Annotated in this window: 50 protein-coding genes (2 of these 50 running past the window's edge); 26 read left to right on the forward strand and 24 right to left on the reverse strand. The window is 63.7% G+C overall.

What is annotated here, in order from left to right; genetic code table 11:
* The 5 genes from ACP146_RS03075 to ACP146_RS03095 form a co-directional block, all read right to left on the reverse strand.
* Window positions 1–522: the 5' portion of an Ldh family oxidoreductase gene (locus tag ACP146_RS03075; protein ID WP_422365299.1), read on the reverse strand. The gene continues 552 nt to the left of window position 1, outside the view; 522 of the gene's 1074 nt are visible here — the first part of the coding sequence; it begins with the start codon at window positions 520–522; its stop codon lies off the left edge, out of view.
* Window positions 515–1378 (reverse strand): ABC transporter permease, encoded by an 864-nt coding sequence (locus ACP146_RS03080; protein WP_422365300.1) that lies wholly within the window; start codon window positions 1376–1378, stop codon window positions 515–517. Before ACP146_RS03080 ends, ACP146_RS03075 begins: the two co-directional genes overlap by 8 nt.
* On the reverse strand, window positions 1375–2184 hold the full coding sequence (locus tag ACP146_RS03085) for an ABC transporter ATP-binding protein (protein WP_422365301.1): 810 nt from the start codon (window positions 2182–2184) through the stop codon (window positions 1375–1377). The genes ACP146_RS03080 and ACP146_RS03085 overlap by 4 nt, the downstream gene beginning before the upstream one ends.
* The gene (locus ACP146_RS03090) at window positions 2181–3209 is read right to left on the reverse strand and encodes an ABC transporter substrate-binding protein (protein WP_425032163.1); all 1029 of its coding nucleotides are present in this window, start codon (window positions 3207–3209) and stop codon (window positions 2181–2183) included. Before ACP146_RS03090 ends, ACP146_RS03085 begins: the two co-directional genes overlap by 4 nt.
* Before the next feature lie 62 nt (window positions 3210–3271).
* Window positions 3272–4198, reverse strand: coding sequence for a fumarylacetoacetate hydrolase family protein (locus ACP146_RS03095; protein WP_422365303.1), 927 nt, complete (start codon window positions 4196–4198; stop codon window positions 3272–3274).
* On the opposite strand from ACP146_RS03095, the gene ACP146_RS03100 reads away from it, so the two are divergent.
* Together ACP146_RS03100 and ACP146_RS03105 are read left to right on the forward strand one after the other, a co-directional pair.
* The gene (locus tag ACP146_RS03100) at window positions 4176–5015 is read left to right on the forward strand and encodes a FadR/GntR family transcriptional regulator (RefSeq protein WP_422365304.1); all 840 of its coding nucleotides are present in this window, start codon (window positions 4176–4178) and stop codon (window positions 5013–5015) included. The genes ACP146_RS03095 and ACP146_RS03100 overlap by 23 nt on opposite strands.
* A gap of 194 nt (window positions 5016–5209) precedes the next feature.
* On the forward strand, window positions 5210–5953 hold the full coding sequence (locus ACP146_RS03105) for a fumarylacetoacetate hydrolase family protein (protein ID WP_422365305.1): 744 nt from the start codon (window positions 5210–5212) through the stop codon (window positions 5951–5953).
* Between the two features lie 52 nt (window positions 5954–6005).
* Here the strand turns inward: ACP146_RS03105 and ACP146_RS03110 are convergent, their stop codons facing one another.
* The 8 genes from ACP146_RS03110 to ACP146_RS03145 all read right to left on the reverse strand — a co-directional run bounded on the left by ACP146_RS03110 (window position 6006) and on the right by ACP146_RS03145 (window position 16213).
* Window positions 6006–7640 (reverse strand): ABC transporter ATP-binding protein, encoded by a 1635-nt coding sequence (locus ACP146_RS03110; RefSeq protein ID WP_422365306.1) that lies wholly within the window; start codon window positions 7638–7640, stop codon window positions 6006–6008.
* Window positions 7637–8470 carry an ABC transporter permease gene (locus ACP146_RS03115; protein ID WP_422365307.1) on the reverse strand — a complete coding sequence of 278 codons (834 nt, stop codon included), beginning with the start codon at window positions 8468–8470 and terminating at the stop codon, window positions 7637–7639. The genes ACP146_RS03110 and ACP146_RS03115 overlap by 4 nt, the downstream gene beginning before the upstream one ends.
* Window position 8471: 1 nt before the next feature.
* Window positions 8472–9458, reverse strand: coding sequence for an ABC transporter permease (locus tag ACP146_RS03120; RefSeq protein WP_422365308.1), 987 nt, complete (start codon window positions 9456–9458; stop codon window positions 8472–8474).
* Between the two features lie 144 nt (window positions 9459–9602).
* Window positions 9603–11198 carry an ABC transporter substrate-binding protein gene (locus ACP146_RS03125; RefSeq protein ID WP_422365309.1) on the reverse strand — a complete coding sequence of 532 codons (1596 nt, stop codon included), beginning with the start codon at window positions 11196–11198 and terminating at the stop codon, window positions 9603–9605.
* A 259-nt stretch (window positions 11199–11457) separates the two neighbouring features.
* Entirely contained in the window at window positions 11458–12549 is a 1092-nt protein-coding gene (locus tag ACP146_RS03130) for an ABC transporter ATP-binding protein (RefSeq protein ID WP_422365310.1), read from the reverse strand.
* A 57-nt stretch (window positions 12550–12606) separates the two neighbouring features.
* Window positions 12607–13758: a carbohydrate ABC transporter permease gene (locus ACP146_RS03135; protein WP_422365311.1), complete on the reverse strand. Its 1152-nt coding sequence runs from the start codon at window positions 13756–13758 to the stop codon at window positions 12607–12609.
* Window position 13759: 1 nt separating this feature from the next.
* The gene (locus tag ACP146_RS03140; protein ID WP_422365312.1) at window positions 13760–14770 is read right to left on the reverse strand and encodes a carbohydrate ABC transporter permease; all 1011 of its coding nucleotides are present in this window, start codon (window positions 14768–14770) and stop codon (window positions 13760–13762) included.
* Between the two features lie 84 nt (window positions 14771–14854).
* On the reverse strand, window positions 14855–16213 hold the full coding sequence (locus ACP146_RS03145; protein ID WP_422365313.1) for an ABC transporter substrate-binding protein: 1359 nt from the start codon (window positions 16211–16213) through the stop codon (window positions 14855–14857).
* A 345-nt stretch (window positions 16214–16558) separates the two neighbouring features.
* Here ACP146_RS03145 and ACP146_RS03150 point away from each other — a divergent pair, with 345 nt between their 5' ends.
* The 6 genes from ACP146_RS03150 to ACP146_RS03175 all read left to right on the forward strand — a co-directional run bounded on the left by ACP146_RS03150 (window position 16559) and on the right by ACP146_RS03175 (window position 21895).
* Window positions 16559–17641: a substrate-binding domain-containing protein gene (locus tag ACP146_RS03150; RefSeq protein WP_422365314.1), complete on the forward strand. Its 1083-nt coding sequence runs from the start codon at window positions 16559–16561 to the stop codon at window positions 17639–17641.
* Window positions 17638–18993: a GH1 family beta-glucosidase gene (locus ACP146_RS03155; RefSeq protein ID WP_422365315.1), complete on the forward strand. Its 1356-nt coding sequence runs from the start codon at window positions 17638–17640 to the stop codon at window positions 18991–18993. Before ACP146_RS03150 ends, ACP146_RS03155 begins: the two co-directional genes overlap by 4 nt.
* A 97-nt stretch (window positions 18994–19090) precedes the next feature.
* Complete coding sequence (locus ACP146_RS03160; protein WP_422365316.1) at window positions 19091–20104, forward strand: arginase family protein; 1014 nt, start codon at window positions 19091–19093, stop codon at window positions 20102–20104.
* Between the two features lie 5 nt (window positions 20105–20109).
* A complete protein-coding gene (locus ACP146_RS03165) occupies window positions 20110–20883 on the forward strand; it encodes a hypothetical protein (protein WP_422365317.1) in 774 nt (257 codons plus the stop codon).
* A 204-nt stretch (window positions 20884–21087) separates the two neighbouring features.
* Window positions 21088–21375 carry a YjhX family toxin gene (locus ACP146_RS03170; RefSeq protein ID WP_422365318.1) on the forward strand — a complete coding sequence of 96 codons (288 nt, stop codon included), beginning with the start codon at window positions 21088–21090 and terminating at the stop codon, window positions 21373–21375.
* 19 nt (window positions 21376–21394) lie between these two features.
* Window positions 21395–21895: a GNAT family N-acetyltransferase gene (locus ACP146_RS03175; RefSeq protein WP_422365319.1), complete on the forward strand. Its 501-nt coding sequence runs from the start codon at window positions 21395–21397 to the stop codon at window positions 21893–21895.
* Window positions 21896–21900: 5 nt separating this feature from the next.
* Here ACP146_RS03175 and ACP146_RS03180 read toward each other — a convergent pair whose 3' ends face one another.
* The 4 genes from ACP146_RS03180 to puuE are packed head-to-tail and all read right to left on the reverse strand — an operon-like array spanning window position 21901 to window position 25843.
* Complete coding sequence (locus tag ACP146_RS03180) at window positions 21901–23142, reverse strand: M20/M25/M40 family metallo-hydrolase (protein ID WP_422365320.1); 1242 nt, start codon at window positions 23140–23142, stop codon at window positions 21901–21903.
* Window positions 23143–23175: 33 nt separating this feature from the next.
* Window positions 23176–24435 carry an allantoate amidohydrolase gene (locus ACP146_RS03185; protein WP_422365321.1) on the reverse strand — a complete coding sequence of 420 codons (1260 nt, stop codon included), beginning with the start codon at window positions 24433–24435 and terminating at the stop codon, window positions 23176–23178.
* Entirely contained in the window at window positions 24432–24938 is a 507-nt protein-coding gene (uraD, locus tag ACP146_RS03190) for a 2-oxo-4-hydroxy-4-carboxy-5-ureidoimidazoline decarboxylase (RefSeq protein WP_422365322.1), read from the reverse strand. The genes ACP146_RS03185 and uraD overlap by 4 nt, the downstream gene beginning before the upstream one ends.
* Window positions 24935–25843, reverse strand: a complete 909-nt coding sequence (puuE, locus tag ACP146_RS03195) for an allantoinase PuuE (RefSeq protein ID WP_422365323.1) — start codon at window positions 25841–25843, stop codon at window positions 24935–24937. The genes uraD and puuE overlap by 4 nt, the downstream gene beginning before the upstream one ends.
* Before the next feature lie 438 nt (window positions 25844–26281).
* Here puuE and uraH point away from each other — a divergent pair, with 438 nt between their 5' ends.
* From uraH to ACP146_RS03230, 7 genes are read left to right on the forward strand one after another with little or no spacing between them, the layout of a single operon-like run.
* Window positions 26282–26683, forward strand: a complete 402-nt coding sequence (gene uraH, locus ACP146_RS03200) for a hydroxyisourate hydrolase (protein ID WP_422365324.1) — start codon at window positions 26282–26284, stop codon at window positions 26681–26683.
* A 4-nt stretch (window positions 26684–26687) separates the two neighbouring features.
* Entirely contained in the window at window positions 26688–28163 is a 1476-nt protein-coding gene (gene xdhA / locus ACP146_RS03205; protein ID WP_422365325.1) for a xanthine dehydrogenase small subunit, read from the forward strand.
* Window positions 28156–30525: a xanthine dehydrogenase molybdopterin binding subunit gene (gene xdhB, locus ACP146_RS03210; RefSeq protein WP_422365326.1), complete on the forward strand. Its 2370-nt coding sequence runs from the start codon at window positions 28156–28158 to the stop codon at window positions 30523–30525. The genes xdhA and xdhB overlap by 8 nt, the downstream gene beginning before the upstream one ends.
* Window positions 30522–32075: an ABC transporter ATP-binding protein gene (locus ACP146_RS03215; protein WP_422365327.1), complete on the forward strand. Its 1554-nt coding sequence runs from the start codon at window positions 30522–30524 to the stop codon at window positions 32073–32075. Before xdhB ends, ACP146_RS03215 begins: the two co-directional genes overlap by 4 nt.
* A complete protein-coding gene (locus tag ACP146_RS03220; protein WP_422365328.1) occupies window positions 32065–33186 on the forward strand; it encodes an ABC transporter permease in 1122 nt (373 codons plus the stop codon). Before ACP146_RS03215 ends, ACP146_RS03220 begins: the two co-directional genes overlap by 11 nt.
* Complete coding sequence (locus ACP146_RS03225) at window positions 33183–34109, forward strand: ABC transporter permease (RefSeq protein ID WP_422365329.1); 927 nt, start codon at window positions 33183–33185, stop codon at window positions 34107–34109. The genes ACP146_RS03220 and ACP146_RS03225 overlap by 4 nt, the downstream gene beginning before the upstream one ends.
* A 46-nt stretch (window positions 34110–34155) precedes the next feature.
* The gene (locus ACP146_RS03230) at window positions 34156–35235 is read left to right on the forward strand and encodes a BMP family ABC transporter substrate-binding protein (RefSeq protein ID WP_422365330.1); all 1080 of its coding nucleotides are present in this window, start codon (window positions 34156–34158) and stop codon (window positions 35233–35235) included.
* Between the two features lie 298 nt (window positions 35236–35533).
* On the opposite strand, the gene ACP146_RS03235 is transcribed toward ACP146_RS03230, so the two are convergent.
* The 3 genes from ACP146_RS03235 to ACP146_RS03245 form a co-directional block, all read right to left on the reverse strand.
* Window positions 35534–37975, reverse strand: coding sequence for a S8 family serine peptidase (locus ACP146_RS03235; RefSeq protein ID WP_422365331.1), 2442 nt, complete (start codon window positions 37973–37975; stop codon window positions 35534–35536).
* A 139-nt stretch (window positions 37976–38114) separates the two neighbouring features.
* Window positions 38115–39128, reverse strand: a complete 1014-nt coding sequence (locus tag ACP146_RS03240; protein ID WP_422365332.1) for an AAA family ATPase — start codon at window positions 39126–39128, stop codon at window positions 38115–38117.
* 160 nt (window positions 39129–39288) lie between these two features.
* Complete coding sequence (locus ACP146_RS03245; protein ID WP_422365333.1) at window positions 39289–40695, reverse strand: helix-turn-helix domain-containing protein; 1407 nt, start codon at window positions 40693–40695, stop codon at window positions 39289–39291.
* A gap of 208 nt (window positions 40696–40903) precedes the next feature.
* Here ACP146_RS03245 and ACP146_RS03250 point away from each other — a divergent pair, with 208 nt between their 5' ends.
* Together ACP146_RS03250 and ACP146_RS03255 are read left to right on the forward strand one after the other, a co-directional pair.
* Window positions 40904–41983, forward strand: a complete 1080-nt coding sequence (locus ACP146_RS03250; RefSeq protein WP_422365334.1) for a ketopantoate reductase family protein — start codon at window positions 40904–40906, stop codon at window positions 41981–41983.
* A gap of 150 nt (window positions 41984–42133) precedes the next feature.
* Window positions 42134–43129, forward strand: coding sequence for an EamA family transporter (locus ACP146_RS03255; RefSeq protein ID WP_422365335.1), 996 nt, complete (start codon window positions 42134–42136; stop codon window positions 43127–43129).
* A gap of 71 nt (window positions 43130–43200) precedes the next feature.
* On the opposite strand, the gene ACP146_RS03260 is transcribed toward ACP146_RS03255, so the two are convergent.
* Window positions 43201–44172: a LysR family transcriptional regulator gene (locus ACP146_RS03260; protein ID WP_422365336.1), complete on the reverse strand. Its 972-nt coding sequence runs from the start codon at window positions 44170–44172 to the stop codon at window positions 43201–43203.
* Window positions 44173–44449: 277 nt separating this feature from the next.
* Between ACP146_RS03260 and ACP146_RS03265 the strand changes: the two genes are divergently transcribed.
* From ACP146_RS03265 to ACP146_RS03275, 3 genes are all read left to right on the forward strand, one after another.
* Window positions 44450–45661: a urate hydroxylase PuuD gene (locus ACP146_RS03265; RefSeq protein ID WP_422365337.1), complete on the forward strand. Its 1212-nt coding sequence runs from the start codon at window positions 44450–44452 to the stop codon at window positions 45659–45661.
* Window positions 45662–45868: 207 nt separating this feature from the next.
* The gene (guaD, locus tag ACP146_RS03270; RefSeq protein ID WP_422365338.1) at window positions 45869–47188 is read left to right on the forward strand and encodes a guanine deaminase; all 1320 of its coding nucleotides are present in this window, start codon (window positions 45869–45871) and stop codon (window positions 47186–47188) included.
* A gap of 144 nt (window positions 47189–47332) precedes the next feature.
* The gene (locus tag ACP146_RS03275; RefSeq protein ID WP_422365339.1) at window positions 47333–47518 is read left to right on the forward strand and encodes a hypothetical protein; all 186 of its coding nucleotides are present in this window, start codon (window positions 47333–47335) and stop codon (window positions 47516–47518) included.
* Between the two features lie 23 nt (window positions 47519–47541).
* Here the strand turns inward: ACP146_RS03275 and ACP146_RS03280 are convergent, their stop codons facing one another.
* Window positions 47542–47961 carry a GFA family protein gene (locus ACP146_RS03280; RefSeq protein ID WP_422365340.1) on the reverse strand — a complete coding sequence of 140 codons (420 nt, stop codon included), beginning with the start codon at window positions 47959–47961 and terminating at the stop codon, window positions 47542–47544.
* A 96-nt stretch (window positions 47962–48057) separates the two neighbouring features.
* On the opposite strand from ACP146_RS03280, the gene ACP146_RS03285 reads away from it, so the two are divergent.
* From ACP146_RS03285 to ettA, 6 genes are all read left to right on the forward strand, one after another.
* Window positions 48058–48417: a winged helix-turn-helix transcriptional regulator gene (locus ACP146_RS03285; protein WP_422365341.1), complete on the forward strand. Its 360-nt coding sequence runs from the start codon at window positions 48058–48060 to the stop codon at window positions 48415–48417.
* Between the two features lie 140 nt (window positions 48418–48557).
* Window positions 48558–49541, forward strand: coding sequence for a TRAP transporter substrate-binding protein DctP (gene dctP / locus ACP146_RS03290; protein ID WP_422365342.1), 984 nt, complete (start codon window positions 48558–48560; stop codon window positions 49539–49541).
* A gap of 37 nt (window positions 49542–49578) precedes the next feature.
* Window positions 49579–50094: a TRAP transporter small permease gene (locus ACP146_RS03295; protein WP_422365343.1), complete on the forward strand. Its 516-nt coding sequence runs from the start codon at window positions 49579–49581 to the stop codon at window positions 50092–50094.
* 17 nt (window positions 50095–50111) lie between these two features.
* On the forward strand, window positions 50112–51383 hold the full coding sequence (locus ACP146_RS03300) for a TRAP transporter large permease (RefSeq protein ID WP_422365344.1): 1272 nt from the start codon (window positions 50112–50114) through the stop codon (window positions 51381–51383).
* 231 nt (window positions 51384–51614) lie between these two features.
* Window positions 51615–54473, forward strand: coding sequence for a DUF2339 domain-containing protein (locus ACP146_RS03305; protein ID WP_422365345.1), 2859 nt, complete (start codon window positions 51615–51617; stop codon window positions 54471–54473).
* A gap of 116 nt (window positions 54474–54589) precedes the next feature.
* On the forward strand, window positions 54590–56266 hold the full coding sequence (gene ettA / locus ACP146_RS03310) for an energy-dependent translational throttle protein EttA (RefSeq protein WP_422365346.1): 1677 nt from the start codon (window positions 54590–54592) through the stop codon (window positions 56264–56266).
* Window positions 56267–56347: 81 nt separating this feature from the next.
* Here the strand turns inward: ettA and ACP146_RS03315 are convergent, their stop codons facing one another.
* Together ACP146_RS03315 and ACP146_RS03320 are read right to left on the reverse strand one after the other, a co-directional pair.
* A complete protein-coding gene (locus ACP146_RS03315) occupies window positions 56348–57001 on the reverse strand; it encodes an MlaC/ttg2D family ABC transporter substrate-binding protein (protein WP_422365347.1) in 654 nt (217 codons plus the stop codon).
* 5 nt (window positions 57002–57006) lie between these two features.
* Window positions 57007–57671: the 3' portion of an MlaA family lipoprotein gene (locus ACP146_RS03320; protein WP_422365348.1), read on the reverse strand. 289 nt of this gene lie beyond the right edge of the window; the window shows 665 of its 954 coding nt (coding positions 290–954); its start codon lies beyond the right edge, outside the window — the gene reads right to left on this strand; the stop codon is at window positions 57007–57009.

A 57671-nucleotide genomic window follows, 5' to 3' on the forward strand; every position in this document is an offset into this window, starting at 1 on the left:
GTCGGGTCCGGCGGCAGGGGCCGAGAAGGCAATCGGATTGGTGCCGAGCAGCAGGTCCGTGCCGCCATACGGCGGCACATGGTTGGCGCTGCCCACGGCGGCGGCCATGCCGAGCATCCCGGCCTCAGCCTGCGGCCGGACATAGAGCGCGAGCGGCCCCGCATGGTTGCCCCGCCGCACGCCGACCCACCCGATCCCGGCCGCGCGCGCCTTCTCGATGGCCAGATCGCGGGCGGCGGCCATGGCGAGGTGGCCGAGGCCGTTGTCGCCGTCGATCAACGCGGTGGCGACGGTCTCCTGTGCCACCGTGATAGCCGGTCTGGGGTTGCACCCGCCCCCCGCAAGACGCGCCAGGTATTGCCGCAAGCGAAAGACGCCATGCGTGCCGTAACCATAGATGTCGGCCTCGACCATAAGGGATGCGACCTTGGACGCGTCCCCTTCCGGCACCCCGCGCGATTGCAGCGCATGCGCCACGAAATCGCGCAGAGTATCGGCGGCAATGGCGGCCCCGTCAGCCATCGTAGGCGCCCACGCGTTCCTTGTGCCAGAACACGACCCTACGCTGCGTCCACGTCACCATCATGTAGAGCGCCAGCCCTACCAGGCTGAGGTAAAGGATCAACGAAAAGACGCGCGGGGTGTTGAGCTGCGAGGCGGCGACCCGGATCAACTCGCCAAAGCCCTTGCCACCGCCAAGGAACTCGCCCGTGATCGCACCCGCCATGACGCCGACAGCGCCGATCTTGAGTCCGGTGAAGATCTGCGGCAGGCCGGAGGGCAGTTTCATCTTGATCAGCGTCTGTATCCGGCTTGCCCCCATGGTCTTGAACAGCATCCGGGCGTTTTCATCGGCTGAATGGAGCCCGGCAGCCGTGCCCACCACGATCGGAAAGGTCGCGATAAAGGCGGCGAGCGCCACCTTGGATTCGATCCCGAAGCCCAGCCACGCCACGAACAGCGGGGCAAAGGCCACCTTGGGCATGGTGTCGATGGCAACGAGGTAGGGCATCACGGCCTTTTCGCCAAAGGCCGTCTCGCCAACGAGCACGCCCAACGAGAAGCCGATCGCAATGGCCAGCGCGAAGCCGTAGATCACTTCCTTAATGGTGATCCAGAGCGCCCCGAGCATGTAGCCGGCGGTCACAAGGTTCTGCCCGACGAAGATCATGTCCTTCAGCGTTTCCAGCGGGGTCGGCAGAATGATCGGCGAGACAAGACCCAGGCTCGTCACCAATTGCCAAGACCCGATGAAAACCAGGAACACGAAGCTCATGGCCAGCCACCGCGGAACGGAGTCGATGAAGGCGACTTCCTGTACCCAGACGGTGTCTTGCGTATCTTCGGCTGAAGAGGGATGTACCTGAGCGTCGCTCACATGTCTTCTCCCTTGTCCAGAAGGCCGCGGATATGGTCGACAATCGCGCCGAATTTCGGTGTGGTCATCATGTCGAGCGTGCGCGGCCGCGGCAGGTCGACCTCAATGATCTCGGCCAACCGGCCGGGGCGTGGCTTCATCACGACGATCTCGTCGGACAGGATCACGGCTTCCTGAATCGAGTGCGTGACGAGGAAGGCGGTCGCGTGCTGTTCACGGCAGATCCGCTGTAATTCCATATTCATCATGTCACGCGAAAGTTCGTCGAGCGCGCTGAAGGGTTCGTCCAACAGCAACACGGCCGGTTCCGTGATCAGCATCCGGCAGATCGAGGCACGCTGCGCCATGCCGCCTGAAAGCTCGTTCGGATAGACGTTTTCGAAGCCCTTCAGGCCCACGATCTCCAGAAGCTCCTGCGCCTTGCCCATGGCTTTCTTGGCCGCCGCCTTTCCGTCTCGGATTTCGATCGGCAAAACGATGTTTTCCACTGCCGTCTTCCACGGAAACAGCGTCGCCTGCTGGAACATCATGCCGATGTCGCGGCGAGGACCAGTGACAGGGTTACCTTGCAGCACCACCCGCCCTTTGCTGGGCGGGATCAGGCCCGCCATGATCTTGAGCAGTGTCGATTTCCCGCATCCGCTCGATCCGATGACAGAGGTGAAGCTGCCCTTTCGCAGGGTTAGACTGACATCTTCCAGGGCGATCACTTGGTTGCGGGCGTAGGTCTTGCTGACATGGGTCAGCTCGTAGACCGGCGCGCCCAGGGGCGCGCCGGAATAGTCCTGCGCCACGGCTGCGTTCATCCGCCGACGGCCTCGTTCCCGATGGCAGCGAACTCGTTGGTCCAGGCCGCGCCCAGATCGTCGAGCGGTCCGGAGATCTCGCCCCCGGCGACAAGAGCGTCCTGCCATTCCTGCCAAACCGCTGCCGGATACCAGCCCAGGCCATTGCTCATGTCGGTCGGAATGGTCTTGGAGCGCACCGCATCGAACAGCGCGGACTGGAAAGCCTTGTCTTCGCCTTCCTGCGGGTTGCCAGCGGCCAGATGCGCCAGCACGGCGTCGCGGTTGGCATCATCCAGCGCAAACGCGTGGCCGCGGGCGAAGGCGCGGCTCCAACCTTCGACGAGACCCCGGTCTTCGCGGATGGTGTCGGCCATGGTCGCGATTCCGTTGCCGAAGAAGCGCGCGAATTCGGCGGGTGTGATGTCACGCACCGCCATGCCGCGCTGGTTCAAGATCGCCGCATCCGCCGTCGACGATGAGTAGGCGTCGATTTCGCCGTTGAGAAAGGCCGCTGTTGCCGGACCGCCGTCACCAACGGTCAGGAACTCGTAGTCTTCGCCTTCTTTCATCCCGGCGCCGGTCATCACATTGCGGGCAAAACCCACCTCTGCGCCATCGGCGGTGCCTGTGCCGATTACCTTGCCGCGCAGCCCTTCGACTTCCTGAACATCAGAACCTTCCTGAACCACGATGCCAAAGTTGCTGCGCGCGGCAACGTTATAGATGTGGACCGCATCCACGCCGCGCGAACGCGCTGCAATCAGGGGGCCGGGGCCGGGGCGGCCGAAATGTGCCTGTCCCGCTGAAAGTGCCTGAAGCACCGCGCCTGATCCGTTGATCGCCTCGACCCGCACATTCAGGCCTTCTTCCTTGAAAAAGCCTTCGCCGATAGCGACGAAGACGGGGAACGAGTTGATGGCTGAAGGGCTCGGCTGCACAAAGGTGATGTCGCGCATGCTCTGCGCAAAGCTCTTTGTTCCCAGCAGGCCCGCGGCCGGAATGGCTGAGAGCAACGAGGCGGTGAATGTTCTTCGGTTCATCATGACTGTTTCTCCTCCCGTTTGTGTTCTGCCTCTGCGCCACGCTGTTCCGCGGTGGAGGCTTTTTAGACGGCGCGCACGGTGTTCCTGAGCGTGCCGATTTCGGAAACCTCGCAAACCACCGTGTCGCCGTCCTTCAGGAAGCAAGGCGGTTCCATCGCGTAGCCGACGCCCGATGGGGTGCCGGTAGCGATGAGGTCGCCGGGCTCCAGCGTCAGCCCTTCGGATACAGAGGCGATCAGGGTCGGAATGTCGAAGATCATGTCCGACGTATTGCCGTTCTGGCGCTGCTCGCCGTTGACCGTAAGGCCAATCGACAGCGCGTGCGGATCGTTGATCGCGTCGGCCGTCACGATACTGGGGCCGAGCGGGCAGGACCCATCCAAACCCTTGCCCTTGAAGTACTGCCCGCCGTGGCGGCGCTGGATGTCCCGGGCTGTGATGTCGTTCAGGATGGTGTAGCCGAAGACGTGATCGTAGGCATCGGCTTTGGCGATGTTGCGCCCTGACTTGCCGATCACGATCGCCAGTTCGACCTCATAGTCAATTGCTTCGGACACCGAGGGAAAAATCAGCACATCGCCATCAGGCGGCACGATTGAGGTTGGCGGCTTGGTGAAGAACACCGGGTGCTCGCTCACGCCGACTTTCTGTTTCTGCGCCCGGTCACCCTCTGCGATATGTTCGGCATAGTTGCGTCCCACGCAGAACACGTTTTTGCGCGGCACGGGTATCGGTGCCAGCAGCGGCGCGTTCGCGGAGACCATCGCGTCGGCATGTTTGCCTGCCTCGGCCTCCGCCACGAGGCCACGCAGCGCTGCCAGTGAACCCGCGCCGCCCTCAATCAGATGCTGCATAGAACCGGCGCGCAGCGCATCGCCATCGGGGCCATGCAGATCCTGTGCGGCCCGCGCAAAGTTCAACATACGGCCGTCGTTCAGGATTGCGACGCAAACGGCGCTGCCGTCCATGGAAATCGTTGCCAGTTGCACCCGGCGCTCCTCCCTCGTGTTTCGCGGCGGTCGTGGCGTTCCCGCCAGTCGCTTCGTTGCGACCTCTTCCTTTTCATTGATTTTTTGCCGAGTTATTGCTTCGATCAATCAACCAATCACCGAATTGGGCGAACCCATGGGCGAGACAAGCGACCTTGCGCAAAGACTGCGCGATCTGATCGACAACACCGGATACCGGCACAATGACCGTGTGCCGCCGGAACGCGAACTGTGCAAATCGCTCGGCACCACGCGCAACCAGTTGCGCGGGGCCTTGGCCGAACTTGAGGCGCAGGGGCGTATTTGGCGCCATGTCGGCCGCGGCACCTTTGTGGGCGCGCGTCCGGTGCTGAACCTGAAGGACGTCACCTACCTGCGGGACCAGATCAAGCCCGCGCAAGTGGTGGCGGTCCGCTTCACCATCGAACCGGAACTGTGCCGTCTGGCTGCGCGCCACGCCTCCCGTTCAGACCGCGAGCAGATGAAGCTCTGCGCCGGCCGCTGCCGGTCTGCCGAAGACTGGCGTACCTATGAGGCATGGGACAACAACCTGCATCACGCCATCGCCCGCGCCACGCGCAACCAGCTTTTCCTGTATTTTTTCGAGACGCTGAACTCGGTCCGGCGATCCATCGTTTGGGGGCAGCCGCGTGAGACCCGCAAGCCGGCGACCGATTACTCCAGCTTCAGCGAACACGATGCCGTCGTAGCGGCTATCGCCGCGGGAGACGGCGATCTCGCCGCGCGCGCGATGACCCGTCACTTGAAATCGGTCTATTCGCGTCTCTTGCCGGAAAGCATTCCGGCCGATGTCTGACGCCGCCTTGGACCCCAACCAATTCGAGAAATGGTTGGGGTCGGATGAGACCGAAACTCTTGCAAATCAAGAGAAAACATCGCGATTTCTCTCACGGCGGCCGCGTCTGGCCATGAGGGGCGCGGTGTAGGTCGTGTCGAGTCCGCCCGTTCCGAAATCAAGCCCTTGGCAGTCAAACGCTCAGGAGAAGAGCAATGTCCGATCATGTCGTTCCCGCGCCGCAGGTGCATGTCATTCCTACCAGTGGCGGCCCCACCAGTGGCGGCCCCACCAGTGGCGGCCCCACCAGTGGCGGCCCCACCAGTAGCGGCGGTACATTCCCGGTTCGGCGGGTCTATTGCATCGGCCGCAACTTCGCGGCTCACGCTGTGGAGATGGGCCACGATCCCAACCGTGAGCCGCCGTTCTTCTTTCAGAAGAATCCCGATAACCTCGATGCTTCGGGCGAGTTTCCCTACCCGCCGCATTCCACGGACGTGCACCACGAAGTGGAGCTCCTCGTCGGACTGAAATCCGGTGGCACGAACATTCCGGTGGACAAGGCACTCGACCATGTCTGGGGTTATGGCGTTTCGCTCGACATGACCCGTCGCGACCTGCAGGGCGAGGCGAAGAAGATGGGCCGCCCCTGGGAGATCGGCAAGGCATTCGAACGCTCGGGACCGGTGGGGCCGCTGCTGCCTGTCTCCGAGATCGGTCACCCCGATCATGGGCGCATCGCCTTGGTTGTGAACGGCGATTTACGCCAAGAGGGTGACCTGAATCAGATGATCTGGAAGGTCCCCGAGATGATTTCGTACCTGTCGGAGTACTTTGAGCTTCGCGCCGGCGACGTGATAATGGCCGGCACGCCGTCGGGCGTGAACGCCGTGCAGCGGGGGGACACAATGGAGGCGACTATCGAGGGCGTGGGGTCGTTGACCGTTAAGGTCGTGTGATCCACCCGCAGGATCGGATCTTCGCTTGAGCGGCCTTACTCTCCGATGAGCATTATTGCGCCGCCACGGTTTCGCCGGGCAGCCAGGACTTGCCGGGCACGGCGTCCAGCAGGGCCTTGGTGTAGTCGTCCTGCGGGTCGGCGAAGACCGTGGCCGTCGGGCCTTCTTCCACCACCTCGCCGTACCGCATCACTGCCAGACGGTCGCAGACCTGGGCGGCGACCCTGAGGTCGTGGGTGATGAAGACCATGGAGAGGTTCATCCGCTCGCGGATTTCATCGAGCAGCTTCAGGATCTGGTCCTGGATGGAAACGTCGAGGGCGGAGACCGGCTCGTCCGCCACCAGCACCTCGGGCTCCAGCGCCAGGGCCCGGGCGACGCCGATGCGCTGGCGCTGGCCGCCGGAGAATTCGTGCGGAAAGCGGTCGAAAGCGCGCTCGTCCAGGCCGACGATCCCCAGCAACTCGCGCGCCTTGGCCTCGGCCTCGGTGGCGCCCATGCCCTGGATCATCGGGCCCTGGGCGATCACCTTGCCGACCCGGGTGCGCGGGTTGAGGGAGGCATAGGGGTCTTGGAACACCATCTGGATCTTGGCGCGGTAGGGCCGCATGGCGGCGCGCCCCAGCGGGCGCAGGTCGACGCCGTCGAGCAGGATCTCACCGCTGTCCGCATCGTTCAGGCGGACGATGCAGCGGGCGACGGTGGACTTGCCGGAGCCGCTTTCCCCGACGATCCCCAGGGTCTCGCCGCGCCGCAGATCCAGCGTCACTTCGGAGGCCGCTTTCACGTTGCGGGCCTTGCCGCCGAGGCCGAAAAACCCGCCGCCGCTGCGGTAGGTCTTGTTGAGGTCCTTGATCTGCAGCACCGTCTCGTCGGAGCGCTGCCGGGCCGGGCGCGGGGTCAGGCTCGGCACCGCGGCCATCAGCGACTTGGTATAGGGGTGCTGCGGTGCCTTCAGCACCTGGTCCGCCGGGCCGGTTTCCACCACCAGGCCGTTTTGCATCACCGCGACCCGGTCGGCGATGTCGGCGACCACGCCGAAGTCGTGGGTGATGAAGAGCACGCCGGTGTTGTGCGCCGCCTGCATTTCCTTGATCAGCTTCAGGATCTGCGCCTGGGTCGTGACGTCGAGGGCGGTGGTCGGTTCGTCGGCGATCAGGATCTTGGGATCGAGGGCGAGAGCCATGGCGATCATGGCGCGCTGGCGCTGGCCGCCGGAAAGCTCGTGCGGATAGGCGCGGACGATCTGCGCCGGGTCGGGCAGATGCACATCGGCGAGCAGGGCGACGGCGCGCTCGCGGCGTTCGCTGCCCGGCATCTTGGCGTGGAAGCGAAACACCTCGTCGATCTGGTTGCCGATGGTCATCACCGGGTTCAGTGCCGTCATCGGCTCCTGGAAGATCATTGAAATCTCGGAGCCGCGGATCTGGCGCAGGCGGGCGTCGCTGGCGCTGGTCAGATCTTCGCCGAGAAAGTCGACGCTGCCCTGGGCGATCCTGACGTGGGGTTTGGGCAGCAGGCCCATGACGGCGCGGGCGGTGAGGGACTTGCCCGAACCGCTTTCACCGACGACGCAGAGGATCTCGTTCGGTGCGAGCTGCAGGTCCGCCGCTTCCACCGCATAGGGCCGCTGCGAGCCCTCGGGCAGGGCGATATGCAGGTCGCGAATGTCGAGCAGCGCGGTCATGAGCGTTCCCTCAGACGCGGATTCAACGCGTCGTTCAGTCCTTCGCCCACCAGGTTGATCGCCAGCACGGTGATCAGGATGGCGATGCCGGGGAAGGTGCAGACCCACCAGGCAGAGCGCAGCAGGGTGCGCCCGGCGCCGATCTGGAAGCCCCAGCTCATGATGTTGGGGTCGCCGAGGCCGAGGAAGGCGAGGCCGCTTTCGATCAGGATCGCGGTGGCGACCATCAGCGAGCCGATGACGATGATCGGGCTGAGGCAGTTCGGCAGGATCTCAGCCAGGATGATCCGCGCATCGCTCATGCCCAGGGTGTGCCCGGCCTGGACGAACTCGCGGTTCTTGAGAGAGAGGAACTCGCCGCGCACCAGCCGCGCGACTGCGGGCCAGGAAACGACGGCGATCGCGATCACGATGCTCTCGATCGAGGGCTTCATGATGGCGACCAGCAGGATGGCGAAGATGAAGGAGGGGATGGTCTGGAACATCTCCGTCGTGCGCATCAGCAGGTCGTCGACCCAGCCGCCGTAGTATCCGGCCAGGGCGCCCATGAAGACCCCGGCGACCACGGCAACGAGGGTGGCCAGCAGACCAATAAGGAGTGAGGTCTTGGCGCCATGGGCAATCCCGGCGGCCACATCGCGCCCCAGGCTGTCAGAGCCGAGCAGGAACCCGGCCTCGCCCGGCGGTGACATGGACTTGCCGGCGAGGCGGAAGGGGTCGTCGGGATACATCAACGGTGCGGCAAAGGCGACAACGATGACCAGGGCCAGGATGACGAGGCCGAGGACGGCGGAATAGTTGCGGCGGTAGAGCTTCCAGAAAGACGCCATCTCAGGACACCTCGATACGGGGGTCGAGCACCGAATAGATGATGTCGACCACCAGGTTGACCGCAACCACGAGAAGCGCGGAGAGCAGGAAGATGCCGAGCAGCAGGTTGAGGTCGCGGGCGAAAAGCGCCTCGAAAGCCAGCATGCCCAGGCCCGGCCAGGCAAAGACGCTCTCGACGATGACCGAGCCGCCGATCAAGGCGCCAACCTGGACGCCGGCCATGGTGACGACCGGCAGCAGGGCGTTGCGCAGGACATGAACGAAGACGATCCGCCGCTCCGTCAGGCCCTTGGCGCGGGCCGTGGTCACATAGTCCTGTCCCGACTGCTCCAGCATCGAAGCGCGCATCAGGCGGGTGTAGAGCGCGAGGTAGAAAAGCGAGAGGGTGATGGTCGGCAGCACCAGATGGTGGGCGATATCGACAACCCGGTCCCAGCCTTCATGGAAGGCGGCGATGTTCTCCATGCCGGAGGTCGGGAACCAGCGCAGATTGAGCGCGAAAACCACGATCAGCATCAGCCCGACCCAGAACAGCGGGGTCGCGTAGGTGATCAGCGCGAAGATCGAGATGGCGCTGTCGCGCCAGGTGTTGAGGCCGGTCGCCGCCACGAGGCCGAGCAGAATGCCGAAGCCGACGGCGAGCAGGATGGTGGAGACCATCAGCAGAAGCGTGGCGAAGAAGCGGTCCAGCACCAGGTCGAGCACCGGCATTTCATGGCGGAAGGAATAACCGAGATCGAAGCTCGCGACGTTTTTCAGATAGAGGAAGAGCTGTACGGGTAGGGGCTTGTCCAGGCCGAATTTGGCCCTCAGCTCTGCCATGTATTCCGGCGTGGCGGAACCGGCCTCACCGGCCAGCACGTCGACCGCGTCGCCCTCGGCCAGTTGCAGCAGGAAAAAGTTCACGACGACGATGGCAAGGACGATGGGGATCGCCTGCAGCAGTCGTTTCAGAACGTAACGGAAGCGTTTGGTAAAGTGGTCCATGGGCCCCCACGCCACTAGAGGGCGACGGCCCTCGATCCTGTCGGAATAGATCCTGACTCACGCTACAACCGGACTCAAGGCCGGGCGGCCAGGTCAGAAGAAGAGGCGCCGGCGGTGGAACCGCCGGCGCCTTCACACTCAGTTCTACTGAGCGAGCCAAGCGCGCTCGAAAGGTCCGTAGGCCCCGAGCGCCGAGGTCGCATGATCCTTCAGCTTGTCGTTATAGACAGTGAGGAACTGCATCTCGAAAAGGTTCACGACCGGCATGTCTTCGGCGAGAATCTTCTGGATGTCGCCGTAGATCTCGCTGCGCTTCGTCGCATCGGCCTCCATCGCGCCGGCTGCCAGAAGACTGTCCAGCTTGGGATTGGAATAGCGCGTGGAGTTGACGAAGTGCGTGCCCTGGCGGATCTGGTCGGTGCCGTAGTGGCGATGCACGCCCAGCACCGGGTCCGGCAACTGGTAGAAGTAGTTCACGTTCATCGCAAAGTCGTAGTCGGCATAGACCCGCTTCAGCCAGGTCGGTACGTCCTCGTAGCGCAGCTCGAGTTCGATGCCGACGTCGCCAAGGGCCTGCTTCATGTACTCTCCGGCCCGGCGCCAATCCTCACCGTAAGGGATCAGGTCCAGCACCGCCTTGGCGCGGACGCCGTCGGAATCGGGCTTGAAGCCGGCCTCGTCGAGCAGGGCTTTGGCCGCTTCGATGTCGGCGTTGGCGGGGTAGTTCGGCAGGCCTTCCTTATAGAGACCGGTGGCCGAGAAGTTGGTGGAAAGCGCTGACGTCGCCGGCTTGCCGTAGCCGAACCAGATGTTCTCGATCAGGAATTCCCGATCCAGTGCCATGGAGATCGCCTGACGGATTGCCGGGTTGTCGAAGGGTGCTTCCGTCGTATCGAACTCGATCAGCGACATCGGGTTGATCATCGAATAGCCGTCGGTGGTGACCGAAATGCCGTCCATGTCCCGCAAACGCACGGCGTCGATGTTGGGGATGGCACCGTAGGCTCCGTACATCACCTCGCCGTTCTCCATCGCTGCGGTGCGGGTGGAGGCGTCGGGAATGAAGCGCCCAACAATGCGGTCGAGATAGGGCAGGCCGGGCCGCCAGTAGTTCTCGTTCTTGTCGAGGCGGACGTATTGGCCCTTTTTCCATTCGACGAACTTGTAGGCGCCGGTGCCGACCGGGTTGTTGGCGAGCGGCGCGCTGCGCGGGTCCTGCCCTTCCAGCAGATGCTTCGGCACGATGGGGCTTTCATAGCCCGACAAGGCGCGCAGCATATAGGGAGCCGGGTTCTCAAGATTGAAGATCGCGGTATGCGCGTCCGGCGTATCGATCGAAGTCACCTCACGAAAGGAGTTGGGTCCACGCGGGTGAACCTTTTTCAGCACCTCCATAACGGTGAACTGAACGTCGGCCGAGGTGAAGGGCTCTCCATCGTGCCAGCTAACGCCCTGGCGCAGGTTGAAGGTGACGGTCTTGCCGTCTGTGCTCACCTCATAGCTTTCCGCAAGCGCCGGAACGATGTTCAGGTCGTTGTCGTAGTCGAAGAGGCCGTCGTAGATCTTCGGCGCCACAAGGCCGATGGGACCGGAGGTAGACAAATAGGATGCGAGCGACGGCGGCTCGGGTTGAACAATGTACACAAACGTGCCGCCGGCTTCCTGCGCGGTTGCGGTTTGCCCGCCGGCCAACAAGCCGACCGCGACGACGGCCCCTCCAATCCATTTCGAAACACTCATGGTTATCTCCCTGTTTTCTTAGCCCAATGCCCGTTGTGCAGTGCCCGTACTAGGGAACCTCCAGTTACATTTTTTATTTCTCATTACAAACCGTGCCCCAGAATACGGTCGCTCACAAGTCACTTGTTTCGCCAAACAGCAAAGGCGCCGCGCCGACTGCAGGCCGGGCGGGGGATGGGTCGGGAGACCGGGCGGGTGAGAAACCCGCGGAGAAGCTGCGGAAAGGGCGGAATTCAGGTATTTCCGCAGCGGTGCACCATCAGAGATAAAGCAGTGAGCGGCCCTCCTCGTTGAAGAGATGCATCTTGCCGGGATCGGCCGTCAAGCTGACGGACTCGCCCCGCCTGAAGGGATGTATGCCGGCGATTTTGGCAACCACCGGTTCTTCGCAGCCGGCGACATCGACGTAGAGGTTGGTCACTTCACCGAGAGACTCAACCAGGGTTATCTCGCCGCTGACCAGGGCGCTGCCGTTTGTGCTGACAGAGAGATCCTCCGGCCGGAAGCCAAGATGCACGACATGGCCTGAAAGGGTCGCCGACGATGCGATCGGCACCGTTACCCCGTTGCCGCCGGAAAGGGTGACCCCGGTCGCCGTGCCGGTTTCCGTTGCCGTTGCCGGTACGATGTTCATCGCCGGAGAGCCGATGAATTTCGCAACGAAGAGGTTGGCCGGTTTTTCATAAAGATCGATCGGCGCGCCGACCTGTTCGATGTAGCCGGCGGAAAGAACCACGATGCGGTCGGCCAGGGTCATCGCTTCCACCTGGTCGTGGGTCACGTAGATCATGGTGGAGTTGGGCAGACTCTCCTTCAGTTTTGCGATCTCGATGCGCGTGGCCACACGCAGGGCGGCATCGAGGTTGGAGAGGGGCTCGTCGAAAAGGAAGACCTTGGGGTCGCGGACAATGGCCCGCCCGATGGCCACGCGCTGGCGCTGGCCGCCGGACATTGCCTTGGGCAGGCGGTTGAGGTAAGGCGTCAGTTGCAGGATCTCCGCCGCCTCGGTGACCCGTTTCTGGATCTCCGCTTTCGACGCCTTGGCGATACGCATGCTGAAGGCCATGTTGTCGAACACAGTCATGTGTGGATAAAGCGCGTAGGACTGGAACACCATGGCGATGCCGCGCAGCGACGGCGGGATGTCGTTGACCCTTGTGCCGTCGATCTGAAGGTCGCCGTCGGTGATGGTCTCCAGGCCGGCGATCATCCGCAGCAAGGTGGATTTGCCGCAGCCCGAGGGACCGACGAAGACGACGAACTCGCCCTGGTCGATCTCCAGATCGACGCCGTGGATGACCTCCGTCGGGCCATAGGCCTTGCGAACGTCGGTCAGCAGCAGTCCGCTCATTCTGTTTCTCCCTTGTCAGTCCGCGGGATTGCAGCGCGGTTCTTGTCTGTCATCGGATCAGCCCCCCTTCACCGAGCCCGCCAGAAGGCCGCGCACGAGATAGCGCTGCAGGCTGAAGAAGACGAGCAGGGGCACGATGATGGTGATGAAGGCCGAGGCGGTGAGGATCTCCCAGTCGCCGCCGCGCGAGCCCAGCAGGTTCACGAGGCGCCCGGTGAGCACCAACTCGTCGTCCTGGGCGCCGAGAAACACCATGGCGACCAGCAAATCGTTCCACACCCAGAGGAACTGGAAGATCGCGAAGGAGGCGAGGGCCGGAAAGGAGAGCGGCAGGACGATCTTCACGAAGATCAGGAAGTCGTTGGCGCCGTCGACTCTTGCCGATTCCATGATCTCGCTCGGCAGCCCGGCGATGTAGTTGCGCAGCAGATAGATGGCCAGGGGCAGGCCGAAGCCGGTATGGGCCAACCAGATGCCGAGATAGGCCTTGGCCGGCACCCCGAAAAAGGCGCCGATGGTGTTGTAGGCCGAGAGCAGCGGGATCAACGACATCTGCAAGGGGACGACCAGCAGCCCGACGACCCCGGCGATGAGCAGGGTGCGCCCGGGAAAGCGCATCCAGGCCAGCGCATAGGCCGCGAAGGCGGCGATGAGGATCGGAATCACCGTCGCCGGAATGGTCACGGTCATCGAATTGATGAAGGACTGGCCCAGGTTCTCGGCGCCGATCACCGTGGCGTAGTTGTCGAGGGTGAAGCGCGGCGGTGCCGTGGCGGTATAGAAGATGCGCTGTCCTCTGGACTTGGTGAAAGCCTCGTTTGCGGTGATCTCGAAGCTGCCGTCCTCCTGAACCGTCAGCTCGGAGCCGTCGCGCAGGGTCGCGACCTCTCCGGCTTTAAAATCCTTGGGCGCACGGCTGGAGAAACCGAAGTGGGAGACACTGCCGGAGCCGCCTTCCAGGACGTTGCCGGCGATCACGAAGACTCCATCGCGCTCGATCTGACCGTCGGCCCCCGGTGCGCGGGTGACCTGGTTCTGCGTTGAGCTTGTCAGCGCGGTCCACCAGCCCGAAACCGCGATCTGGTCCTTGTCGCGGATGGAGGAAACGAAAAGCCCGAAGGTGGGAAAAACCCAGAGGGCGACCAGCAGCAGGGCGGCGATGTGGACCGCCCAGGTCAGCGGCGCGCGGGAGCTTGCGGCGACGGCCATGTCAGCGGCCCTCCATCTCTGCGTTGGCCCGGCGGATGTTCCAGACCATGATCGGGATCACCAGCACCATGATGACGATGGCGATGGCCGCACCGCGGCCGAAATCGCCGCCGCCGCGGAACATCCAGTCGAACATCAGGTTGGCCAGCACCTGAGAGTTCCACTGGCCGTTGGTCATGGCGAGGACGATGTCGAAGACCTTCAGCACCAGGATGGTGATGGTGGTCCAGACCACGGCGATGGTGCCCCAGATCTGCGGAATCATGATCTTGAAGAAGATCTGCACCGGATTGGCGCCGTCGATCACCGCGGCCTCGATGGTCTCTTCCGAGATTCCGCGCAGAGCCGCCGAGAGGATGACCATGGCAAAGCCGGTCTGAATCCAGATCAGGATCACCATCAGGAAAAAGTTGTTCCAGAACGGCAGGGTGATCCAGGCCTGGGGCGCGCCGCCGAAGGCGGTGACGACGGCATTGAGAATGCCGATCTGCTCCGAGCCTTCGCCGCGATAGTCGTAGACGAACTTCCAAATCACCGAGGCGCCGACGAAGGAGATTGCCATGGGCATGAAGATCAGGCTCTTGGCGATGTTGCCCCACCATATGCGGTCGGTCACCGCGGCGATGACGAGGCCGAAAAAGGTCGCCGCCGTCGGGACGACGATCAGCCACAGCATGTTGTTGAACATCGACTCGCGAAACAGCGGGTCGTTGACCATCCAGATGTAGTTGCCGAGGCCGACGAAGGTATCGCCGCTGCGGTCATGGAACGACAGGCGCAGGGAGTCGAAAACCGGGTAGATCAGGTAGGCGGTCAGGAACAGGACGGCCGGCCCCAGGAACAGCCAGGGGCGAATGCTGTTCACCCGGTTGATGTTGCGGCTGGCGACTTCCGTGTCCTGGCCCTTGGCGGGATAGAGCTTGTCCAGAAGAACATTGGACCCGAGGAAGTAGAGCGCACAGCCCCCGACCCCCAGGATCATGATGACTAGAGCCGATAGGAGCTGCCCCATCTCGCTGATCTCCCCCTTGCCGTCTTCACCGGGCGGAACGCCGCTGAGGGCTTTTGGCTTGCCGCGCGACCGCCGGCTTGGTTGCTACTTCAACGATTCCCAGGTCGTCTGGATTTCCGATGCGACCTCGGCGGCCGGTTTTCCGCCGGCGTAGTCGATCATCGCCGTCCAGAACACGCCGGCCCCGATTTTGCCGGGCATCAGGTCCGATCCGTCGAAGCGGAAAGTGGTCGCCCCCAACAGAATCTCGCCCTGTTTTCTGAGAGGTTCGTTGGCATAAGCCTCGGTGTTGGCACCCTTGAAGGGGGTGAGGAAACCGGACTGCGCCATCCAGACCTCATGGGCGATGGGGGTCTGCAGCCATTCGATGAAGACATGGGCCGCGGGGCTGTCTTTGGTGATGACCGCCAGAGTGCCGGCGCCGAGCACCGGGCTGCCGAGGTCTTTTTCGGCATAGGCAGGGAAGTAGAAGAAATCGACGTCCTCGCCCAGTACCGTTCCCTCGGGGAAGAAGCTGGGAATGAAAGAGGCCTGGCGGTGCAGATAGCATTTCGGCGGTGAGGCGAAGAGACCCTTGGGGCTGTCGCGGAAATCCGTGGAGGCCACTGCCGCCGCGCCGCCGTCCACATAGCTGTCGTTGCGGGCGAAGGCGCCGAACTCCTCGATGCTGGCGACGATACGCGGGTCGTCGAAGGCGATCTGGTTGGTGACCCACTGGTCGTAGACATCAGGAGTCTGGGTGCGCAGCAGCATCTCCTCGACCCAGTCGGTCGCCGGCCAGCCGGTGGCGCCGCCGGAGCCCAGACCGATGCACCAGGGCGTCTCGCCCTCCTCAACGATCAGGTCGGTGAGCTCTTTAAGCTCTTCCATCGTGGTCGGTACCTCGTAGCCCGCATCCTCGAAGTTCTCCGGCAGGTACCAGACCAGTGACTTCACGTCGGCTTTATAGGGGAATGCGTAGAAAGCCGGCTCACCATCCTTGCCTTTGAACGAACCGAGGTCGGCCCAGTCGGCGCCGGCGGCGTAGTTTTCCTTGATCCAATCGGCGGCCGGATCGCCCAGCGGCGTCAGGAAGCCTTTGGAGGCGAGGTTCGCGATCAGGCCCGGCTGCGGCAGAATCGCAATGTTGGGGGGGCTGCCGGCCTGGGTATCGATGACGATCTGCTGTTCGTAGTTTTCCGAAGAGGAGTACTTGATCGTCGCGCCGGTCGCCGCCTTGAAGTAGGCCAGCATGCTTTCGACCAAGTCCTGGTCCTCGCCGCGCCAGGGCCCGAAGATACTCAGTTCCTGGCCGCTAAGGTCGTGCTTGCTCTTGAAATCCTCGTAGCTGGCCCAATTGAAGCGGGCGTCTTCGCCGGGGATGAACTTCAGGCTGTCATCGGCAAAGGCGACGCCGGTGGAAAAGATCAGCACAACCGCACCGGCAGTGACTGAGTTTCTCATGAGTTACCTCCCTCAAGGCTTTCTTGGCGCACACTTTTTTGGACGATGCGACAGCTTGGCCGGCTTTGCCGGGATGTCCCATGTCACCCGTGTGCTTTGGCCGGGAATTCCCGAAATTCAAAGCGCTTTGAACAACACACTTTCTACTTGTAATCTATAAATAGTCAAGCGCTACGTGAGCGACATTCCTGCTAAAGCCTATAAATGTCACGATTTTCAATTGGTTATTCTGTGCCTCCTTGACGGATCGCGAAGCGGTCTGCCATCATCGGTAGTTACTCACGTTTTACCAGCGCCTCTGGAATCTCATAAATCCAAAGCGCTTTTAAGTGCGAGCTACGCCTCTTGCCTGAGAAAATCGTCAATCTGAAGCAACTCTCGGAGTGCCTTGGCCTGTCGCAAACGACGGTCAGCCGGGCGCTGAACGGCTTTCCCGAGGTCAGCGAGAAAACCCGGCAGCGGGTCCTGGCCGCGGCCGCCGAGTTCAACTACCGGCCAAGCCCCAGCGCGACGAGTCTGGCGACCGGCCGGACCCGGGTGATTGGCCATGTGGTGCCGCTGTCCTTCCACCGCATGATCAATCCTCACTTCTCGGACTTTATGGGGGGCGCCAGCGAAGCCTATGCGCGCGCCGGCTACGACATGCTGATCCGCGTGGTCAGAGAAGAGGAAGAGGAAAGCGTCTACCGCGACTTTGCCCGCCGCAGCCGTGTCGACGGCGTAGTAGTGCACGGCCCTCTGGTCGATGAGCCGCGCATTCCGCTTTTGAAGTCGATCGGCCTGCCTTTCGTCGTGCATGGGCGTGGCGGTGGCGAAGCCCTCGACTACTCCTGGCTGGATGTGAACAGCCGGGGCGCCTTCCTGCGGGCGACGGAGTTTCTCGCCGACCTCGGCCATCGCCGCATCGCCCTGGTGAACGGTCTGGAGACCATGAATTTCGCTCATAGGCGGCGTCAGGGTTATGAAACCGGGCTGGCCGCCAGAGGCATCGATCTCGATCCGGCGCTGATTACCAGCGAAGACATGGTCGAGCCTTATGGTTATCGCGCGACCCTTCAGTTCCTGGCGCTGCCGCAGCCGCCGACGGCCATTCTTTTTTCGAGTGTCCTGCCGGCCATGGGCGCCGTACGGGCCTTGAGCGAAATGGGCCTGCGGCCGGGAAGCGACGTCTCCTTGCTCACCTTTGACGACCGTTTGTCGTTTCTGCAGTCGGGCGCCGCATCTCAGTCCGCCGACATTCCGTTTCTGACAGCCATGCGCTCGTCGATCTGGCAGGCGGGGCAGCGGGTGGCCGAGATGCTGATCCACCAGATCGAGTCCAAAAGCGAAGATGCGGTCCAGGAGCTTTGGGAGGCCGAACTTGTGGTCGGCAGAAGCACAACGCCCTGCAAGGAATTGAGCCGCTCGCTCGCCAAGGAAGTCTCTTGACGTCCGCCAAGAGGGAAGACTCCAGGCTGCTTTTCGGAAGGGCCGACTTTCCGCCGGATTTCAAGTTCGGTACCGCGACCTCCAGCTATCAGATTGAGGGCAGCGCCTTTGGCGGCTGCGGGGCTTCCCACTGGGACAGTTTCGCGGCGACACCGGGCAACGTCGTGCGTGGCGAGAACGGGGCGACCGCCTGCGATCACTTCCACCGCTGGCGGCAAGATCTCGATCTTGTCCGCGATGCCAACCTCGATTGCTATCGCTTCTCGATCTCCTGGGCGCGGGTGCTGCCGGAGGGATGGGGCAGCGTCAACGAGGCCGGTCTGGATTTCTACGACAGGCTGATCGACGGCATGCTGGCGCGCGGCCTCGAACCTTTCGCCACGCTCTATCACTGGGACCTGCCGTCGCCCCTGGCCAGCCTGGGGGGCTGGCAGAACCGAAGCATCGCTGACCGCTTCGCCGACTATACCGAGGTGGTGATGCGCCGCCTCGGCGACCGTTTGGCCGCCTCGGCGACCTTCAACGAACCCTGGTGTATCGCCTGGCTCAGCCACTTCCTGGGCCAGCACGCCCCGGGCCTGCGCGATATCCGGGCTGCGGCCCATGCCATGCATTTCGTTCTCCTGGCGCATGGCCGCTCGGTCGAGGTGATGCGCGGTCTCGGCGTGAAGAATGTCGGCGTGGTGATGAATTTCGAATACGCGCAGCCCGCCGACGAAAGCCCCGAGGCGCGGGCCGCCGCAAAGCTTTATGACGGCATCTACAATCGCTGGTTCGCCGGCGGCGTCTTCGACAAAGCTTATCCAGCGGACGTGCTGGCCGGCCTGGAACCGCATATGCCCAAGGCCTTCGCGGATGATTTCGAGATCATCGGGGCGCCGGTCGACTGGCTGGGCATCAACTACTACACCCGCAAGCTGATCGCTCCCGACAGCGGCACTCTCTTCCCGGCGCTGAAGGCGGTCAAGGGGCCGCTGGAGAAGACCTCCATGGGCTGGGAAGTCTATCCCGAAGGTCTCTATCACTTCATCACCTGGATGCATGAAACCTATGCCAGGGGGCTGCCGATCCACATTACCGAGAATGGGATGTCGTCCGACGATACGCTCGACGCCGAGGGGGTGGCCGATACGCAGCGCATCGACTATCTGAACTGTCATCTCGCCGAGGTGCGCCGGGCGATCGATGCAGGGGTGCCGGTGAAGAGCTACTTCATCTGGTCGCTGCTGGACAACTACGAGTGGGCGCTGGGCTACGACAAGCGCTTCGGCCTTGTGCATGTCGACTTCGAGACGCTGGAGCGGCAGCCGAAGAATTCGTGGTACGCGCTGCAGAAAGCGCTGGGCGCTTAGCCGCGCGCCTCTTCACGCGGCTGCCCCAAGAATTCGTCACCTTTGCCGCTGTCCCCTGATAGTCTGCGCGCAACGAGACAGCCTGAGGGAGATGAAGATGGCACCGGACGACTCTGCGCCGCAGCCGGCGCGCGACCACAAAGCCTTTATGGATGCGCTCTACTGGTGGGGCATCCCGACGCTGTTCAGGGCGCCCCACGGTCCCGACCCGGCGGCCTGCGATATCGGCCTGGTGGGCGTGCCCCATTCGACCGGCAACGGCACCACCGAGCGGGATCAGCATCTGGGTCCGCGGGCGGTGCGCGACGTCTCGGCCAACGGCCGGCGGGTTCATATGCATTTCGGGCTCGACCCCTGGAACACATGCCGGATCAACGATCTGGGGGACGTGCCCCTGCCGGAGGCCAACAACAACGAGCGCTCCATCGAGCGCATCACCGAGTTCTACCGTGCCGTCGATGCCGCCGGAACGCGCCCGGTATCGGTCGGCGGCGATCACTCCATCACCGGTGGCATCCTGCAGGCCCTGGGCGGGGCGGACTCGCGGCTGACCGGCGGCAAGAAGGCGGCGATCCTGCACTTCGATGCCCATACCGATGCTTTTTCGAACATGAAGCACTTTCTCGGTGCCGAGAAATCGGCGGCGCACTGGGCCGCCTACCTCGTGCGCGACGGCCATGTCGATGCCCGCCGCAGCGTCCAGGTCGGCATCCGCGGCAACGCCCGTACCCTCGACTGGCTGAAACCGAGCTATGATCTCGGTTACGAGGTCATCACCATGGACCGCTACAAGGAGATCGGTGCTGCGGCTGCCATCGACATTATCCAGCAGCGCATCGGCGACCATCCGGTCTACATCACCTTCGACCTCGACTGCCTCGACCCGACCGTGGCGCCGGGCTGTGCGAACATCGAGGCCGGCTGCAACGGCTTCATGATCGACGAGGCGATGGCGCTGCTCCGGGCGGTGCGCGGTTTCAACATCATCGGCGGCGACGTCGCCTGTCTGATGCCGACCAAGGACAGCCCCAACAAGATCACCTCCATGGTGACCATGTCGGTGATGTTCGAGATGTTGAGCCTGATCGCCGACAGCCACTTCCGGGACTGATCCCGATGGTTTCACAGGCTGGCTCCGTGGCGTCGTCGCTGAACGACCTGCGCGGGCAGATCGCGCTTCGATTCGGCCCCCTGCCGCTGCTCGGCCGTTTTTTTGCGGCGGCGGAAAGGGTGGCGGACGAACTCGGTATCCGGCTCACCATCGAGCAGGATTTCGAGGCTCTGCTGGCCTTCAATGCCACGCAGCAGGAAAGTTGGTATCCCCTGACACCGATGTACGATCCGCGGCTGAACCGCCTGACGGCGGAGAATGCCTTCTGGATTTCCGGCCGCGACAGCCGGGGCGATATCGTGGCGACCCAGTGCGCGCGTTTCTACGACTGGACCGGCACCCACTTCAAGGCCGAGTTCGAATCCCTGCGGCTTGCCTATGCCGCGCCGGAGGCCGCGCGCTTGCCGGCGGAGCGGGCGGTCTGCGAAGCGCCTTCGTCGGTCGGGATCACCGGGCCGGTGGTTTTCAGCGGCGCCGGCTGGTACCGCCCGGACTATCGCGGCAAGGGGCTCTCCGGCCTGCTGCCGCGCATCTCCCGCGCCCTGGCGCTGACCCGCTGGAACACCGATTTCACCTACAGCTTCGTCGAACCCAAGCTGGTGGAGAAGGGTGTCGCCGCGCGCTACGGCTACACCAGGGTCGAAGCGGGGGTGGAGTGGCTGAATTCCTTTCGCGGCAGCTGTGCCTTCTGTCTGGTCTGGATGCCCCGCGACCAGTTGCTGGCGGATCTGCAGGACTGGTTGGCGTTGGTGGAGAAAAAGGCGGCCGATACGGCTTGAAGCCGCGGGCTTGCCTCGCTATCTAACCTTTGGCGACGACAGTTATCGGAACCGTCGCCCATACTCGGAGCTTTTATGTTGGAGATTGCGGTAGCCCGCTGATGTCTCCCTTTCGGGAGACATGAGAGAGCGGCGTTGGGGACCTTCCTGACAAGGACGGGCCGGCAGCGCTGTCTGGTGCCATCTCAAGTCCGAGTAAATCCATTGAATATTTCCAAAGCTGAACAGCGCGTGCTGCACGTGCTCGCGCAGGGCGGTCATATCCGCCATACGCGCGGCTCCAAAGAACGTGGCCCCAATGGCCGTGGTGTGGGCCGAAAAATCATCAAAGTCCTCTGCGTAACCCGAGAGGGCCATATCCTCAGCGACTGCACCCTGGCGGTCTTCGACCGCCTGCGCAAACGGCGGCTGATCGCCTCCTCGAACGGCGGCCCCTACCGCGCTACGCGCCTGGGCCGTGTATCGGTGCGCGCGCAACTCGACAACCGCTAACGACAGGAAACCAAGAACCATGAAAAACACGAACAGCATCCGGCCCGCCCGGCCCGGCGACAGGGCCGCGTTGATGGCCCTGGCCGAAGCCACCGGCCTTTTCCAGGCGCCTGAACTCGAAGACTTCGAGGCCATGGTCTCGGCCGCTTTCGCCGGCGACCTCGGCGAGGACCACCTCTGGATCGTCGATGAGGATCAGGACAAGAGTGGGGGAAGCGGCGGCCTGCGGGCCGCCGCCTACTACGCACCGGAGATGATGGCTGATGCCGTCTGGAACCTCTACTTCATCGGCGTGTATCCGGACTGCCAGGGGCAGGGCCGGGGGACCGCCCTGCTGCGCCACGTCGAAGACGAGCTGCGGGCCAAGGGTCAGCGCCTGCTCCTCATCGAAACCTCCGGCCTCGACAGCTTCGCGCAGACGCGGGCCTTCTACCGCAAAAACGGCTACGACGAAGAAGCCCGCCTCCGCGACTTCTACTGCGCGGGAGAGGACAAGGTGATCTTCCGGAAGGCTTTGTAAAGAGCTTAAGCTTCCTTCAACAAATCCAATAGCGTCAGCGCCACCACTTCCGTCGCCTTGGCGAGGTCGTCGAGGGGCAGGCGTTCGTCGGCGCGGTGGGCGTTGGCTTCTTCGATGCTGTGGGGTCCGGCGCCGTAGAGCACCGTGGGCACGCCGGAGGCGGTGTAGTGGCGGGCGTCGGTGTAGAGCGGCACGCCCTTGGCCACCACCGTTTCACCCGTTACTTCAGAGGCCCGTCCGGCCAGGACCTCGGTCAGGTCTTCGCCGCCGGGCAGCGGCATCAGCGGGGCGGCCAGCAGCACGCGCTTGATGGTCACGGTGATGCCGGGGAAAGGTTTCGCCGCGTCTTCGATGAGGGCGCGCAGTTCGGCCTCCACCGCCGCCGGGCTTTCCTCCGGGATCATCCGGCGGTCGAGGCGGAAGGTCACCTTGTCCGGCACCACGTTGGTGTTGATGCCGCCCTCGATCAGACCGACGGTGCACTGCGGGCTGCCGATACCCTCGATCTTTGAGACCTGGGCCGAGAGGCCTTTACGCCAGTCGTAGAGGGCTGTCAGCGTGGCGTTGGCGGCTTCCAGCGCGTCATGGCCGGTGAACGGCATGGCGGCATGGGCGGACTTGCCTTCCAGCGTGACTGCCAGGTGCAGGCAGCCGTTGTGGGCCGTCACCACGTTGTAGGAGAAGCCCGCGCCGATGGAGAGGTCGGGCCTGGAGATGCCCTGGTCGATCAGCCAGCGCGGTCCGATCTCGCCGCCGACTTCCTCGTCATAGGTGAAATGCAGTTCGACGGTGCCGCCCAGCTTCGCGCCGGCTTCCGCCGCCTTGTCGAGGGCGATCAGTGCATAGGTGTAGGTGGCAAAGTCGGACTTGGAGACGGCGACGCCGCGCCCGTACATCCATCCTTCCACGACTTCGGCGCCGTATGGGTCCTTGGTCCAGCCTTCGCCCGGCGGCACCACGTCGCCGTGGGCGTTGAGGGCGACGACGGGGCCCTCTCCGAATTTCCGGCGCACCACCAGGTTGGTGGCGGAAATCATGCCGGCGGCGGTGACGGTTTCCGCCGGTACGGGATGGCGTTCCACTTCGAAGCCAAGCGCTTCCAGCAGCTCGGCGGCGCGCTCTGCATGGGCGCGGCAGTCGCCCGGCGGATTGTCGGAGGGCACCTTCACCAGTTCAGCCAGGAAACGCGCCTGGGCGTCGCCTTCGGCGGCGAGGGTGCTGCGGATGATGGTCTCGGAATTGCTCATAAGGTTGGTCTTTTCTGATCTCTTTGTGTCGGGCTACCGGCGCAGCGCATCCGGGTCGAGGTGTTCCAGGAAATCCAGGAAGACCCGGGCGCCGGTTTCGGCATCCTCCGCCGTGATGCTTTCCAGCGGGTTGTGGCTGATGCCGCCGCCGCAGCGCAGGAACAGCATGGCGATGGGGCAGAGGCTGGCCAGTGCCATGGCGTCATGGCCGGCTCCGCTGGGCAGGCGGTGAACCCGAATACCCTGGCGTTCGATGGCCCGGTCCAGTGCGTCCATCAGCGCGGTATCGCAGGCGACGGCGCCTTCGTCATAGAGGCGCTCGACCGTCAGCCTCAGCCCGCGCCTTTCGGCGATGGCGGCGAGGTCCTGTTCCAGGGCGGCGATGGCAACTTCCCGCTGGCGGTCTTCCGGCGCGCGGATGTCGAGGGTGAAGTCGACCCGGCCCGGGATCACGTTGACCGCGCCCGGCGCCGCCTCGATGCGCCCGACGGTGGCGACGAGGCCGGCTTCGGATTTGCCCAGGCGTTCGATGGCGCCGATCACCTCCGCCGCGCCGCTGAGGGCGTCGCGCCGGAGGTTCATGGGCACGGTGCCGGCGTGGCCGGCCATGCCCTCCAGGGTGAGGGCGAAGCGGCTGGCGCCGTTGATCGCGGTCACGGTGCCCACCGGCAGGCCCTCAGCCTCCAGCACCGGGCCCTGTTCGATGTGCAGCTCGACGAAGGCGAAGACGTCCTCCGGGCTGCGAGCCTCCTTGGCGATGCTGCCGGGATCGCAGCCGAAGCTCCGCAGCGCCTCGGCCAGGCTGCCGCCCGTGTCGTCTTGCAAATCGAGCACGGCCGGGTCGACGGTCCCGGCGATGGTGCGGGAGCCGGAGAGGGTGGTGGGGAAGCGCACGCCTTCCTCGTCGCCGAAGGCAATGACCTCGATGGCGAAGGGCAGGCGTTTGCCGCGGGCGTTGAGATCGGCGATGCAGGCGATGGGTAGGGCAACGCCCAGGTTGCCGTCATAGGCCCCGGCATCGCGCACGGTATCGATGTGGGAGCCGGTGATCAGGGTCTTGGCGCCCGCTGCGGCGCCTTCGTAACGCCCGACCACATTGCCGATGGCGTCGATCCGCGCGGTCATGCCAGCAGCCTCCATCGCGGCGATCACCGCCTCGGCGCAGGCCTTGTGCTCGGGGCTCAGAAAGACGCGGGTCAACTTGTCCGGTTCCTCGCTGAAGCGCGCCCAGTCGTCGACCATGGCCTTGATGCGGGCGCCGCTAACAGCCAGGGAGGGTGCGGTCATTGTCATGGCAGGATGTCCTTCAGGCGCAAGAGGGCGATGCGCTCGATCTGTTTCAGGGCGGTGGCGAACTCCGCCGCCGCGTCGTTTTCCAGGCGCGCGTTGAAGGCGGCCAGGATCTCGTCCTTGCCGCACCCCTTCACCGCCATGATGAAGGGCATGGCAAACTTCGCCTTGTAGCGCTCGTTCAGTTCGGTGAAGCGGCGGCGCTCGTCGTCGCTCAGCAGGTCGAGCCCGGCGGAGGCCTGTTCCCTGGTCGATTCGGCGGTCAGCCGCCCGGCGGCGGCCAGGCGCCCGGCAAGGTCCGGGTGGGCGGTGATGAGGGCGCGTTTCTGCGCCTCCGTGCCCTTTTCCAGCGCCGTGGTCATCAGCCGGTGCAGGGCCTCGGCCGTCTCGGTGCCTTTGGGGATGCCGGCATCATAGGCCGCTTCGGCGATCCAGGGGGAGTGCTCGAAGACGCCGCCGAAGCGGGAGACGAAGGTCTCACGGTCCAGGCCGTTGAGGGCGCTCACGGCCTGTGGTGCTCGTGCCAGTGGCGGGCGATGTCGATGCGCCGGGTGACCCAGACCGCGTCGTGGGACTTCACGTAGTCGAGAAAGCGGGCGAGGGCGGCGGCCCGTCCGGGCCGCCCGGCGAGGCGGCAGTGCAGGCCGACCGAGAGCATCTTGGGGGCGCCGGCCTTGCCCTCGGCGTAGAGCAGGTCGAAGGAGTCCTTCAGGTAGGTGAAGAACTGGTCGCCGGCGTTGAAGCCCTGGGGCGTGGCGAAGCGCATGTCGTTGCTGTCGAGGGTGTAGGGAATGATGAGGTGCGGGCCCTTCGGCCCCTCCACCCAGTAGGGCAGGTCGTCGGCATAGGAATCCGAGGAATAGAGGAAGCCGCCCTCGGCCATCACCAGGTCCAGGCTGTGCTCGGAGGTGCGGCCGGTATACCAGCCGAGCGGGCGCTCCCCGGTGACGCGCTCATGGATGCGGATCGCCTGATCCATATGGGCCTGTTCTTCCTCAGGCGTGAAATCCTTGTACTCGATCCACTTCAGGCCGTGAGAGGCGATTTCCCAGCCCGAGCGCTGCATGGCAGCGACGGCGGCGGGGTTGCGCTCCAGCGCGGTGGCGACGCCGTAGACCGTCACCGGCAGGCCGGCCTGCCCGAAAAGCCGGTGGAGCCGCCAGAAACCGGCACGGCTGCCGTATTCGTAGATCGATTCCATGTTCATGTGGCGCTGGCCCGGCCAGGCCTGGGCACCGACAATCTCCGAGAGGAAGGCCTCGGAGGCCGCATCCCCGTGGAGGATGCTGTTCTCGCCGCCCTCCTCGTAGTTGATGACGAACTGCAGGGCGATTCGGGCCCCGCCGGGCCAGGCCGGATCCGGCGGATTTTCGCCATAGCCGATCAGATCGCGTGGGTAATCGCCGGTCATCGTCGCCCCTCGTTTGACTTTATTGGCCGTTGTTACTTCCAGGCAGTGGCCTGTTATAGCGTCAAGTTTATAGTAATGCAGATGAAGCGGTCGGCAGTTACAGGTTTTTTTTGAAACTGCTTCAGGAGGGAGTAGTCTTCTGTTTCCCGTCGCGACCGGTGAGAATAATCCGACTCATAAGGTCAGCGACAAAACAAGGGCCCCTCTAGAGCAGGTCCGAATTGATGGAGTCGCCTGTGCGATCCATCAATCCGGTGAATCTGCTCTAACTTTAAGGTGTAGAGCGGATTCACATGTTTTGGCGCAACCACAAAGTGGTTTCGTCAAAACATGATCCGCTCTAGTAGAAACAGGGTCCGCCCAATAAGGGCAGGCTTCCGGGTGGTTGAGAACCGCCGGGCAGCCAGACAGGACAGGGCTGATCAGGAGGGGGAACATATGACTGGCAGCGACGCCAGTGGACCCGGAAAGCTGACCAACGCAGGAAAGCTGACCACCCATGTGCTGGACACGGCTTCCGGCCGTCCGGCCGCCGGGGTGCGGATCGACCTCTACCGTCTCTCGGGCGACGGGCAGGGCCGGGATCATTTGATCACCGCCGAAACCAACGCCGACGGCCGCTGCGACGGGCCGCTCCTGGCCGGGGACGCCTTCACCGTCGGGACCTATGAGTTGGTGTTCCGCGTTGCCGACTACTTCCGCGCCCTCGGGGTTGCCCTGCCGACTCCGGCCTTCCTGGACGCGCTGCCGATTCGCTTTGGTATTGCCGAGCCTGGCCAGCACTATCACGTGCCGCTGCTGGTCTCACCCTACGGTTACTCGACCTACCGGGGAAGCTGAAGCGATGCGCGGCGAAATCCGATTCCTTCTGGACGGCGCGCCGCGCAGCCTGACCCAGGTCGATCCGACCATGACGGTCCTGGATTACCTGCGCCTGGAGGAACATCTCGTCGGCACCAAGGAAGGCTGCAACGAAGGGGACTGCGGCGCCTGCACCGTGGTGCTGGCGCGCCCGCGCGACGGCGCCCTGCACTACGAGGCCGTCAACGCCTGTATCCAGTTCGTCGGCACCCTGGACGGCTGTCAGCTCATCACCGTGGAGCATCTGGCCAAGGAAGGCGCGTTGCATCCGGTGCAGCAGGCGATGGTGGACTGCCACGGCTCGCAATGCGGGTTCTGCACGCCGGGTTTCGTCATGTCGCTCTTTGCCATGACCCGCGATCATGACGAAGCGCCTGACGATCAGACCATTGACGATGTTCTGGCCGGCAACCTCTGCCGCTGCACCGGTTACGCCCCCATCGCCAAGGCGGCGAAACAGGCATACGAAAAGAAGCCACGCAACGATGCCTTCGCCCGCGACGAAGCGGCTGTGCTGGCAAAGCTGACGGCCCTGCAGGACGACGCCACCATCGCTGTCGCGGATGCGCAAGGCGCGCGGCAGTTCTTTGCCCCGGCGCGGCTGGATGACTTGGCCGAGCTTTATCTTCAGCATCCGGAAGCGACGCTGGTCGCCGGTTCGACGGATGTCGGTCTCTGGGTGACCAAGGACATGCAGCGGCCGCAGACGGTGATCTACACCGGCCGCGCCGCCGCGCTGGCGCGGATCGAAGAAACCGAAACGGCGATCGAGATCGGTGCCGGGGTCAGCTACAGCGATGCCATGGCGCTGCTGGGCCGGCACTACCCGGACATGGGTGAGGTGATCCGCCGCATCGGATCGGTTCAGATCCGCAATGCCGGGACCATCGGCGGCAACGTCGCCAACGGCTCGCCCATCGGTGATTCCCCGCCGCTGCTGATCGCCGCCGGGGCGACCCTGCATCTGCGCAGAGGCGGCGAAGGCCGTTCGTTGCCCATTGAGGATTTTTTCATCGACTATGGCAAGCAGGACTGCGCGCCCGGCGAATTCGTCGAGCGCATCACCCTGCCGCTGCCGGCGCCCGGGCAGGTCTTTCGCGCCTACAAGATCTCCAAGCGCTTCGACCAGGATATCTCGGCGGCGCTCGGCGCTTTCAGTCTGCAGATTGAAGATGGAGCGGTCACCGCGGCACGGCTTGCCTTCGGCGGTCTCGCGGCCACGCCAAAGCGGGCGCCGCAGGCCGAAGCGGCGCTCGTCGGGGCGCCCTGGAACGAAGCGGCGGTGGCGCACGCCATGGCGGCCCTGGCCGAGGATTTCAGTCCGATCACCGACTGGCGCGCTTCGGCGGATTACCGGCTGAAGGTGTCGCAGAACCTCCTGCGGCGCTGCTTCATCGAAACCACCGCGCCGGACTGCGAAACCAGACTTGTCGGCACCAGAGGGCTCGCCCATGCCTGAGGGCGCTGAGACCATCAAGAGGGCTGAAGCGATCAAGACCGCCGAGAGCATTGCGGGCGGCGTGCGCTCGTCCTGGCGCCATGACAGTGGGCACAAGCACGTCTCCGGCGCCGCGTCCTACATCGACGACCTGCCGGCGCCCCAGGGCCTGCTGCACATCTGTCTCGGCCTTTCGACCATCGCCCACGGCCGCATCAGGAAACTCGACTTGGAGACCGTAGGCCGGGCCGAGGGCGTGGTGCTGGTGATGACGGCGGCGGATGTGCCGGGAGAGAACGACATCAGCCCGACCCACCGCCATGACGAACCGATCCTGGCGGAAGAGACGGTGCAGTATGTCGGCCAGCCGGTCTTCGCCGTGGCGGCGGAGACGCGTGAGCAGGCGCGCCTCGCGGTGCGCCTGGCGCAGATCGACTACGAGCCCTTGCCGGCGGTGTTGAGCTTCGCTGAGGCGCGGGAAGGTGGCGCGCTGGTGACCGAACCCATGACGCTGGCGCGCGGCGATGCGGCGGCGGCTCTGCGAGACGCGCCGCGGCGGATCACCGGCCGTATGGCTCTGGGCGGACAGGAACACTTTTATCTGGAAAGCCAGATCGCCATGGCGATCCCGGGCGAGGACGACGAGGTGCGGGTGCTGTCTTCGACCCAGCACCCGACGGAGATCCAGACCATGGTCGCGGGGGCGCTTGGGGTGCCGGCCAATGCTGTGACGACTGAGGTGCGGCGCATGGGCGGTGCCTTCGGCGGCAAGGAGACCCAGGGCAACCTCTTTGCGGTGGTGGCGGCTCTTGTCGCCAAGAAAACCGGACGCGCCGCCAAGGTCCGCCCCGACCGCGACGACGACATGGCGATCACCGGCAAGCGTCACGACTTCGAGATCGACTACGCCGTCGGTTTCGATGACGCGGGCCGCATCCTGGCGGTGGAAATGACTTATGCGGCGCGCTGCGGCTGGTCGGCGGATCTCTCCGGCCCCGTCACCGACCGCACCCTCTTTCATGCCGACAATTGTTACTACTTCCCCGACGTGCGCCTGACCTCGGAGCCTCTCAAAACCAACACTTGCTCCCATACCGCCTTTCGCGGCTTCGGCGGCCCCCAGGGCATGATCGGCGGCGAGCGGGTGATCGAGGAGGTGGCCTTCGCCCTCGGCAAGGACCCGCTGGAAATCCGCAAGCTGAACCTCTACGGCCCCGACGGCCGCGATATGACGCCCTATCACCAGCAGGTCGAGGACAACATTGCGCCGGAGATCATCGAGAAGCTGGAGGCCGACAGCGGCTATCAGTCCAGGCGCAAGGAGATCAGGGCCTTCAACGAAACCTCGCTGGTAATCAAGCGCGGCATCGCGCTGACGCCGGTGAAGTTCGGCATCTCCTTCACCCTCACCGCCTACAACCAGGCCGGCGCGCTGGTGCACATCTACCGCGACGGTTCCATCCACCTGAACCACGGCGGTACCGAGATGGGGCAGGGTCTCTACACCAAGGTCGCCCAGGTGGTGGCCGAGGCCTTTCAGGTCGACATCGACAGGGTGCGCATCACCGCCACCTCCACCGGCAAGGTGCCGAACACTTCGGCCACCGCGGCCTCCTCCGGCTCCGACATCAATGGCATGGCCGCGCTCGCCGCCTGCAATACCATCAAGGCGCGCCTCGTCGACTTCGCGGCCGAGAACTGGGAGGTGCCGGAGGAGCAGGTCGCGTTTCTGCCCGGCGCGGTGCGCGTCGGCAATCAGAAGATCGCCTTTGCCGACTTCGTGAACGCCGCCTACCTGGCCCGCGTCTCCCTGTCGTCGACGGGCTTCTACAAGACGCCGAAGATTCATTGGGACCGCGCCGCGGGCAGGGGCCGGCCCTTCTACTACTTCTCCTACGGCGCGGCGGTCAGCGAGGTGGCGGTCGACACCCTGACCGGCGAGTACCGGGTGACCCGCGTCGACATCCTGCACGATGTCGGCGAGTCCCTGAACCCGGCCCTCGACCTCGGCCAGATCGAAGGCGGCTTCGTCCAGGGTATGGGCTGGCTCACCACCGAGGAACTGTGGTGGGACGACGCCGGGCGCTTGCGCACCCATGCGCCCTCGACCTACAAGATTCCGGCCTGCGGCGACCGCCCGCATGTCTTCAATGTCGACCTTTTGAAGGACAGCCCCAATCGCGAGGAAACCATCTTCCGCTCCAAGGCCGTGGGCGAACCGCCGCTGATGCTGGCGATCTCGGTCCTGCATGCGCTTTCCGATGCCGTCGCCTCGGTGGCCGACCACCGCACCTGTCCGCGCCTGGATGCCCCGGCGACGCCGGAGCGCGTCCTGATGACCATAGAACGCCTGCGCGCGGAAGCAGCGGGAGATGACGCATGAGTCCCCCCCGCCTGGAAGTGAAGGGTGTCACGAAGCGCTTTCCCGGCGTGCTGGCCAACGACCGCGTGGACTTCGCGGTGGCGCCGGGGGAGGTTCATGCACTGCTGGGCGAGAACGGTGCCGGTAAGTCGACGCTGGTGAAGATGATCTACGGCGTGCTGCATCCGGACGAGGGGACGCTGGCTTGGGACGGCGACGTACAGCATATCGCCGATCCCCATGCCGCCCGGGCGCTGGGCATCGGCATGGTGTTCCAACACTTCTCCCTCTTCGAGGCGATGACGGTGCTGGAGAACATCGCGCTCGGCATGGACAGGCCCGGCGACATGACGGCGCTGGCGGCGCGGGTGCGCGAGGTCTCGCAGGCCTATGGCCTGCCGCTCGATCCCGACCGCGACGTCTATACGCTCTCGGTGGGCGAGCGTCAGCGCATCGAGATCGTGCGCTGCCTGCTGCAGAACCCCAAGCTGCTGATCATGGACGAGCCGACCTCGGTGCTGACCCCGCAGGAAGTGGAGCGCCTGTTCCAGACCCTCCGCAAGCTGGCGGCGGAGGGGGTTTCCATCCTCTACATCTCCCACAAGCTGGAGGAGATCAAACAGCTCTGCGACCGCGCCACCATCCTGCGCGGCGGCCGGGTGGTGGGGGAATGCGACCCGGCGGCGGAGACCGCCAAGTCGATGGCGCAGATGATGATCGGGGCCGAGCTGAAGAGCGTCACCCGGCGCGGCGCCGAAAGCTTCGGGGAGCCGCGGCTGGTGGTTGAGGGGCTCACCCTGGCCTCCGAAGACCTGCACGGCGTCGATCTGAAAAACATCTCCTTCCAGGTGCGCGCGGGAGAGATCTTCGGCATCGCCGGGGTCGCCGGCAACGGCCAGAACGAACTGCTGCTGGGCCTCTCCGGCGAGCGGCTGGCCGATCACGACGCGGTGCTGCGCATCGACGGCAAAGCGCTCGGCCGCGGCAATGCCGGGCGGCGGCGCAAGCACGGGCTCTGCTCGGTGCCGGAGGAGCGCAACGGCCACGGCGCGGTGCCGGGCATGAGCCTCAGCGAGAACGGCGTGCTCAGCGCCCATCACCGCATGGGCCTCGTCTCCTCTCTTTTCATCCGGGCCGGGGCGGCGGCGCGCTTCGCCGCGGAAATCGTCAAGACCTTCGACGTGCGCACGCCGGGCACCGGCGTTTCCGCCGGCAGTCTCTCCGGCGGCAACCTGCAGAAGTTCGTGGTCGGGCGGGAGATCCTGCAGAAGCCGACGGTGCTGGTGGTCTCGCAGCCGACCTGGGGCGTCGATGCCGGGGCGGCGGCGACCATCCACCAGGCCCTGGCCGATTTGGCGGCCGAGGGCGTCGCGGTGGTGGTCGTCTCCCAGGACCTCGACGAACTGCTGGCGATCACCGACCGCCTGGCGGTGATCAATGTCGGGGTGCTCTCCAGCGCCATGGCGACACGTGACGCCTCGGTCGAGGAAATCGGATTGTTGATGGGCGGCGTGCACGGCCTCGATACCGCTCCGGCAGAGGCGGAAGCGGAGACGGCAAATGTTGCTTAGTCCCGCTTCCTGGAAGATCGAGGCGCGGCGGGAGATCCCGCGCAGCCTGCTCTACGCCACGCCGCTGCTGGCGGTGGCGCTGACCGTGATCGCCGGTTTCTTCATCTTTCTCTTCATGGGCTACGACCCGCTGCTGGCGCTCTATCACTTCTTCATCTCGCCGCTGCTCAGCCTCTACGGCCTCAGCGAACTGATGGTGAAGGCGGGTCCCTTGATCATGATCGGCGTCGGCCTCGCCGTCGGTTTCCGCGCCAATGTCTGGAATATCGGCGCCGAGGGCCAGTTGACGCTGGGGGCGATCACCGGCGGCGTGGTGGCGCTGGCCTTCTGGAACCAGGCGGGCTGGTGGATCCTGCCGCTGATGTGCGCGGCGGGCATCCTGGGCGGCATGGCCTATGCGGCGGTCCCGGCTTTCCTGCGCAGCCGTTTCAACGTGAACGAGATCCTGACCAGCCTGATGCTGACCTATGTCGCGACGCTGTTCCTTTCGACTCTCGTCTTCGGCCCCCTGAAAGATCCCATGGGTTTCAACTTTCCGCAGTCGCGCATGTTCAGCGATTCGGCCCTGCTGCCAATCCTGCTGGAGGGTACGCGGATGCACCTGGGCAGCGGTCTCGCCATTGCCATTGCCGTCGCGGGCTGGGTGATGATGACCTTCACCATCGTCGGCTTTCAGATCCGCGTGCTGGGCCAGGCCCCGGCGGCGGCGCGCTATGCCGGTTTCAGCGGCAAGCGTCTCATCTGGTTCTGCCTGCTGCTGAGCGGCGGCCTCGCCGGGCTCGCCGGCACCTTCGAAGTCGCCGGGCCCATCGGCCAGTTGGTGCCGGTCATCACCCCGGGCTACGGCTTCACCGCCATCATCGTCGCCTTCCTCGGGCGGCTGCATCCCCTGGGGATCATCCTTTCCGGCCTTTTGATGGCGCTTTCCTACATCGGCGGCGAGAACGCCCAGGTGGTGGTCGGCCTGCCCCAGGCGGTGACCGGCGTGTTCCAGGGCCTGCTGCTGTTCTTCCTGCTCGCCTCCGACTTCCTGGTGCGCTACCGCATCCGCTATCGCCGTCCGGCGGGCGACACCTCCAACCCGGCTCAGAGCGTGGAGGTGGCGCCATGAGCGCGGAGGCCCTGGTGCCGATCATCCTCACTGTGGTCGGCGCGGCGACGCCGCTGCTCTTCGCGGCGCTGGGCGAGCTGGTGGTGGAGAAATCCGGCGTCCTCAACCTGGGGGTCGAGGGCATGATGATCATGGGCGCTGTCACCGCCTTTGGTGTCGCCGTGACCACCGGCTCCGGCACCCTGGGCGTATTGGCGGGAGCGGCGGCGGGCATGGCCATGGCCTTCATCTTCGGCGTCCTGACCCTCACCCTGGCGGCCAACCAGGTCGCCACCGGCCTGGCGCTCACCATCTTTGGCCTCGGCCTTTCCGCCCTGCTCGGCGTCGGTTTCATCGGCATCCCGGTGGAGCCTCTGGCCAAGCTGGCGATCCCCGGCCTCAGCGATCTGCCGCTGGTCGGGCCGCTGTTCTTCGCCCACGACGCCCTGGTCTATCTGTCGATCTTCGCGGTCTTCGCCGTTGCCTGGTTCCTGAAGAAATCGCGCGCCGGGATGATCCTGCGCGCGGTGGGCGAATCCGACATCTCGGCCCATTCCATCGGCTACGACGTCATCGCCGTGCGCTACCGCGCCGTGCTCTTCGGCGGCGCCATGGCGGGCCTGGGCGGGGCCTTCCTGTCGCTCGCCTACACGCCGCTGTGGAACGAGGGCATGACGGCGGGGCGCGGCTGGATCGCCCTGGCCCTGGTGGTGTTTTCCTCCTGGCGGCCCGGGCGCTTGCTGGCCGGGGCCTACCTCTTCGGCGGGGTCACCATCCTGCAGCTCTACAGCCAGGGCGCGGGGGTCGAGATCCCCGCCCAGGTGCTGTCCATGCTGCCCTATCTGGCGACCATTCTTGTACTGACGATTATCGCCGCCGGCCCCTGGAAGGGCCGCCTCGACGCACCGGCTTGCCTTGGCAAGCCTTTTAGGCCATCAAGTTAAATCAAGGGACACCGACAAAAGAGAACCCAAAAGCAAGGAGGCTCAGATGAGCAACAACGTTTCCCGCCGCCACTTTCTGGCCGGCAGCACCGCCGCCGCCGGCGCCCTTTCCTTGGGCGGCGCTTCGGCCCTGGCCGCCGACCCCCTGAAGGTCGGTTTCGTTTACGTCGGCCCGATCGGCGACTTCGGCTGGACCCACGGCCACGACGTCGGGCGCAAGGCCATCGAAAAGGAATTCGGCGACAAGGTGGAAACCTCCTACGTCGAAAGCGTGCCGGAGGCCGACAGCGAGCGCGTCATCCGCCAACTCGCCGCCGCTGGCAACGATCTGATCTTCACCACCTCCTTCGGCTATATGAACCCGACCATCCGGGTTGCCAAGCAGTTCCCCGACGTGAAGTTCGAGCATGCTACCGGCTATCAGACCGCGGCCAACGTCTCGGCCTACAACGCGCGCTTCTACGAAGGCCGCGCCGTCATCGGCACCATCGCCGGGCATATCACCAAGACCGGCAAGTTCGGCTACATCGCCTCCTTCCCCATTCCCGAGGTGGTGATGGGCATCAACGCCTTCATCCTCGCCGCCCGCAAGGTGAAGCCGGATGCGGAGATCTCCGTGGTCTGGGTGAACTCCTGGTTCGACCCGGGCAAGGAGGCCGATGCCGCCAAGGTGCTGATCGACCAGGGCTGCGACGTCATCACCCAGCACACCGACAGCGCCGCGCCGATCCAGACCGCCGGCAGCCGCGGCGTCTGGTGCTTCGGCCAGGCCTCGGACATGTCCAGCTTCTCGCCGGAATACCATGCCACCGCCATCCTGGATGTCTGGGACAACTACTATATAGAGCGCACCCGCGCGGTGATGGAGGGTACCTGGGAAACCTCCAGCGTCTGGCAGGGCATGAAGGAAGGCCTGGTCCAGATGGCCCCCTACAACGAACGCCTGCCGGCCGAGGCGGTGGCAGCGGCGGAGAAGGTGCGCAAGGGCATCCTCGACGGCTCCCACCACCCCTTCACCGGTCCGATCAAGGGCCAGGACGGCAAGGAACGCATCGCCGCCGGCGAAACCATGGACGACGGCGCGCTCTTGTCGATGGACTGGTACGTCGAGGGCGTGACGGCGTAAACCGAAGCGGCGGGGATAATGCGAAAGCGGCGGGGCCAATGGCTCCGCCGTTTTTGTGTGGGTGTTGCTTTGCCGTCAGTACGCTTAAACGTTGTTCTCGACGGGGCTCTTGAACTGAGGTTTGCTTAACATGTGCCGGCGACGAACTACCCAGCTAAGGGGCTTCTGTGGCTTTCGATACAAACAAACCTTGAGCGCTGTTCAGCGATGCAGCTTAGTTGTCCATTAAATTGGACATTCGGTGATTAGGTATCCTTTGGATTGGTAAGAGTCCGAACAGCAGAGCTCTAAAGTGATGTTATCCCCGTCCCTGCAAACGAATGCGCAGCTCGTTCTCAATCTCAGCGCGAATGTCGAATCGGGTCTCAGTCTCCAGTTCGAGTGTCACAGCAACGGCGAAGTGTATATCGTCGTCAGGGCTGAGACCTCCGCCTGAGTTATCCCGACATTGAATACGAATGGGGAGTACAGCCTCTTCCCCATAGTTTGGAACCACGGGACTACTATTTATCAACCGCCTGGACCAAACTGTACCGCGTTTGATGATATTTGCGTCCAGTTGCTGCGCCTTCATGTCCAGGCCCCAGCCATCGTCTTCGATAAGTTCACCAAGTAGATCAGTTCCGTGCGGGACAGCCTCAAGCAGCGCCAGTCGGTATCTAGCCCGAGTTGGTAGAACCGGGGAAAACCAAGCAATTGTCACCCACATGGAGCGACCAATGCGTTCGCCCGCCAGAGACGGTGGCAGTGGCACGTTAAAGAGAACTGCCCGATCTTTACGGACAGTCGCAGTTCCAACCATCGTGGCGCCATAATCTGGTGCCTCGCACATAAATATCTCATTCAGGTGGCCGTGACCAAAGTAGCGACAGACTTCCTCGCGCGCTGCAGAATGATTGCCATCCAATCGAGCCTTCTCGGATTCATAGTAGGCGACAGCATTGTCCGGCCAACGGGCGGCGTTAATGGCCAGCGCCTTTGTGATCAAGGCAAGATCACGGCGCTCTAACATTTGTTGCGCAAAAGGCCCTTCTTCTCTCAGAAGCTCCGTCGCGGAGTTGACGTGGGCTCGTGTGGCTAAAGCGTTGCTGCAACTAGTTCCTCGAACTCGGTATCGAGATGCTACTCCCCTCTGAGCTGTAGCCGCATGAAGACCAGTCCGTTGATTTTGGTTTGGAACAGAGAGTCTGAGATGATTGCCCGCCGGAAAGACCCGAATGTCGTGCTGTCCTCCTGTGTGAATGTAGTCGGGTTTAATGGATCGAAATGCGCCTAGACCGACGCCTGACGTGATCGCCGGTTGGATTTCGCCATCATTGCTCAGAGAAACCATCCCTGCTTGCAATGGCATTGATGGGTCACTGAGATCCTCGGACGCGGCCCCTACAGTGACTACGTTTACGGCTTCAGCTGGCGCCAAGATGGCCCTGCTGTGACGAGTACTACGCATTGCTTCTTCGACAAGGCGGGTTTGCCTGTCTTGACCGCTGTTCTCAAACTCGATTGACGTCATGTTCGGGATGACTAAGTCTTCCGTTATGTTTCCCGCCGACACTGTAAAGAGTACCCCGTGATGGTCGGCCCACCAATCGAGTAAACGCGCCAACGAACTTATCTGTCCAGCAAAGTGTGACCTACGAACACCAATGGAAAAGTTCACAATGAAGGCATCCGGAGCCAGAGGTTCGTCACCCAGGAAGGCTCTTGTAAGAGCGATATGAACCATATCTACAAAGAGTCTATCTCTGGGTGATGATGCCCCATTTGCGTCATCAACAAGTACCGGGATTGTGAGAAGCCTTGCGCCAGAGAGCGGAGACCCATCGGCTTCGAGATCGCCCCGCAGAATCAATGAAGCCATTGAGGTCGCATGGCGCCGGTGCTGAACTTGGGACAGCCGGACAAGATCATGGATGTCTTCAATGACAACACCACCGTCGAGAGCAGGGTGGGCGGCAATTGGGGTGCCGTCGAGTATAACAGCGCTGATTGGCGCGTCTGGGTCGAATGGCGGAAGATCATCGAAGCGGTCCGTCGGCTCATCGTCTGTAAGGTCGGGAAGAGATTGAGCAATCGTTTGGGGCAGCACAAATTGCAAGCCTTCGATTGTCGCGAGCCCATCCGGTGAGAATGGATTTCTCAGCATTGCTCTGACGGCGGCTGACGGCATATCGATTAGGGCTGCTTCATAGCTAAACCCATCGAGATTGATTGAGCTGATTGTGAGGACTTGTCCACCAAGGGCCTCGACACGCGCGCGCGTATCGTTTTGCCATTTGCTGCGCTGAACCATATTTGCCGTCGGCCATATCTCGAGTTCGAGGCGGATTGGATCGGCGTCGTTCTCGGACAATTCCTGAAGAAGCTCTGCCTTAGCCTGCGGGGTTAAACGGTCCTGTGGACCCCAGACACGAACATCCGCGAGCATGTCAAAAAGCTTCCACCAGGGCGCTAGCCCATAGGGTTTTTCCTCAGCATTCTGATAGGCGCGCCATAGCTGCAGCATGCGTTGGAGATCTGCCGAGGAGGGCATCACTGCATAGAGTGTGGGTGCGGCAGCCTCGACATAATCGTCAATGAGTTCTTCAGGGATTTCGTAGGCATCATCGAGTCGATCTTCGATAAGCAGTTCGAACCCTATTCGCGCGGCTGCTTTTTGAAAGTTCGGTATGGGTAGCAGAGTTTCAAAGACCAATGCTCGCTCGGGCGCGATCCCGCTAGGGTCTTGTCGCAAAAGCACTTCCGGCGCCTCACCCTGAAATGCTTGCTGAAGGCGCCGGAATGTATAGCCGAGACGCGCCTCTTGGCCTTGGCGGCCGGCACCTCTTGGCCGTCTTCGTTTGTCGGGAGTTCCAGTTAAACGAACCGTGGGTACGGGATCAGGCAGTCGCAGGATCGGTCGATCTGTCATCCCCGATTACACTTCCATGCTGCGAGGCCCACGCATTCACGCGATCTTTGACTAAAGTACGGAAGGTGACATTGCCTTGCGCCATAGCGCGACGGCGATGAATATCCATAAAGAAGTCTTCTGCCTCTGAAAAATTCTTTGGCGCAATCGCCGCTCTAAGTCGTTTTGCAGTGAATCCGAAGTTATCCTTAAACTCTTTCATTCTTGAAGCAAAGTAGTCTGTCATCTGATCATCAGTTGGACGTCCAAGCTCAAGTTTAATTTCAAATCGTCGCCACGTGGCTCGGTCAAGAAGCTCTGGATGATTGGTCGCGCCGACCAGAACACAATAGGATGGTAGATCATCAAGTTGGAGCAAGAGCGTAGTGACCACGCGTTTGATCTCGCCGGTCTCATGGAGATCGCCGCGTTCTTTGCCTATTGCATCGAATTCATCGAAGAACAGTACACAAGGCTCTGTGCGCACGAAATCAAAGAGGCGTCTTAGACGAGTTGCTGTATCTCCGAGATAACTGGTGATAATCGCGTCGTAGCGCACAACGAAAAACGGCAAAGCCATCTCGTAAGCTAGGCTCTCCGCAAGCGAAGTCTTACCGTTGCCGGGTGGACCAACGAGAAGCAGGCGATGGCGTGGTTCTAGCCCATGTGCGCGCAACACATCGGCCCTTTGCTGTTCCTCAACAAGTTCCAGACAAGCCGCTCGTGTTTGCTTCTCAAGAAATAGGCTTTGAAGTGGTCGATGAGTTTCTCTGTGCTGGATACCGCCTGAGCCGTCTCTGAGCCGTGTTGCTGGTCCGGAAGGACGCCCGTTCACACCCGGTTTCGGTGGTGTGGATAGCGCCTTGACGATACGATTAGCAACGCCTTCGTGCTTCTTAGACCGCTCATCAGCGGCAATAGCTTCAGCAGTGACGCGCACCGAATCCTGGTCGCCGGAGACACCAGCTTTTACAAGATCGATGATCAGATCACTTCTAGCCACGTATCACCTGACCTCTCACTTGGCAAATCACCTTCTGCGAATCATAGACAGAATCGTAAAAAAGTCACCCGATTTCTGCGATCTCGCGCTGATATCCAAGAATTCGCGCTGATTTCGGTGTCCCCATAGATCTGTACCTTTACCCCACCTATCCCAACCCTCAACTCTCATACCGCGTATTCCCCCGCCGCTTCGGGTCGAGGGTGAGGTCGGTGAACAGGGGTTGGTGGGCGCGTTGGGAGCAGGCCTGGCGGGGGCAGAGGTGGCAGTTGATGCCGATGGGGGCGAAGAGGGCCGGGTCCTCGCTGTTGAAGGGCGCGGCGTAGGCGAGGCGTGACGCGTGTTTCAGTTCGCAGCCGAGGGAGAGGGCGAGGCGGCGGTCCTGGGTCTCGCGGCTGAAGACCGGGCGCTCGGTGGTGCGGCTGATGGTGAAGAAGCGGCCGCCGTCCGGCAGCTCGACGAACTGCGGCACGATCACGCCGGGCGTGCGAAAGGCGGTGTGCAGATTCCACACCGGGCAGGCGCCGCCGTATTCGGCGAGGTTGAAGGTGGTGGCGTTGAAGCGCTTGGTGACGTTGCCGGCCTTGTCGACGCGCAGAAAGAAAAACGGCACGCCGCGCTTACCCTCGCGCTGCAGGGTGGTCAGGCGGTGGCAGACCTGCTCGAAGGAAACGCCGAAGGCGGCGGCGAGGCGGTCGACGTCGTAGTGGGTGCGCTCGGCGGTTTCGTGGAAGGGTGCATAGGGCATCAGAAAGGCGGCAGCGAAATAGTTCGCCAGTTCCACGTGACAGCGGGCGATGCCGCTTTCGGCGCGGATGCCGCTGCCGGCGGTGAGGCCGTCCAGCAGTTTCGGGAACTCCACCAGGCAGACCACATGGGCGAGCTGGAAGACCCGGTTCTGATGGTCCAGCGCCTCTGAAAGGTGGACCACCGCGGCGGCCTCGTCGTGGATGCGCAGGGCCTGGTCCATCTTCTCCACCGGGGCGCTGCGCACGGCGATGCCGTGGACCCGCTGCAGGCGCGCCTTCAGCACCGCATAGACGTCGTCGATGCCGCAGGGCTCCTCCGCGCGCAGCTTTTCCGCCGCCCGCTCCAGCTCGTCGAAGTGGTTGGCGTGGTCGCGGAAGAAATCGTGCAGGATGGTCTCCGGCGTCGAGGACAGCAGGTCCTCCGGCATGCCCTCGCTGCCCAGGCGCATCATCTTTTCCAGCGCCCGGCGGTGACTGCGGTAGAGTTCGAGGAAATGGCCGACCAGACGCGGCGCGTGGTCGATGGCGCCGCGCAGTTCCTGCAGGTCGGCGGCCTTGCCGGCGAAGACCGGGTCCTGCAGGGCGTTGCGCAGATCGGCCAGCAGGTTGGCGGACTCGTCCTTGATCAGGTCGCGCCAGTCGACGCCGTAGGCATCGGAGAGCGCCATCAGCAGCTTCACCGAGAGGCTGCGGCGGTTGTTTTCCAGCAGGTTGATGTAGGCGGTGCTGACCCCCAGAACCTGGGCCATCTCCGCCTGGGTCTGCTGGTGGTCGCGGCGCAGTTGGCGCAGCCGCGGGCCGATCAGGGTTTTCTGCAAGGCTCTGTTCCGCCGGTTTCGGAAGTTAACAAATTAACATATTTTGATCAAAGTTGTATCTACCAACAACACATAAACCCGAGTTTTGATGCGTCAGCCCCCGGATCTCGCCTAGTTTGCCGGTACCCAAACGAAGACGGCCCGCTCAGGGGCCGCGAAGTTCCCGACAGACGAAATTCAAGGCAGAGATAAAAGGCGGAACAGACCCATGGCCTACAAAATCCTCATTCTCGGCGCCTCCTACGGCTCCCTGCTCGGCACCAAGTTCCTTATGGCGGGCCACGACGTCACCCTGGTCTGCCGTGCGGAGACGGCGAAATTGATCAATGCCGAAGGGACGGCGGTGCGGATCAAGCTGAAGGGCGAGGAAGACCACCGCACGATCCGCTCGGCGGACCTGCCCGGGCGTCTCGACGCCAAGACGCCGGAGGCGGTGGACCCGGTCGTCTACGATCTGGTCTGCCTGGCGATGCAGGAGCCGCAGTACAGCGCCCATGCGATCTGGACGCTGATGGTGCGCATCGCCGATGCGCAGGTGCCCTGCCTGTCGATCATGAACATGCCGCCGCTGCCCTATCTGAAGCGCATCCCCGGCCTGGAGACGTCGAAGCTGGAGGCCAGCTACACCAACGCCCATGTCTGGGACCGCTTCGATCCGGAACTGGTGACGCTCTGCAGCCCGGACCCCCAGGCCTTCCGCCCGCCGGAGGAGCAGCCCAACGTGCTGCACGTCGGCCTGCCGACCAACTTCAAGGCCGCCGCCTTCGCCGACCCGGCCCACGACAAGATGCTGCGCCGCCTGGAAGCGGACATCGACGCCGTGCGCCTGGCCAGCGCGCATGACTCTGAGTCTGGAGGTCCGAAAGACGTGCCGGTGAAGCTGCGCGTCTTCGACTCGCTCTTCGTGTCGCTCGCCAAGTGGTCCATGCTGCTGACCGGCAACTACCGCTGCATCACTGCCGGTGAGGCGCGGCCGATCCGCGCGGCGGTGCACGACGACCTGGACCTGTCGCGGGCGATCTACGGCCACGTCGATGCCATCGCCCGGCGGCTCGGCGCCGATCCCGCCGATCAGGTGCCCTTCGAAAAGTATGCCCGTGCGGCGGAGGGCCTGTTGAAGCCGTCCTCCGCCGCCCGCGCGGTGGCCGCCGGCGCGCCGATGATTGAGCGGGTCGACCGTCTGGTGCAGCTCATCGGCAACAGCCTGGGCATGGAAAACCCGGCCATCGACGCGGTGGTGGAAACCGTCGACGCCAAGCTGGACGGGAACCAACGCCTCTCGGCCTGACCGTCCGGTCACAGTTCCGCTGCCGGGGTTGGCAAGCTTTCCTCTTCGGGCGGTTGCGGAGAGGGAGCGTTCCTGCGGGCTGATCCCCTTCAGCCTGTTCCCGGCGATGCCCGATTGTCATCGCGACAATGTTTGAGTTGATGCTGCCCGGTGACGGTGCAATCAGTGCAGACCGCATTGCTTGCGCGGGGTGTTGACGTGTTGCGGGACGATACGCAGGCCGGGCCGAAGGCCGGGATCTCTCTTGCCTTTGTCTGCCTCTTCATTCTGGGGGTGATGCCGGTTATCTCCAACAGCCGGCCGGCGGGATTCGAAGCCCTGAGTTTCGCCTTCTTCCTTTCGCTCTGGCAGCTCCTGTTCTCGCTGCCGCTGGTGGTCCGGGAACGCGCATCGGCGAACAAAGGCATCTTCGCCGCCGGTCTCGCCCCCGGCCTCAAACGCCGCAGCATTGCCATCATCCTGTTGACCGGCGTGCTCTTCGGGCTCTCCACCTATGTCTATGTGCTCACGGTCGAAAAGGCGGGTGCGGTGAGCGCGGCGATCGCGATACAGGCCTATCCGCTCTTCGCGATCCTCTGGGAGACGGTCTTCCTGAAGCGCAGGAAGACGGCGCTGGAACTGGCCTTCACGGCATTGCTGCTGCTGGCGCTTTGCTATCTCGCGACCGGCGGCACCGGACGGGTCGAGGGTCTTTCCTACTGGTTCGTCGCTGCCCTGGGGGTGCCCTTTCTCTGGAGCGTCGCCCATGTCGTCATCAAGGAAGTGCTGGACCGCACCCCCATCACCCCCGCGCAGGTCACGTTTTTCAGGGTGCTGGTGTCGTCGGTCTTTCTGGGTTTGGTCCTGTTGGCCGCATCGGGGCCGGGCGCCATCTACCAGGACTTCGGCAACCTCGCCTTTCAGAAAGTCGCTCTGATCATGGGGCTGGTCTATTACCTGGAGCTGATCTTCTGGTTCTATGCGGTGCGCACCATCGATGTTTCCCTGGCAAGCTCGATCACCGTTCCCTGGCCGGCGCTGACCATGATTCTGGCCGTCGTCTTTCTGGGCGACGGGATCGAGGTCCATCAGATGGTCACGCTCGGCATCGTCGTCGCCAGCATCTATGGTCTGCTGTTTGCCGCGGCGAGGAAGCACCGGGTTTAGATCTCCGGCTGAGGCCAGGTTCCTCGGCCGAGCGCCGCCAAGTTTTTTGGTATTGCCGCCGGTCTCCGGTCCTAACGGGCGCGCTTCTTCCGCCCTTTCTTTGGCGTGATGTTCGGCAACCCTTTCACCGTCATTCCTTCCAGCCGCTCTTCGACCGCCTGCGCCAGACGCGGCACGGCAAAGTCCGCGAAGGCCTTCACCCGCGCCGGCAGCAGGCGGCGGTGCGGATAGAGCAGGCTGAGGGTTGCCGGTTCCGGCGGGTTGTCGGTCAACAGGGGGACGAGGCGTCCGTCGCGCAGATGCCCTGCCACCTCCCAGAGTGATTTCATGACGATGCCCTGGCCGTTCAGCGCCCAGTCGGTGAGCACCTCGCCGTCGTCGGCATCGAAGCTGCCGCGTACCGAAAGGGTCTGGGGGCCGTCCGCCGACTGCAGGGTCCAGCGGTATTGCTGGGAACCGGGAAAACGCAGCAGCAGGCAGTTGTGGTCGAGCAGGTCTTCGGGCTTCTCCGGCATTCCCGCTTGCGAGAGGTAGGTGGGCGCGGCGCAGAGAATGCGTTCGCAGTCGGTGATCTTGCGGGCGATCAGCGAGGAATCGGAGAGGATCGCCATGCGGATCGCCACGTCGACGGATTCGGTCAGCAGGTCGATGATGTGCTCGGAAAGGCGCAGTTGCAGCGTCACCTGGGGATGGGCGGCCTGAAACGCCGGAACCAGCGGCGCCAGGATGCGCCGCGCGAATCCCAAAGGTGCCGTAACTCTGAGCGTGCCCTGGGGCGCGCCGCCGGCCCCGGCGGCCACGTTCTCCGCCCGCTCCACCGCGGCAATCACCTCCAGAGAGGCCTGGTAAAAGGCCAGCCCCTGTTCGGTGGGCTGCACCCGGCGGGTGGTGCGGTTCAACAGGCGCACGCCCAGATGCGCCTCCAGCGACTGGATGCGGTGGCTCACCACGGCGGGGGAGAGACGGAGCTGCCGCCCGGCGGCGGACATGGAATCCTGCTCCACCACGCGCACGAATACCCGGATGTTCTCAAGAAGGGACATGATCGGCCATTTCACTGTCGGCTCTTATTTGTCTCTCCAGTTTATTCGGATTTCTTTGAAAGTGATAGCCTGCCGCTTTCGATTTCTCGGCAGGCGGCAGGGGATTAGGATGACCGTCTGATTCGGTGTGCGCGGCGCATACTTCGAGACGCCTGCTGCGCAGGCTCCTCAGTATGAGGAGTGCGGGCGTTGCGCCTCACCCTGAGGAGGTGCGGAAGCGCCGTCTCGAAGGGCGAGGCCGGCACGAGAAGAGGCCGAAAGTAGGGGGACGGAAGACATGCTGACGGTGTTCTGGGAATGGCTGGACCTGGCGGTGCGCTGGCTGCATGTCGTTGCCGGCATCGCCTGGATCGGCAGTTCCTTCTATTTCATCGCCCTCGATCTCAGCCTGAAGAAGCGGCCCGTTGAGTCTGGAGGGGGCCTGCCGGAAGGCGCCGGCGGCGAAGCCTGGCAGGTGCACGGCGGCGGCTTTTACAACATGGTGAAATATCTGGTCGCCCCGGCGCGCATGCCCGACCAGCTCACCTGGTTCAAGTGGGAGGCCTATACCACCTGGCTCTCCGGTTTCGCGCTGCTGGTGCTCGTCTACTATCTGCAGGCTGAGCTCTACATGATCGACGCCGCGGTGATGGACCTGACGCCCTGGACGGCGGTGGCGATCTCCATCGCCGGTCTGGCGCTGGGCTGGATCGTTTACGACCTGCTCTGCAAGTCGCCGCTGGGAAACAACGACACCGTTCTCGCGCTGATCGGTTTCGTCTTTCTGGTCGCCATCAGCTACGGCTTCACGCTGCTGTTCTCCGGGCGCGGCGTCTACATGCAGATGGGTGCCCTTATCGGCACCATGATGGTGGCCAATGTCTTCGTCATCATCATCCCCAACCAGCGCAAGGTGGTGGCCGATCTGATCGCCGGGAAACAGCCCGACCCCAAGCTGGGGATGCAGGCCAAGCAGCGCTCGCTGCACAACAACTACCTCACCCTGCCGGTCATCTTCGTGATGATCTCCAACCACTATCCCCTGTCCTTTGCCAGCAAATGGAACTGGCTGATCCTCGCCATCGTACTGGTGATGGGCGCGCTGATCCGCCACTTCTTCAACACCAAGCACAAGGGCGGCAAGGAGCCCTGGTGGACCTGGGGCGCGGCGGCCCTCGGCCTCGCTGCCATCGTCTGGCTCAGCGCCCAGCCGGCGACGCCGCTGGAAGAGGCGGCGTTGCCCGAGGGTTACGAGATGGCCGAGGTGGAAAACGTCGTGCTGTCGCGCTGCTCCATGTGTCACGCGGCCGAGCCGCTGTGGGAAGGGATTGCGGTAGCGCCAAAGGGCGTGCTGCTGGAAACCCCGGAACAGATCCGCGCCCATGCCCGCGCCATCGAAACGCAGGTGGTGCGGACCCACGCCATGCCGCCGGGCAACATCACCTGGATGGAAGCCGAGGAACGCCAACTGCTTGCCGCTTGGCTGGCCGCCGGCGCTCCCGCGTGGTAGCCCGCGGGAAGTAGGTCGTCTTTACATGATCAAGCCGAGCCCTGTCGCTTCACCCCCCTCCCTAACCCTCCCCCGCAAGGGGGGAGGGAAAAGCTGTGGATGGCGTTGTAACATCCCCCTCCCCCTTCGATGGGGGAGGGCCGGGGTGGGGGTGACAACGCCGGCAGGCGGGGGCTGTTGCAGGGCTTCACCGATGGGACTTTGGCGATGACCGTTCCAAACCGTGCCATCCGGGGCCGTGTTCTCACTTTCAGCGACGATCCACAGACCGCCGGCGCCAAGGCCCATGACTTTATCGAGGACGGCTTGGTCGTCATCGCCGAGGACCGTATCGCTGCGGTGGGGGAGGCGTCGGCATTGCTGGGAACGCTGCCCGACGGCGTGACCGTCGACAGCTATCCCGGCGGGCTGATCCTGCCGGGTTTCATCGATACCCACATCCACTATCCCCAGACCCAGGTTATCGCTTCCTACGGGGCGCAGCTTCTCGACTGGCTGGAGCGCTATGCGCTGGTGGAAGAGCAGCGCTTCGGCGACAGCGGCCATGCGGCGGCGGTCGCCGCCTTCTTCCTCGATGAACTGGCGCGCAACGGCACCACCACGGCGGCGGTCTACTGCACGGTACATCCTGAATCCGCCGAAGCCTTCTTTGCCGAGTCCGCACGCCGCAACACCCGGATGATCGCCGGCAAGGTGCTGATGGACCGTAACGCCCCGGCGGCCCTGCAGGATACGGCGGAGCGCGGCTATGCCGAGTCCAAGGCGCTGATTGAAGGCTGGCACGGCAAGGGTCGACAGCTTTATGCCGTAACGCCGCGCTTCGCCATCACCTCGACGGAGGCACAGCTCGAAGCCGCCGGGGCGCTGCTGAAGGAGCATCCCAGCTGCTACATGCAGACCCATCTGAGCGAAAACCGGCGTGAAATCGAAACCGTGCGGACGCTCTTTCCCTGGGCGGAAAACTACACCGCCGTCTACGACCGCTTCGGGCTGCTGGGCCCCCGCGCGCTCTTTGGCCACTGCATCCACCTGGAGGATGGCGAGCGCCGCCTGCTGAGCGAAAGCGCGTCGGTCGCCGCCTTCTGTCCGACCTCCAACCTCTTCATCGGCTCCGGTCTTTTCGATCGGGCCAAGGCCCAAGACCCGGCCTTTCCGCTGCGCGTCGGTCTGGCGACCGATGTCGGCGGCGGCACCAGCTATTCCCTGCTGCGGACGCTGGCCGAGGCCTACAAGGTGCTGCAGTTGCAGGACCAGAATCTGCCGGCACTGGAAGCTTTCTATGCCATCACCCTGGGCAACGCCCGGGCGCTGGGACTGGAAGGCAAGATCGGTTCCCTTGCGCCGGGCCGGGAGGCAGACATCGTTGTCCTGGATGCAACGGCGACGCCCGCCATGGCCCACCGCCGAGAGAGGGTCGAAACGCTGGAAGAGGAACTCTTCCTGCTTATGACGCTTGGCGATGACCGCGCGGTGCAGGCGACCTACATTTCAGGCCAACGCCAGCACTTCCAGGCCGGCGATGATTGACCCCGTGATTACATCACAACCTTTTGTAGATATTAGGATTTCCTGCGTCTTGAAGCGCAGAGTCCGTTCTCCCAACTGCTAGGGCAACCCGCGCCCCGCCCCGTTGTGGGAAGAGGGTGCGCTAACACCTAGAGGATGGACGAAATGGACAGCAACCTGCCGCCGACCCTGGAAGTGAAGACAGACCGCCGCCGCTTCGGCCGCCTTCTGGCTGGATTCGGCCTCGGTGTCGCCACCCTGGGCCTTGCCGCCTGTTCGGGCGTGCAAAGCCAGCCGCGCGATCCCAACCGCAGGCCCTTTTGGCAACGCAACGAGCAGCGCGACGACTGAGCCGTAGCCGGCGCCCCCAGCGTTCAGGCCGGCCTTTCGGGCATCCCCGGAAAGGCTTTGCACGCCGGGTCCACCGGATCCCAGGATACGGCGCGGCTGGCATAGACAGCCAGCTGCGGCTTGGCGATTTCCGGATCGTCGAGACTGGATGCGCGCACCGCGACCATATCGCCCATCGCCGAGTTCTTTGAGTAGACTGGGGATCCGCAGGTGGGGCAGAAGCCGCGGCTCGCGATGTTTCCGCTATCGGCGGTGCTGTCATAGAACCTGACTTCACCAGAAACCGTGAAGCTGCCCTTTGCCAGGCCGACATGGGTGCCGTGGCAGGTGCCGCTGGTCTTACGGCAATCGAGGCAATGACAGTTCACCACGATTTTGGGGGCTTCCGAAGCTTCATAGCGCACGGCGCCGCAAAGGCATCCGCCGGTGATCTTCTCTGGCATCGCATTCTCCCTGGAGCGTTGTTGTCTTTCCGCGTGACGATGACGTAGTAGCTTGTATATTGCAAGTGACAAGCTACTGACTTGGGATGAAGTCTCGTGAAGCACGATTTGCGCTCCGCCTGCCCGATTGCCACGACGCTCGATATTGTCGGCGACCGCTGGACCCTGGTGATTCTGAGGGACATGATCGGCGGCAAAAGCCGCTTCTCCGAGTTCCTCGAGTCGCCCGAGCGGATCACGACCAACGTCCTGACCGACCGGCTGGCGCTGATGCAGGCCGCCGGTCTGGTGAGTAAAGAGCCCTATCAATTGCGCCCCAAGCGGTTCCGCTATGTCCTGACGGAGAAGGGCGACGCCCTGCTGCCGGTCTTGCAGGAGATGTGCCGCTGGGCCAACCGCTTCATGCCGGAGACCTGGACGGCGCCTGAGAGTTTCATGGCGCGCCGCGTGAAGTAGCCGCGCGACGGCGACCCGAGCGGGCAAGTCTGGCATACCATCGCTGGACATCGCGCCCGGATCAGGGAAAAATCTCCCAACGAAGAACAACGAGCCGGCCCTGGGCAGCGCCCGGGGCCGGCATTTCTTGGGAGGAAACCATGAAAAAGTCTCTTGTTGGGGCGGCGGCGGCCGTGGCCCTGCTGGCATCGGGTGCGGTTGCGCAGGCGGACACGACCATCCGGGTGACCCTGCAGCTGCCGGAAACCCACCCGCTGGGCGTCAATCTGACGGCCTGGAAAACCTGCGTTGAGGGACAGGCCGAGGATTTGGAGATCCAGATCTTTCCCGCCGCACAGCTCTATAAGGACAATCAGGTGCCGGAGGCCGTGGGTTCCGGCGCGATCGAGATGGGCACCGCCTCGCTGACCCGCTTTGCCGGCTCCGTGCCGGCGGTCGATGCGGTCTATGTGCCCTTCCTGCTGGATTCCGAGGAAAAGGTCGGCAAGTTCACCGCCCCCGGTTCTGCCGCGCGGGCGGCCATCGACGAGGCGGTGCTGCGCGAAACCGGTGCCCGCATCCTCTGGTGGCAGGCTTTCGGCCGCACGATCTACTTGTCCAAAGATCCGATTCGCGTGCCCGACGATATCAAGGGCAAGAAGGTCCGCACCTTCGGCAAGCTGCTCGGTTGGACCGCGGAAGCACTGGGCGCGGCGCCGACTTTGATGTCCGGCTCAAAGCAGTTCCTGGCCTATCAGCAGGGTGCGGTTGACGTCGGCATCACCGGCGTCACGGCGGTGAAGTCGCGCAAGCTCTATGAAGTGATGGATCATCTCACCCTGTCCTACGACTCGACCATCGAGTTCGTTGCCGTGATGAACAACGACTTCTACGAAGGTCTTTCCGAAGCCAACCGCAAGATCGTCGACGATTGCGGTTTGACGGTGGAAAAGGAACTGCGTGACAGCATTTTCCAGCTCGAGGAAGAGGCCATCGCCTACGTGAAGGACAAGATCAACATCATCGAGCTGACCGATGCGGAGCGCGCCCAGTGGCGTGAAGCGACGACCTCGGTCGTCGATCGTTTCGTCAGCGAAGGCGGACCGACGGCGGCCAAGGTGGTGGAAGAGGCTCAGAAGTTCTGAGCGGCCGGGTCCGCCACAGCGCCGCGCCGCAGTTGTCATGATCAGGCTTATCGACACGACGTCGGAGCTGACCGGGAAGCTCGCCGCCTGGATGTTCTTTGCCATCGGCCTCTTCGTTACCTACGAAGTGGTGATGCGCTACGTCTTTACCCTGCCGACCATCTGGGTCGACGAGGTATCGCGCGTACTCCAGATCTGGGCGACCTTCCTGGCGGCGGGCTTCGTTCTGAAGCACCGCGACATGATCACCATCGAGGTGGCTTTCAAGGACCCGACCACGCTGGCGCGCAAACTTGTGGAGACCTTTGCCCTGCTCGCCATCCTGCTGTTCTCTGCGGTGACCTGCTGGTACGGCTTCGAACTCTGGTTCAAGGCGACCCGCCTCGGCCATACCAGCGACAGTTTCCTGGCGACACCCAAGTGGCTGACCCACGCATCGGTCTGGATCGGTTTCGGTTTGCTTTTTGTTCAGGCACTGGCCGAGGGTGTGCGGATCTGGACCCGGGGCATCCCGGAAAAGGACCGGGAAGTGCCTCTGGAAGACCTGCAGTGACGGAGCTGGGTTAGTCGATGGAAGCCGCGCTCATCCTGCTGGCCCTGGTCGCGTTGCTCGTGCTGCGCGTACCGGTGGCTTTTGCGCTGGGAACCCTGGGTATCGCGCTGCTGTACTTCAAAGGCCTGCCGATGATCGGCGTGCCGCAGCGGCTCTACGGCACCATGGACAGCTTCGAACTGCTGGCTGTCCCTCTGTTTCTCCTGATGTCCAATGTCCTGCTCCGCGGCGGCGTGGGAAAAGATCTCTTCGCCGCGGTGCAGTCCTGGGTCGGACACTGGCCGGGCGGCCTGGGGGCCGCCACCATCATATCCTGTGCGCTCTTCTCGGCGATCTCCGGGTCTTCGGTGGCGACCGCGGCGACCATCGGCACCGTCGCCATACCGGAGATGACGCGGCGCGGCTACGACCGGCCCTTCGTGCTCGGCATGCTGGCCGCCGGGGGAACCCTGGGCATCCTGATCCCGCCGTCGATTCCGCTGATCATCTATGGCGTGATCACCGAGGAATCGATTCCGACCCTGTTTCTTGCCGGTGTTGGGCCCGGTCTCTTCCTGGCCTCGGTCTTTCTCGTCTACGGCATCATCTACGCCAAGCTGGGCGGCGGTTACACCCCGCTGGAGAAGGCCGGCTGGGCCGAGCGGCGCGCGGCCAGCCTCATGGCCCTACCGACCATCCTGCTGGCGGTGGTTGTCATCGGGTCGATCTATGCCGGGATCGCCACGCCCTCTGAAAGCGCCGGTGTCGGCTTTGTCATGGTGCTGATCATCACCGTCGCCATGCGGCGCATGACCCTGGAGAAGTTGCGGGAAGCAACCTACGGCGCGATGAAAACCACGGTGATGATCTTTCTTATCGTGGCGGGTGCCAAGGTGTTCTCCTACGCCATCACCCTCTATCTGATTCCCCAGTCGATCAGCCAGGCTTTGACGTCGTCGATTTCCGATCCCGGCATCTTCATGCTGGCCGTGGGTGGGGTCCTGCTGTTGATCGGCTTCTTCCTGGAAGCGCTCTCCATGCTGCTGATCATGGTGCCGGTACTGTTTCCGGCGCTGGAGGCCATGGGGATCAGTCCGATCTGGTTCGGCATCTTTTTCGTTGTTCTCATTGAAACCGCGCTGATCACCCCGCCGGTGGGCCTCAATCTCTTCGTCATACAGGCGGTGGGCCGGGCGCGGATCGAAGAGGTGGTAAAGGGCGCCTGGCCCTTTGCCGTGATGATGCTGGCAACCGCCATCCTGCTGTGGTTCTGGCAGGACCTGGCGCTTTTCATTCCCTTCCGCCTCTAGCTTTATACCCCTCGCGTTGGATTGCGCCACACCAGCCGATAGGCCAGAATTGACGTGATTTATTGAACTATTGATCCTCTGATTCAGACTTACGGCCGCGGCTATCGCGGGCTCTCCCAAGCGTTGATGACGATTTCCGTCAGAGACCATCCAATGTCGCCGAACAATGTCAGGGTCGCCGCTGTCCCCGGCGCTGCAACGTCTTAGCGGAACCAAGCAAGGAAGACAGTGATGGACGAAGGTATCTACATTCTGCTTGGACTTGCGGTCGGCTTTTACCTCCTTGTCGGACCGGGCTTGGGCATCGCCGCCTTTTTTCGCGGCAACGACGCCGCCGCGACGGAGCTTACGGATCTGCGTAAGCGCGTGCAGGCCCTGAGTGCCGAGCTTGCGCAACTGAAGGGCCAGATCCAGGGCCTTGCCGGCGGCGCCATGCCCGCGCCGGCACCGGAAGAAACCAAGCCGGAAGAGGAGCAGCGGGAGGCTGACGAAACACCGAGCCCGCCGGAACCCGAGCCCGCTCAGTCTTCCGAACTCTGGCCGGTGAAGCCGAGCAGTCCCGGAACGCCTTCGGAACCCGCAAGAGAAGATGCCGCTGCTGCGCCTGCTCCGCCGCCGCCAAAACCAAGCCGCAATATCGAACAGTGGCTGACCTCGCGCGGTTTGATCTGGCTGGGCGGCATCACCCTGGCGCTGGCCGGCCTGTTTCTTGCCAAATACACCTACGACCGGGGCTGGCTCGCCCTGGGCCCGGGGGCAAGGGTGACAGCCGGTTTTCTCTTCGGCCTCGCCCTGGCAGCCGGCGGAGAATGGCTGCGCCGCCGCCCGTTGCAGCGGGCCATCGCCGCCATCGGCCCCAACTACCTGCCGCCGGCCCTGACCGCCGCCGGTCTGTTCTCCGCCTTCGGCAGCATCTACGCTGCTTACGGGCTCTATGCGCTGCTGAGCCCCCTGGTGGCCTTTGCCCTGCTGGCGCTGGTCGCTTTCGCGGCCTTCGGTCTGGCGGTCATCCAGGGGCCCTTCATCGCGGTCCTCGCTTTGCTCGGCGGTTTCGTCACTCCGCTGCTGGTCACCAGCCCCGATCCTTCGGCTTGGGGGCTCTTTGCCTATCTGCTGGTCCTGACCGCCACCGCCATGGCGCTGGTGCGCTATCTGGGTTGCTGGTGGCTCGCCTGGGGCGCCCTCGCCGGGGCGCTGCTCTGGCCGCTGTTCTGGCTCACCGCCGTCTGGTCGGCAGGCGATGCGGCGGCCCTGGGCAGTTACACCGTGTTGCTGGCCGCCGTCTTCCTCGGCCTGCGTTACGGCGTGGGCCGGGAGGCTGGAGAGCCAAGGGAAATCGGATGGGTTCTGACGGAACCCGACCGCATCGCCTGGGTCGGCGCTCTGGGCGCTGCCTCGCTGGGCTTCGTTCTCCTGCGCATGGATGACTACGGCACGGTTTCTCTGGCGGCGGTTTTCCTGCTGGTTTGTCTCTATTTCTTCGCCGGTTTGCGTGAAGCCGTATTCGAGGGCCTGGCCGTCGTCGCTGCCGTCCTGGTGACCGCCTTTATGGCACTCTGGCACTTGCCCACGATCGTCGATTGGCCGCAGCGCGCCCACACCTATCTGGGGGAGGACTACGGCAGCGACCTGGGGCCGGTAATCCCGCCGGAACTGACGGCCTTCGTAATGGTGTCGCTGGTGTTCGGCGCGCTCTTTGCGGTGGTCGGGTTTTTCGCCCTGGCCCGGGCCCGGCGTTTTGAGATATGGGCCGGCACCTCTGCAGCAGTGCCGGTTCTGCTGTTGGCGATTGCCTATTGGCGGATCACGGACCTGGGTATCGATCTGACCTGGTCGATCGCGGCTGCAGGTGTTGCGCTGCTTGGTCTCGCAGTTGCGGCTTGGTTGCAGAAGCGGCCGCTTCGTCCCACCGCGGACAACAACCTGCTGATCGGGATCTACGCCTTGGGCGCTGTGGCGGCGCTTTCCCTGGCGATGGCCATGCTATTGGAACAGGCTTGGCTGACCGTCGCCCTGTCTCTGCAACTGCCCGCTATCGCCTGGATCAGCGAACGCTTGAAGCTGACGGCGCTGCGCCCGGTCGCCCTGGTGGTCGCCGCCGTGGTGCTGATCCGCCTGGTGGTCAACTACAACGTCCTTTCCTATCCTTTGGGCGGACTGCCGGGCTTCAACTGGATTCTCTACGGTTATGGCGTCCCGCTGCTGGCGTTCTGGTGGTCGGCGCGCAGCTTCCGCAAGGCAGCCGATGACCGGCTGGTTTTGGTTTTGGAAACCGGTACGCTTGTGCTTCTCTGGCTGCTGATCACCTTTCAGATCCGCAGCCTTATTGCCGGTGATCTGGCCAACCCGTCTTATGAACTGGCCGAGCAGTCGCTGCAGACCGTGGCCTGGCTGGGTACCGCCTACGGCTGGCTGCGGGCCTATCGGCGCAGCGGCCGGGCAGTGCTGCTCTGGGGCTGGCGTCTGCTTGCCGGGCTTGCCGCGCTGCATTCACCGTTGTTCCAGGTCCTGCTCTTCAACCCGGTCTGGACGCCGGCGGCTGTGGGCGACTGGCCGCTGTTCAACCTGCTGGCCCTGGCCTATCTGGTGCCGGCGGCCTTCGCCCTGGCATTTGCCTGGGAACTGCGCGCCGATGGCCACAGAAAGTCGGCCCTCGCCGCTGCCGTCTATGCCCTGTTCCTGGTGTTCTTCTACCTGTCGCTGGAGGTGCGCCGCGCCTTTCACGGGTCCATGCTGGATGCCGGCGTCACCAGCGACGGTGAACTCCTGACCTATTCCCTGGTGTGGCTTGCCTATGCCTGGGTGTTGCTGGGCCTCGGCCTGAAGACCGGCCTGGCCAGCCTGCGCTACGCTTCCCTCGCGGTGCTGACTCTGGCGACGGCGAAGGTGCTGCTCTTCGACTGGGGGACTTTGTCGGGCCTGCCGCGTTTTACCTCCTTTGCCGCGCTCGGTTTCAGTCTTCTGGGCATCCCCTTCCTCTATCAGAAGCTTGTGTTTCCGCCTTCAAGCCCCGAGGAGCCCGGAGAGGAACTGGGAGAGGAACTGGGAGAGGAGCCAGGGGAAGAGCCGTCAGGCGGACCGGCCTCCTGACCCGGATGCGGTGTCTCAGCGGCTGCATTGCGCCGGCTCCGCCGATGGGCTAAAACCCGCGCCCGAAAGGTTTTTTCGCCTCTTCGCTTCAACAGCTCTTCAGCGCCGGAGTACCCATGGCTTCCTATCAGTATGTCTATCAGATGGATGGGGTTTCCAAGACCTATCCGGGCGGCAAGCAGGTTCTCAAGGATATCCGTCTGTTCTTCCTGCCGGGCGCGAAGATCGGCGTTCTCGGCCTCAACGGCGCCGGCAAGTCGACCCTCATGAAGGTCATGGCGGGCATCGATCAGGAGATCAATGGCGAGGCGCGGGCCGCCGACGGCATCAGGGTCGGCTACCTGCCGCAGGAGCCGCAACTCGATGCCGACAAGGATGTTGCCGGCAATGTCTTTGTCGGTGTCGGCGAGACCAAGGCGCTGCTCGACCGTTTCGAGGAAGTCAGCAATGCCTTCGCCGAAGCCGATCCCGATGAGATGGAAAAGCTGATCGAGGAGCAGGCGGAGCTGCAGGAGAAGATCGACGCCCAGGATGCCTGGGATCTGGACCGCAAGGTGGAGATCGCCATGGATGCCCTGCGCTGCCCGCCGGGCGAGGCCGATGTCACCAAGCTCTCCGGTGGTGAGCGCCGCCGCGTGGCGCTCTGCCAACTGCTGCTGCAGAAGCCCGACATGCTGCTGCTGGACGAACCGACCAACCACCTGGATGCGGAGTCGGTTGCCTGGCTGGAGCGCTATCTGGAGGAGTATCCCGGCTGCGTGGTGGCGGTGACCCATGACCGCTACTTCCTGGACAATGTCGCCGGCTGGATTCTGGAACTGGACCGCGGCCGCGGCCTGCCTTTCGAGGGCAACTATTCTTCCTGGCTGGAGCAGAAGGAAAAGCGTCTGGCCCAGGAGGAAAAGACCGAGTCCGGCCGCCAGCGCGTGCTGAAACAGGAACTGGAATGGATCCGCCAGAGCCCCCGCGCGCGCCAGGCCAAATCCAAGGCCCGTGTCCAGGCCTACGAAACGCTGTTGGCCGAAGCCGCCGACAAGGCGCCGGAGCCGGGCAGCATCACCGTGCCCGCGGGTCCGCGCCTGGGCGACCTCGTGATCGAGGCACAGAACATTTCCAAGGCCTTCGGCGACAAGCTGCTGATCGACGATCTCAGCTTCAAGATCCCGCCGGGCGCCATCGTCGGCATCATCGGCCCCAACGGCGCCGGCAAGACCACGCTGTTCCGCATGATCACCGGCCAGGAGCAACCCGACAGCGGCAGCCTGAAGGTCGGCGAGACGGTGAAGCTGGGCTATGTCGATCAGAGCCGTGACGCCCTGGCGCCGAACAAGACGGTCTGGGAGGAAATCTCCGACGGCCTCGACGTCATTCAACTGGGCAAGCACGAAACCGCGTCGCGCGCCTATGTCGGCGCCTTCAACTTCCGGGGCAGCGATCAGCAGAAAAAGGTCGGGCAGTTGTCGGGCGGTGAGCGCAACCGGGTGCATCTCGCCAAGATGCTGAAGGAAGCCGCCAACGTGCTGATGCTCGACGAACCGACCAACGATCTGGATGTCGACACCCTGCGGGCGCTGGAGGAGGCGATCTCAGGTTTCGCCGGCTGCGTGCTGGTGACCTCGCACGACCGCTGGTTCCTCGACCGCATCGCCACCCATATCCTGGCCTTCGAGGGCGACAGCCGCGTGGTCTGGTTCGAGGGCAACTATCAGGACTATGAGGAAGATCGGCATCGCCGCCTGGGCGCCGCCGCCGACCAGCCTCACCGCATCAAGTACAAGCCCCTTACGCGCTAAACCAGGGCGGTGCTAGAGCGGATATGCGTGCACGAAAAAGGGCCCCGAGAGGGGCCCTTTTTTGATGATTCTTGCTGCCGCTTACTGCGGCGGCGCGAAGGCGCCGCCGGAGATTTTTTCGCGCAGGGCCGCGGTCAGCTCGGAGATCTTGCCGCCGGAGCGTTTCAAGACGGTGGCGTATTCCGAGCGCAGGGTAATGACCATGCTGACCCCCTCGGCGACGATGTCGAGGATCCGGTACTGATCGCCCTTTTCCCTGATGCGCCAGCCGACCTTGTAGGGCTCACCCTCGGCACGCGGTATCTGCGAAGCGATGATCGCCATGTCCGGGTTCCGGCTGTCCGGGGTGACGGTGCCGATCTGGAAACGTTCGTCGCTGTTTTCGCTCAGCAGCGGCAGAAAGCGTTGCACCATGACGTCCTCGAAGACCTCGAGGAAAGCCGCACGGTCTGCTTCCGAGGCGCCGCGCCAGTAGCGTCCGACGACGAAGCGGCCGATGGCCGGCACGTCGAAGCTCTCATTGAAGAGTTTGCGGAAACGCTCTTCCTTTTGCTGATCGCTGGCCGAGGTGTCACCCAGTTGGGCTGCTGCGGTTTCCTGCAGGTTGCTGAGGAAGCTCGCAGCCTGCTGGTTGTTGAAAGCTTCAACCTCTGCCGGTGCCGCCAAGCCTGCGGTGGCCACGACGGCGACCATCATCAGGGATCTGATCGGGCCGGCGGGAAGCAAGCGAGACATCAGGGTCATTCCACCACCAGGCTGTTCTGATCGGCGGAAAGCGGATCGCGAGTCTCGGCGTTGGGGCCCTCGGCATCCGGAAGGTCGGAGAAGTTGGGGACTTCCTGCGGCGGCGCCCCGTTGTTGATTTCGCTCACCCTGTTCTGACGGTAGAGCGAACGGATGCGCGCATAGAAATCCAGAGAGTCGCTTTTCAGCGCATCGAGTTCCTCGATGTTGCGTGACCGCAGATCGACGCCTGTCACCGCGGATCGGGCCAGGCCCACCTCCGTCGGTGCAATGTAGGTCAGTGGGTCCAGCAGCGTATCGACCACCCGTCCACCGGCGTCACGCAGCGAAGAGGGGCCGAAGATCGGCAATACCAGATAGAAGCCCTCGCCGGCGCCATAGGTGCCCAGGGTCTGGCCGAAGTCTTCACTGTGATAGGGATAGCCCGAGTCGGCGGCGATATCGAAGACACCGAGCAGACCGATCGTCGAATTGATGAAGAAACGCGCTGCGGTGGTTTCCGCGCGCTCCAGGTCGCCCTGCAGCAGATCGTTCGCCAGGGTTACCGGACTGCGCAGATTGCGCAGAAAGTTTCTGACCGAGTTGCGCACACCCGTGGGCACGACAAAACGGTAGGTCGCAGCGATCGGTCGGATCACCGCAAAGTCCAGCGCCTCGTTGA

The organism is Pelagibius sp., assembly GCF_965249265.1.
In the GTDB taxonomy this organism is placed as follows: Bacteria; Pseudomonadota; Alphaproteobacteria; order Kiloniellales; family Kiloniellaceae; genus Pelagibius.

Bases quoted from the DNA above. Each gene is read 5' to 3' on its own strand.
- ACP146_RS03085 (WP_422365301.1), bottom strand. From the start codon at position 2,184: ATGAACGCAGCCGTGGCGCAGGACTATTCCGGCGCGCCCCTGGGCGCG.
- ACP146_RS03090 (WP_425032163.1), bottom strand. From the start codon at position 3,209: ATGATGAACCGAAGAACATTCACCGCCTCGTTGCTCTCAGCCATTCCG.
- ACP146_RS03100 (WP_422365304.1), top strand. From the start codon at position 4,176: ATGGAAATCGTTGCCAGTTGCACCCGGCGCTCCTCCCTCGTGTTTCGC.
- ACP146_RS03105 (WP_422365305.1), top strand. From the start codon at position 5,210: ATGTCCGATCATGTCGTTCCCGCGCCGCAGGTGCATGTCATTCCTACC.
- ACP146_RS03110 (WP_422365306.1), bottom strand. From the start codon at position 7,640: ATGACCGCGCTGCTCGACATTCGCGACCTGCATATCGCCCTGCCCGAG.
- ACP146_RS03115 (WP_422365307.1), bottom strand. From the start codon at position 8,470: ATGGCGTCTTTCTGGAAGCTCTACCGCCGCAACTATTCCGCCGTCCTC.
- ACP146_RS03120 (WP_422365308.1), bottom strand. From the start codon at position 9,458: ATGGACCACTTTACCAAACGCTTCCGTTACGTTCTGAAACGACTGCTG.
- ACP146_RS03125 (WP_422365309.1), bottom strand. From the start codon at position 11,198: ATGAGTGTTTCGAAATGGATTGGAGGGGCCGTCGTCGCGGTCGGCTTG.
- ACP146_RS03130 (WP_422365310.1), bottom strand. From the start codon at position 12,549: ATGAGCGGACTGCTGCTGACCGACGTTCGCAAGGCCTATGGCCCGACG.
- ACP146_RS03135 (WP_422365311.1), bottom strand. From the start codon at position 13,758: ATGGCCGTCGCCGCAAGCTCCCGCGCGCCGCTGACCTGGGCGGTCCAC.
- ACP146_RS03140 (WP_422365312.1), bottom strand. From the start codon at position 14,770: ATGGGGCAGCTCCTATCGGCTCTAGTCATCATGATCCTGGGGGTCGGG.
- ACP146_RS03145 (WP_422365313.1), bottom strand. From the start codon at position 16,213: ATGAGAAACTCAGTCACTGCCGGTGCGGTTGTGCTGATCTTTTCCACC.
- ACP146_RS03160 (WP_422365316.1), top strand. From the start codon at position 19,091: ATGGCACCGGACGACTCTGCGCCGCAGCCGGCGCGCGACCACAAAGCC.
- ACP146_RS03165 (WP_422365317.1), top strand. From the start codon at position 20,110: ATGGTTTCACAGGCTGGCTCCGTGGCGTCGTCGCTGAACGACCTGCGC.
- ACP146_RS03175 (WP_422365319.1), top strand. From the start codon at position 21,395: ATGAAAAACACGAACAGCATCCGGCCCGCCCGGCCCGGCGACAGGGCC.
- ACP146_RS03180 (WP_422365320.1), bottom strand. From the start codon at position 23,142: ATGAGCAATTCCGAGACCATCATCCGCAGCACCCTCGCCGCCGAAGGC.
- ACP146_RS03185 (WP_422365321.1), bottom strand. From the start codon at position 24,435: ATGACAATGACCGCACCCTCCCTGGCTGTTAGCGGCGCCCGCATCAAG.
- puuE (WP_422365323.1), bottom strand. From the start codon at position 25,843: ATGACCGGCGATTACCCACGCGATCTGATCGGCTATGGCGAAAATCCG.
- uraH (WP_422365324.1), top strand. From the start codon at position 26,282: ATGACTGGCAGCGACGCCAGTGGACCCGGAAAGCTGACCAACGCAGGA.
- xdhA (WP_422365325.1), top strand. From the start codon at position 26,688: ATGCGCGGCGAAATCCGATTCCTTCTGGACGGCGCGCCGCGCAGCCTG.
- xdhB (WP_422365326.1), top strand. From the start codon at position 28,156: ATGCCTGAGGGCGCTGAGACCATCAAGAGGGCTGAAGCGATCAAGACC.
- ACP146_RS03215 (WP_422365327.1), top strand. From the start codon at position 30,522: ATGAGTCCCCCCCGCCTGGAAGTGAAGGGTGTCACGAAGCGCTTTCCC.
- ACP146_RS03220 (WP_422365328.1), top strand. From the start codon at position 32,065: ATGTTGCTTAGTCCCGCTTCCTGGAAGATCGAGGCGCGGCGGGAGATC.
- ACP146_RS03225 (WP_422365329.1), top strand. From the start codon at position 33,183: ATGAGCGCGGAGGCCCTGGTGCCGATCATCCTCACTGTGGTCGGCGCG.
- ACP146_RS03230 (WP_422365330.1), top strand. From the start codon at position 34,156: ATGAGCAACAACGTTTCCCGCCGCCACTTTCTGGCCGGCAGCACCGCC.
- ACP146_RS03250 (WP_422365334.1), top strand. From the start codon at position 40,904: ATGGCCTACAAAATCCTCATTCTCGGCGCCTCCTACGGCTCCCTGCTC.
- ACP146_RS03260 (WP_422365336.1), bottom strand. From the start codon at position 44,172: ATGTCCCTTCTTGAGAACATCCGGGTATTCGTGCGCGTGGTGGAGCAG.
- ACP146_RS03265 (WP_422365337.1), top strand. From the start codon at position 44,450: ATGCTGACGGTGTTCTGGGAATGGCTGGACCTGGCGGTGCGCTGGCTG.
- guaD (WP_422365338.1), top strand. From the start codon at position 45,869: ATGACCGTTCCAAACCGTGCCATCCGGGGCCGTGTTCTCACTTTCAGC.
- ACP146_RS03275 (WP_422365339.1), top strand. From the start codon at position 47,333: ATGGACAGCAACCTGCCGCCGACCCTGGAAGTGAAGACAGACCGCCGC.
- ACP146_RS03280 (WP_422365340.1), bottom strand. From the start codon at position 47,961: ATGCCAGAGAAGATCACCGGCGGATGCCTTTGCGGCGCCGTGCGCTAT.
- dctP (WP_422365342.1), top strand. From the start codon at position 48,558: ATGAAAAAGTCTCTTGTTGGGGCGGCGGCGGCCGTGGCCCTGCTGGCA.
- ACP146_RS03295 (WP_422365343.1), top strand. From the start codon at position 49,579: ATGATCAGGCTTATCGACACGACGTCGGAGCTGACCGGGAAGCTCGCC.
- ACP146_RS03300 (WP_422365344.1), top strand. From the start codon at position 50,112: ATGGAAGCCGCGCTCATCCTGCTGGCCCTGGTCGCGTTGCTCGTGCTG.
- ACP146_RS03305 (WP_422365345.1), top strand. From the start codon at position 51,615: ATGGACGAAGGTATCTACATTCTGCTTGGACTTGCGGTCGGCTTTTAC.
- ettA (WP_422365346.1), top strand. From the start codon at position 54,590: ATGGCTTCCTATCAGTATGTCTATCAGATGGATGGGGTTTCCAAGACC.
- ACP146_RS03315 (WP_422365347.1), bottom strand. From the start codon at position 57,001: ATGTCTCGCTTGCTTCCCGCCGGCCCGATCAGATCCCTGATGATGGTC.